27 protein-coding genes, 2 tRNA genes and 1 other RNA gene are annotated in these 41,855 nt (G+C 47.4%); 8 read left to right on the forward strand and 22 right to left on the reverse strand.

All coding sequences use genetic code 11. The annotated features are described in order from the left end of the window. Positions 1 to 510: 510 nt before the first annotated feature. From ACWB0I_RS09885 to ACWB0I_RS09955, 15 genes are all read right to left on the reverse strand, one after another. The gene (locus ACWB0I_RS09885) at positions 511 to 834 is read right to left on the reverse strand and encodes a hypothetical protein (RefSeq protein ID WP_479387900.1); all 324 of its coding nucleotides are present in this window, start codon (positions 832 to 834) and stop codon (positions 511 to 513) included. A gap of 49 nt (positions 835 to 883) precedes the next feature. Then, positions 884 to 1,630 carry a hypothetical protein gene (locus ACWB0I_RS09890; RefSeq protein ID WP_479387901.1) on the reverse strand — a complete coding sequence of 249 codons (747 nt, stop codon included), beginning with the start codon at positions 1,628 to 1,630 and terminating at the stop codon, positions 884 to 886. A gap of 88 nt (positions 1,631 to 1,718) precedes the next feature. After that, a complete protein-coding gene (folD, locus tag ACWB0I_RS09895; protein WP_479387902.1) occupies positions 1,719 to 2,618 on the reverse strand; it encodes a bifunctional methylenetetrahydrofolate dehydrogenase/methenyltetrahydrofolate cyclohydrolase FolD in 900 nt (299 codons plus the stop codon). A gap of 139 nt (positions 2,619 to 2,757) precedes the next feature. After that, positions 2,758 to 4,311: a ribonuclease Y gene (gene rny / locus ACWB0I_RS09900; RefSeq protein WP_479387903.1), complete on the reverse strand. Its 1,554-nt coding sequence runs from the start codon at positions 4,309 to 4,311 to the stop codon at positions 2,758 to 2,760. A gap of 43 nt (positions 4,312 to 4,354) precedes the next feature. Continuing rightward, a non-coding RNA gene (gene ssrS, locus ACWB0I_RS09905) (6S RNA) lies at positions 4,355 to 4,539 on the reverse strand. 24 nt (positions 4,540 to 4,563) lie between these two features. After that, positions 4,564 to 4,851: a cell division protein ZapA gene (locus tag ACWB0I_RS09910; protein ID WP_479387904.1), complete on the reverse strand. Its 288-nt coding sequence runs from the start codon at positions 4,849 to 4,851 to the stop codon at positions 4,564 to 4,566. Between the two features lie 32 nt (positions 4,852 to 4,883). Then, a complete protein-coding gene (zapB, locus tag ACWB0I_RS09915) occupies positions 4,884 to 5,156 on the reverse strand; it encodes a cell division protein ZapB (protein WP_479387905.1) in 273 nt (90 codons plus the stop codon). 3 nt (positions 5,157 to 5,159) lie between these two features. Next, complete coding sequence (gene pheT / locus ACWB0I_RS09920) at positions 5,160 to 7,541, reverse strand: phenylalanine--tRNA ligase subunit beta (RefSeq protein ID WP_479387906.1); 2,382 nt, start codon at positions 7,539 to 7,541, stop codon at positions 5,160 to 5,162. A gap of 10 nt (positions 7,542 to 7,551) precedes the next feature. Beyond that, positions 7,552 to 8,559: a phenylalanine--tRNA ligase subunit alpha gene (gene pheS / locus ACWB0I_RS09925; protein WP_479387907.1), complete on the reverse strand. Its 1,008-nt coding sequence runs from the start codon at positions 8,557 to 8,559 to the stop codon at positions 7,552 to 7,554. A gap of 86 nt (positions 8,560 to 8,645) precedes the next feature. Beyond that, positions 8,646 to 8,993, reverse strand: a complete 348-nt coding sequence (gene rplT, locus ACWB0I_RS09930; protein ID WP_479387908.1) for a 50S ribosomal protein L20 — start codon at positions 8,991 to 8,993, stop codon at positions 8,646 to 8,648. A gap of 26 nt (positions 8,994 to 9,019) precedes the next feature. Next, a complete protein-coding gene (gene rpmI / locus ACWB0I_RS09935; protein ID WP_479387909.1) occupies positions 9,020 to 9,214 on the reverse strand; it encodes a 50S ribosomal protein L35 in 195 nt (64 codons plus the stop codon). A 15-nt stretch (positions 9,215 to 9,229) separates the two neighbouring features. Further along, positions 9,230 to 9,781, reverse strand: coding sequence for a translation initiation factor IF-3 (infC, locus tag ACWB0I_RS09940; protein ID WP_479387926.1), 552 nt, complete (start codon positions 9,779 to 9,781; stop codon positions 9,230 to 9,232). Next, positions 9,769 to 11,688, reverse strand: coding sequence for a threonine--tRNA ligase (thrS, locus tag ACWB0I_RS09945; protein WP_479387910.1), 1,920 nt, complete (start codon positions 11,686 to 11,688; stop codon positions 9,769 to 9,771). The genes infC and thrS overlap by 13 nt, the downstream gene beginning before the upstream one ends. A 61-nt stretch (positions 11,689 to 11,749) precedes the next feature. Further along, positions 11,750 to 11,823: transfer RNA gene (locus ACWB0I_RS09950), tRNA-Val, on the reverse strand. 104 nt (positions 11,824 to 11,927) lie between these two features. Beyond that, positions 11,928 to 12,011, reverse strand: a tRNA-Tyr gene (locus ACWB0I_RS09955). Positions 12,012 to 12,331: 320 nt separating this feature from the next. Here ACWB0I_RS09955 and ACWB0I_RS09960 point away from each other — a divergent pair. The 5 genes from ACWB0I_RS09960 to ACWB0I_RS09980 all read left to right on the forward strand — a co-directional run bounded on the left by ACWB0I_RS09960 (position 12,332) and on the right by ACWB0I_RS09980 (position 20,745). After that, a complete protein-coding gene (locus tag ACWB0I_RS09960; protein WP_479387911.1) occupies positions 12,332 to 13,627 on the forward strand; it encodes an MFS transporter in 1,296 nt (431 codons plus the stop codon). 101 nt (positions 13,628 to 13,728) lie between these two features. After that, entirely contained in the window at positions 13,729 to 14,910 is a 1,182-nt protein-coding gene (locus ACWB0I_RS09965) for an MFS transporter (protein WP_479387912.1), read from the forward strand. A 97-nt stretch (positions 14,911 to 15,007) separates the two neighbouring features. Further along, positions 15,008 to 17,161: a S9 family peptidase gene (locus ACWB0I_RS09970; protein ID WP_479387913.1), complete on the forward strand. Its 2,154-nt coding sequence runs from the start codon at positions 15,008 to 15,010 to the stop codon at positions 17,159 to 17,161. Positions 17,162 to 17,218: 57 nt separating this feature from the next. After that, entirely contained in the window at positions 17,219 to 18,427 is a 1,209-nt protein-coding gene (locus ACWB0I_RS09975) for a hypothetical protein (protein ID WP_479387914.1), read from the forward strand. After that, positions 18,427 to 20,745, forward strand: a complete 2,319-nt coding sequence (locus ACWB0I_RS09980; RefSeq protein WP_479387915.1) for a T9SS type A sorting domain-containing protein — start codon at positions 18,427 to 18,429, stop codon at positions 20,743 to 20,745. Before ACWB0I_RS09975 ends, ACWB0I_RS09980 begins: the two co-directional genes overlap by 1 nt. 51 nt (positions 20,746 to 20,796) lie before the next feature. On the opposite strand, the gene ACWB0I_RS09985 is transcribed toward ACWB0I_RS09980, so the two are convergent. From ACWB0I_RS09985 to ACWB0I_RS10015, 7 genes are all read right to left on the reverse strand, one after another. Then, on the reverse strand, positions 20,797 to 22,251 hold the full coding sequence (locus tag ACWB0I_RS09985) for an aminoacyl-histidine dipeptidase (protein ID WP_479387916.1): 1,455 nt from the start codon (positions 22,249 to 22,251) through the stop codon (positions 20,797 to 20,799). A 379-nt stretch (positions 22,252 to 22,630) separates the two neighbouring features. Next, entirely contained in the window at positions 22,631 to 23,428 is a 798-nt protein-coding gene (locus ACWB0I_RS09990) for a hypothetical protein (RefSeq protein WP_479387917.1), read from the reverse strand. Positions 23,429 to 23,783: 355 nt separating this feature from the next. Further along, entirely contained in the window at positions 23,784 to 24,659 is an 876-nt protein-coding gene (locus tag ACWB0I_RS09995; RefSeq protein WP_479387918.1) for a formylglycine-generating enzyme family protein, read from the reverse strand. Positions 24,660 to 24,730: 71 nt separating this feature from the next. Then, positions 24,731 to 25,816: a class II aldolase/adducin family protein gene (locus ACWB0I_RS10000; protein WP_479387919.1), complete on the reverse strand. Its 1,086-nt coding sequence runs from the start codon at positions 25,814 to 25,816 to the stop codon at positions 24,731 to 24,733. A gap of 23 nt (positions 25,817 to 25,839) precedes the next feature. Beyond that, positions 25,840 to 26,601 carry a methyltransferase family protein gene (locus ACWB0I_RS10005; RefSeq protein WP_479387920.1) on the reverse strand — a complete coding sequence of 254 codons (762 nt, stop codon included), beginning with the start codon at positions 26,599 to 26,601 and terminating at the stop codon, positions 25,840 to 25,842. A gap of 16 nt (positions 26,602 to 26,617) precedes the next feature. Then, positions 26,618 to 27,589 (reverse strand): diacylglycerol/lipid kinase family protein, encoded by a 972-nt coding sequence (locus ACWB0I_RS10010; RefSeq protein ID WP_479387921.1) that lies wholly within the window; start codon positions 27,587 to 27,589, stop codon positions 26,618 to 26,620. Between the two features lie 439 nt (positions 27,590 to 28,028). Then, complete coding sequence (locus tag ACWB0I_RS10015; protein ID WP_479387922.1) at positions 28,029 to 30,266, reverse strand: NADP-dependent isocitrate dehydrogenase; 2,238 nt, start codon at positions 30,264 to 30,266, stop codon at positions 28,029 to 28,031. Positions 30,267 to 30,551: 285 nt separating this feature from the next. Between ACWB0I_RS10015 and ACWB0I_RS10020 the strand changes: the two genes are divergently transcribed. The 3 genes from ACWB0I_RS10020 to ACWB0I_RS10030 all read left to right on the forward strand — a co-directional run. Next, complete coding sequence (locus ACWB0I_RS10020) at positions 30,552 to 31,646, forward strand: TolB-like translocation protein (RefSeq protein ID WP_479387923.1); 1,095 nt, start codon at positions 30,552 to 30,554, stop codon at positions 31,644 to 31,646. Between the two features lie 653 nt (positions 31,647 to 32,299). After that, entirely contained in the window at positions 32,300 to 33,019 is a 720-nt protein-coding gene (locus ACWB0I_RS10025; RefSeq protein WP_479387924.1) for a hypothetical protein, read from the forward strand. 114 nt (positions 33,020 to 33,133) lie between these two features. Then, a partial coding sequence (locus tag ACWB0I_RS10030; RefSeq protein WP_479387925.1) for a beta-ketoacyl synthase N-terminal-like domain-containing protein occupies positions 33,134 to 41,855 on the forward strand: 8,722 nt, incomplete at its 3' end.

The raw sequence follows: 41,855 nt of genomic DNA on the forward strand, positions 1-41,855 counted from the left end.
CCGGCACGGTTCCTCACCGCCTGGGCATAAGTTGCCCCTTCGCAAATTAATTCGTAATTCGTAATTTTTAATTTTTAATTTAAAAATACTTCCCTGTGCGCTCTGTGGTTACTTAAATTCCTGTGTAAATGTTTTTCGGTTGCGGTAGTGCTGCCTTAGTTGATTGGTTTAATTGGAAAGCAAAGTTTTTAAATCAGTCGGTGGTTTTAAAAGAGGGGATTTGTTTCATATGGTGCTAAAAGAGAGTTGTTGACAATACAGATCAAGCATCGTTAAATGTTTAACGTTTAACTTCTACAATTTTCATTTAGAGTGCTCCCACTGAAGCGGGATCGGGATGACATGTCGGCATGAGCCTGCACCCCTCTAAAATAACGCAACATTTCACAAAAAATTCATAATTCGTAATTTTTAATTTTTAATTGAAAAACTGAAGAGTCGAGCTCCAATTGCGCTTTACTATCTTAGCGACTATTTGCATTCACTGTGGCTAAACAAATTCCTTCCTACTTAGAGATCCGTTTCCAGCTGGAAGTGAGGACAACCATCGGTCAGCTCTACTTCTTTGTTTTTCACTTTGCAGAGGTAGTAAAAATCGCCTTCACCATGGGGCGTGGCTTTAATATAGGTTTGTCTGAATTTACAAAATTGACAGATGCGCATATTCACTTTTCGTGCATTCTGGATGTCGCTATGGCGTTGTAAAATGGGTGCAATTATTCTCAGCATGCTGCGTAAGCGCACAATCATCTGACGAATACGTACCAGAGCAATGATCTGGACAATTAATAAAATCACAAATGCGCCTAATAAAATGGGTAAAAAATCCAACATGCTTACCTTTGCTTTTTTTCTTAATTAACGCTGTCCTGATTAAACAGTTTCAGATTTTTTTCAGTCGCAGATTGTCAATCGATTTCTGCACCATGTTCCAATTTTCGTACTCAAACATCAAACACTTTAGTAATTTCGGGGCTAAAGCGATCTTTTGGAAAATTTCCCTCCAGGGCAAATCTCCTTCCAAAAGCGGTTTCCAGTTCGGACGGTGTCCTTGATGGGCAGGATGGTCAATGGCATGCAAAATGAATGGCTGGTTTACATCCAGCAATTTCTGGATTATATCCAATAATCCTCCGGCTGTTTCTGCGAAGGACGCATCTGTTTTCGACTGCATGAAAGAACGGGAAACATCAAGAACGGGCAGCGCATGCCGATAGCGCTGTTTCTGTTCAAGAAAAAAATCCAGAAAGGATTCCGGGCTTGCAAGCGGGGCGTCGTTTTCCAGGGCAAGGGTTAGCAATTCGTTTTTTACGGGCAGCCATGGGTATTCTTCAAAAGAGGCCTGATGCTGCACCAGAAACAGTTCAGAAGGTATGGCCTGTACACAGCGTTTTAAAAAGGATTGAATGGGCTCTTCGCGGACATCGGCAGGCAGATGGAGATGCACTTTAAACTGTCGGGCGGCCTTTAGCAAAAGCTGAAGATGAGCCTCATCGGCCATGGTAGGGCTTAAATAGAGTTGAATTTGCCGGAAATGAAAACGGCTGGCTAGTTCCACGGTTCTGATCCAGGAATAATTCTGCTCTTTTGCCACCGAGCTGGCTAAACCGAATTTGCTAAAAGGCAACATGAATTAACCTTACTCATCACTTTTAAGAACTTACTCTTACTGAAGAGTCGGCCATTGGGCCTACTTGCAGGTATTTGTGATTTAAAAGTCAGACAGACGCAAGATCAATCTTGTTCTGCACGGCCGCCACCTGCAGTGTATTGTGCATCAGCATGGCAATGGTCATGGGGCCTACCCCACCCGGCACGGGCGTAATTCCGGAAACTCTGGGCAACACCTCTTCAAAGGCCACATCGCCCACCAGCACATAACCCTTTTCGTTGTCTGCCTCTTTGCGGTTAATACCCACATCGATGATCACCGCGCCCTCTTTAAGCATATCGGCGGTTACGAACTCGGCGCGCCCCATAGCTGCAATTACAATGTCGGCCTGACGCGTAAAGTGGGCCAGATCGCGGGTGCGACTGTGCACCACGGTAACCGTGGCATTGGCCGCTCTGGCCTTTTGCATCAAAAGATTGGCCATGGGCTTACCCACAATATTGCTGCGTCCGATTACGACGGCGTGTTTTCCTTCGGTTTCAATTTGGTAAAATTTCAATATTTCCACAATACCGGCCGGCGTACAGGGTAACACATAAGGTTTACCGCTGACCAACAGCCCCACATTGCGTGGATGAAAACAATCGACATCCTTATCGGGATCAATAGCCAGTAACACTTTGTGTTCGTCAATATGATCCGGCAGGGGCAATTGCACCAGGATGCCGTGCGTGTATCGATCCTGATTCAATTTACCAATGAGTTCCAGCAATTCACTTTCCGAAATGGAAGCCGGTAAGGAGATGGTTTCAGAATCCATACCCAGCTTTTTACAGGTCTTTTCCTTGCGGGAAACATAAACCCTGGAGGCCGGATCCTCTCCGACCAGAATTACTGTTAATTTTGGTAAAACGTCGCGACTTTTTAAAAAACTTAACTTTTCGCTTACCTGGCTGTAGATGTGTTCGGCTACTGGCTTGCCTTTAAGTAGCTTTACGTTGTCCAAAGTCCGTTCTCCAATTTGCTTTTACAGGTTAGATGATCGCAGTGCCCGGTCATTTATTTGCAAGTTTAGCTTTCAACGCTGAAATGGCAGAAAACGTACACACATTTCTGGAAAACACCACGCTATTCGACCAGGCGCATCAGGCGAAGTCAAGCGCTCTGAATTCCCGGATCACCACCACTTTGACCTGTCCGGGATAATCGGTTTCATTTTGAATTTTCTTGGCGATTTCACTGGCCAGATTGAAACTGGCCACATCATCCACTTTTTCGTGATCCACAATAACGCGCACCTCTTTGCCGGCCTGAATGGCGTAAGCCGCTTTCACCCCTTCAAACGACATGGCAATCTCTTCGAAGGAGGTCATACGACTGACAAAATTTTCAATAACCTCGCGCCGCGCGCCGGGACGGGAGCGGCTAATGTCGTTGGCTATCTGAACCAGGATGGTAATGGGCGAGATGGGTTCCACGCCGCCATGGTGCCCGGCAATGGCATTGAGCACAACGGGATTTTCACCATACTTTTTGGCCAGTTCATAACCCAATTCGGCGTGGTCGCCCTCTACATTGCGGCGGTCCACGGCCCGACCAATATCGTGCAGCAGACCGGCGCGCCGCGCCTGCTGTTCATCCAGCCCCAATTCGGCTGCCATGATCCCGGAAATGATAGCCACCTCCTTACTGTGCTGCAATACATTTTGCCCAAAACTGGTGCGGTAACGGAGCTTGCCCAGCATGTAGATCAAATCCGGATGCAAACCGTGCAGGCCAACGTCAATCAACGCCTGCTCGCCCAACTCACGCAGATATTCATCCATTTCCTGTACGGTTTTTTCGTACGTTTCTTCAATGCGGCCCGGATGGATGCGGCCATCATTGACCAGTTTTTCCATGGTCAGGCGAGCTAATTCTCTACGGTAGGGATCATAGCCGCTTAAAATAACAGCTTCCGGTGTGTCATCGACAATGACATCGATGCCGGTAACGATTTCAAAAGCGCGAATATTGCGGCCTTCGCGACCAATAATGCGCCCTTTCATTTCATCGTTGGGCAGGGTCACCACAGCCACGGTAGATTCAATGGCATGGTCCGAAGCCGATTGTTGCATGGCCGAAATAATGATGTCTTTGGCTTTGCTCTGCGCCTCTTTCTGGGCATCTTCCATGATTTTGTACACAGTGGCCGAGGCCTCTTTCTGAGCGCTTTCTAACAGATTGTCCAGCAGAAGCTGCTTAGCCTGCTCTCGCGTTAGACCAGCGATGGTCTCTAATTTTTTATTCTGGATATCCAGAAGTTGATCTAATTTTTCGCGTTTTAGATTGAGCTGGTTTTCGCGATTTTTTAACTCTCTCTCCTGTAAAAAGAGTTCGCGTTCTTTTTTATGAATTAAATCGACTTTGCGGTCAAGATTGTTTTCCCGATTGGCCAGCTCGTTTTCCAGACGTTGTAGGGTTTTGCGTTTGGCTTCGAACTCATCTTCTAATTGTTGTTTCTGTTGAAAAATCTCTTCTTCGGCTTCTAAGAGTTTTTCTTTTTTTTCATTTTCCGCTTCTTCTTGGGCTGATTCCAGTATCTCTTTTGCCCGCAATTCAGCCTTTTTTAGGCTGTTTTGCCCGATCCATGAATTCAAAAACCAGCCGAGGCCGAAGGCAATAAGCGCTATCAGAATCATTAACACAACCGTCAACATTTAGCCTCCTTTTTTCCCTCTGAGTGGGGTTGTTCAAATAAAAAAGCCCTGCCCTTTACCGGACTATTGATAGAACCTCTTCTACAATACAGTGGGCACCTCCTGGACGGGTCATGCTTCCTCTGCATCCCGAGCTAATCGGGACCGTGGCTTGCAATCAGCGCCCAGAGCGCGGTTCCCTGTGTTGATGGTGTTGGTCCTATTTAGTCCCGCATAAAGGACAGGGCTAAATAGCATTATGGAAAAGAACGGCTATTCTTCTACAAACTCGGCCAGTTCACGGTTTAACTGTTTGGCTTCCTCATCTAATTGATTTAACAGTTTTTGCCGATAAGCTCGTTCCTGATACAATTCATCGGCAATATTCAAAGCCGTTAAGATGGCGATCTTAACGGTTGATTTAATGGACTGAGTTTTATCAATCTCTCTCATTTTTTGATCAATATATTGTGCAATTTCACGCACATAATTTTCATCATTGTCGGAAACCAATGTGTATTCTGATCCAAAAATGTTAACGCGAATCTGGCCATTAGCCATCAATTCTTTTCCTTCTTTTCTCTCAACACCATTCAGGTGATGTCAATTTGTTCCAGCTCAGCAACCAGACGCTTCAAACGTTCTTTTAATGCGTCCCGCTCAGCTTTCAGGGCTTGATTCTCTTCTTTTAGTTTTTCAATTTCTTTTACGTTTACTTCCTGTCTGGAATCTTCGGCAAGTCGTACTCTTTCCTTTAGCTCATTAAGTTCCTGTTCCAGTTGATAATTTTTAAAACGTATTTCCCGATGCCGTTCGATCAGTTCTTTAATATTGACTTTTAATTTTTCAAAATTTTGTAAATGCATCGATTATTTCCGCAAACTTGCCGAAAAATGTTTTGTTGTTTTATCGATTATTTGTTGGAAGTAGCGATCTACTTCCTTATCACTTAACGTTCTTTCTGTGGATTGATATCTTAAACGTAAGCCAAGGCTCTTTTTACCTTCAGGAATATTTTTGCCCTGGTAAACGTCAAATATGTCTACCGATTTTAACAGGGAACCTCCATTTTTTTGTACAAATGCAACTACATCAGCCGCCAAAATTCCCTCATCCAATAAAAAGGAAACGTCCCGCTCGGAATAGGGGAATTTAGGGATGGGCTGAAACGGTTTTTCAAAGACCAGATGTTTCTGCAATAGATCGATATTCAACTCAAAACCGTAAACCTCGCGCTCAATCTCGAATACCTCACAAACTTCTTCTGTAAATTTCCCACAGAGACCGATCAAGTCATCCTGAATCGTCACAGCTACGGTCTGATCTTTTTCCATGTAACCTGCTTTATCATATAAAATTATTTGGTAGTTGTCAAGAAATAATTTGGACAAAAAGGCTTCTAAATAGCCTTTAATATCATAAAAATCAACTATTTGTTCGGAAACATTCCAGCCCGGGAGGTAGCGATTTCCGGTCATTACTACGGCCAGGGCGTAGGGTTGCTCAGGGAGGTTGGTCCCATCAAAAGGCCCAAAAATGCGGCCGATTTCAAAGAAGTGCAGATCCCGATTATTGCGGTTTAAGTTGTAGCTAACCGCTTTCAGCATACCAGAAAAAAGCGAAGGCCGCATGACAGCCATGTCGTCACTGACCGGATTTTTAATGGCCAGCGGTGGATGCGGTGTAAAAGGCTGGGCTTCGGAGCGACGCACCATGCTCTGCGTAAAAATTTCCTGCAAGCCCAGGGCGATCAATTCCGTTCTTAAATATTGCAATCGATTTTCCTGCTCCGACACCGGCATTTCGTAAAATGTGGTGGTGTATTGTTTGGCCGGTAGATTGGCATAATTAATCAGTCGGGCTACTTCCTCGGCCAGGTCTTCCACCAGAGAAAGGTCGTGACGAAATGTGGGAACAATTACCTCGTTATTTTCTACCTTTAATTGAATACTTTCTAACTTTTGCCGGATTTCTTCGTCGCTGAATTGCGTGCCCAGCAGGCGATTGATTTTTGCCACCTGTAACGGAATGCGTTTTTGTGGCAGTGGATCTGGATAAACATCAACCACGCCACTGGCTACCTGCCCTTCGGCCAGTTGTTCCATTAAAGCGGCTGCGTTATTGATGGCGCGGATTACATTTTCGGGGTCTGCGCCGCGTTCAAAATGTTGAGAAGCATCGGTACTCAGGCCCAGTCTCTTTGAAGACATGGCAATGCGTTCGGGCTTAAAATAGGCGCTTTCCAGTAAGATGTCGCTTGTGGACTCGCTCACTTCTGAATTCTGACCGCCCATAATGCCGCCAATGGCTACAGCGCGTTTGGCATCGCAAATCATTACTGTGTTTTCCGGCAAAATCCGTTCCTTGTCATCCAGAGTAACAAATTGATCGCCGGCTTTACTGGAACGGACGTGAATTTCATGTCCCTCGATCAGATTCAGGTCAAAGGCGTGCAGAGGGTGGCCGATTTCGGCCAGAACGTAATTGGTAATATCCACAATATTATTAATGGGCCTAAAGCCAACCGCTTCCAGGCGCCGTTGCATCCATTCCGGACTGGGGCCAATTTTTACGTTACGAATGACGCGTCCGGCATAGCGCGGGCAACCATCGCTATCGTGAATTTCGATTTTAATGATTTCGGCCGTATTTTGCGGCCCCTGTTCTTTCAGTTCGTATTTTAGCTCTTTTAAAGGCTGGCCGGTCAGGGCTGCGACTTCCCGCGCAATGCCGTAAACGCTTAAGCAGTCTCCGCGGTTTGGAGTGACCGCAATATCAAACACCCAATCCTGTTCTTCTTTTAGTAATTCGTATACATTTTGTCCCAGGGGCCATTTCCGCTCAAAAGCCCAGATGCCATCGGAATGGTGTTCCAGGCCCAATTCTTCTCTGGAGCAGATCATTCCGTACGATTCCACGCCGCGGATTCTGGCTTTTTTTATTTTCAGGCCATTGGGTAATTGAGCTCCTACCAGAGCCAGAGGAACCAATTGTCCGGCAGCCACATTGGGCGCTCCACAAATAACCTGAAAGGTTTCATCCCGGGTTTTTACCTGGCAAACTGACAACTTATCGGCATTGGGGTGTTTTTCCACGTGAGTCACCTGACCAACAACCACACCACTAAATGGTTGTACCAGAGGCACAACTTCTTCCACTTCCAGACCGGCTTCGGTTAAAAGCCGTGCAATTTCTTCGGGAGTCTGTTCAAATTCTACAAACTCTTTCAGCCAACGATAGGTAACTTTCATGGCAGATCTCTTAAAATTGGTTTAAAAATCGTACGTCATTTTCGAAAAAGATGCGAATATCATCAATGGCATATTTGATCATGGCAATGCGGTCGATGCCCATGCCAAAGGCGTAGCCCGTGTATTTTTCGGGGTCCACACCCGCGGCTTTAAACACATTGGGGTGTACCATGCCCGCGCCGGAAATTTCCATCCAGCCAGTATTTTTACAAACCCGGCAGCCCTGCCCCCTACAAAAGACGCAACTAAAATCGTACTCGGCGCTGGGTTCGGTGAAGGGAAAGAAGCTGGGTCTGAACCGCACTTTAATATCCGGGCCAAACATGCGATGCGCAAAGGCCTGAATTACGCCTTTCAGATCGGCGAAAGTAATCCCTTCATCCACCACCAGACCCTCTACCTGATGAAAAAAGGGAGAATGGCTGGCATCTGGCGTGTCGCGCCGATAAACGCGTCCCGGGGCAATCATTTGAATGGGCGGTTTTTGACGCTGCATGACGCGTATTTGAACGGGCGAGGTGTGCGTGCGCAGCAAAATTTCATCAGTGATGTACAGCGTGTCCTGCATGTCGCGGGCGGGATGCGTTTTGGGAATATTCAGGGCTTCAAAATTGTAGAAATCGGTTTCCACTTCCGGGCCGTCTTCGATCGTAAACCCCAGACCGGTAAAGATCTGTTTAATTTCATCGGCCACCTTTAATAACGGATGTTTACGACCGGCGAACGGTTTACGTCCGGGCAGCGTGAGATCCAATTTGGTTTTGCCCGCTTCCTTTTTTTTGAAGGATTCGACCAAAGCCTGATACTGTTTTTCCAGCTCCTGTTTCAATTCGTTCAGGGCTTTGCCGAATAAAGGACGCTGTTCTTTGGGCAATTCGGCAATACGATCAAAAGAAAAAGAGACCAGACCTTTGCGTCCCAAAAACTTAACGCGTACCGACTCCAGATCAGCCGGGCTATTCACCTTTTTGATGGCTTCAGCAAATTCCGCTTTGATCTTTTCAATAATCTCATTCATTGTACAATCCGCCTTTACATGAATAAAAAAAGGAAGGCTTCACACAGACCTCCCTTTTAAACAAATTTGAAATGTGTCATGGTTGTTCAGGCAGTAACCTGTTTAACCAACTGCGAAAATCCCTCAGGATCATGCACGGCCAGGTCGGCCAGCACCTTGCGGTCTAACTCAATATTGGCCTTTTTCAGACCATGCATAAAAACGGAATACGAGATGCCGTTCAAACGGCAGGCGGCGTTAATCCGCGCAATCCAGAGCTGGCGGAAAGTGCGTTTTTTAGCTCTGCGATCGCGATAGGCGTATTGCCAGCTTTTTTCAACCTGGTCTTTGGCTGTTTTGTACAGACGGCTTTTACCCAGCCGATAACCTTTGGCCGCCTTTAAAATCTTTTTTCTTCTCTTACGAGCAGCAACATTGTTTTTTGCACGAGGCATTTCTATCTCCTACCTTTCATTTTTCCTTAGGCCAGAATCATTTTTTTGACGCGCTTTGCATCGGCATCGGTAATCAATGCTTCTTTACGTAAATTGCGTTTCCGTTTGGCACTCTTTTTGGTTAAAATATGGCTGTGATACGCATGATGCCTTTTGATCTTTCCACTGGCGGTCACCCGAAAGCGTTTGGCAGCGCCGCGATTTGATTTCATTTTAGGCATTTTATCATCCCCTTTCTACTTTAGTGTCATAACCATGGTCATGTTACGACCTTCGAATTGTTTGTTTCCTTCTACCTTGGCGATATCACTCAGTTCATTCTCAATTTTTTCCAACAAACGCTCACCAAATTCTTTGTGAGCCAGTTCCCGTCCTCTGAAATGAACCGTAAATTTCACCTTGTTTTTATTCATCAGAAATTCGCGGGCATGCTTCAACTTGTATTGCAAATCATGATCTTCTGTTTTCGGACGCATGCGAATTTCTTTGACAACAACCGTGTGTTGTTTCTTTTTGCTTAACTTTTCTTTTTTACTCTGTTCGTAAATGTATTTCCCGTAATCTAAAATTTTACAAACAGGCGGATCGGCATTGGGCGCAATCTCAACCAGGTCCAGACCTCTTTCCTGCGCTAAATCCAATGCTTTGTTCAAGGGCACGATGCCAACCTGTTTACCATCTTCATCGATTAACCGAACTTTTTCGGCCGTGATGGCTTCATTAACGCGATTTTTTTGTGACGAATGGGCGATGAGCTTTCCCCTCCTTGTTATTACTACTGATTTAATTCGTTTATGATTCTATCCTGGAATTCCTGGAATCCCATGGCGCCTAAGTCGCCTTCCCCTTTGTGCCGCACAGACAACCGGTTTTGCTCAACCTCTTTGTCCCCTAAAATGAGCATGTAGGGAATTTTCTGCACTTCCGCTTCACGAATTTTAAATCCGACTTTTTCATTTCGTTTATCGACTTCGACGCGAATGCCCTGCTCTCTCAGCGTGGCGGCCACCTGATCCGCATAATCGAAATGGCGATCGGCTATGGGCAAAATGATCACCTGAACCGGAGCCAGCCATAAGGGAAAGAAACCGGCATAATGCTCAATCAGAATTCCAAAAAAGCGTTCCAGCGAACCGAGCAAGGCCCGATGAATGGTAATCGGGCGGTAGGCCTGGCCATCTGAATCGACAAAGGTTAAATCAAAGCGCTCAGGCAGATTAAAATCCACCTGAATCGTTGAACATTGCCAGCGCCGCCCTAATACATCTTTAATTTTAATGTCGATTTTAGGGCCGTAAAATACGCCTTCGCCAGGATCAATCTCATAGTCAATTTGTTTGGCTTCGAGCGCATTCTTCAGCGCTTCGGTAGCGTGCTCCCAGCTCTGCACATCGCCCACAAACTTTTCCGGACGCGTAGAAAGATAAACTTCGTACTCGGTAAAACCAAATTTACTTAACACCCTGGCATTCAAATCCAGAACACGAATGATCTCTTCCTGCAACTGATTGGGATGACAATAGATGTGCGCGTCATCCTGGGTAAAGCCGCGCACGCGCATCAAACCATGCAACACGCCGGAGCGTTCGTATCGGTAAACGGTTCCCAACTCGGCAAAACGCAGGGGTAAATCGCGGTAGCTACGAATCCGCGACTTGTAAATCATCATATGAAAGGGACAATTCATGGGTTTGAGTTGATACTCGACCTCATCCACCACCATGGGGCTGTACATGTTTTCGCGGTAAAAATTGGTGTGCCCGCTGATCTCCCACAGATGCTCTTTGGCAATGTGGGGGGTAGAGACCAGCTGGTAACCGTTTTGCAGTAATTCTTCTTTTAAATAGGTTTCGATGATGTGTCGAATCAAAGCCCCTTTTGGATGCCACAGGATGAGCCCACTACCGATTTCATCCTGAATAGAGAACAGATCCAACTCGCGGCCCAATTTACGATGATCCCGTTTTTTTGCTTCTTCAATGCGCCGCAAATGGGCCTTAAGCATTTTTTTGTCCGGATAGTTAGTAGCGTAAATGCGCTGTAGCATTTTATTCTTTTCATCTCCATGCCAGTAAGCGCCGGCCACGGAGAGCAATTTAAAATTCTTGCCCAAATATTTGGTGGAAGGCACATGTGGACCACGGCACAAGTCGGTAAATTCTCCCTGACTGTAAGCCGTAATCACTTCGTCCCGCGAATCGATATCCTGGATCAACTCCACTTTTAAATTTTCATTGATCTTCTTAAAAAAATCGATGGCTTCGTCGGCTTTCATCACTTTGCGCACGGTGGGCAAATTCTCATCCACAATTTTAGCCATCTCCTGTTCGATAAGCGGAAAATCTTCCGGAGTAATGGGCCGATCCAGATCAATGTCGTAATAGAAACCGTCTTCGATGGGAGGACCAATACCCAACTGGGCTTCCGGAAATAGTCGCTTAATGGCCTGAGCCATTAAATGGGCTGAAGAGTGCCAGAAGACCTCGCGACCTTCTTTATCATTAAAGGTCAATATGTGCAATGTACCCGATTCCGTCAAAGGTTCGTTTAAGCCAATCACGCGATCATTAAATTTAGCCGCCAGAGCCTTTTTGGCCAGACTGTTACTGATTTGGCCGGCTATCTCCAAGGGCGTGATACCTGCCTTAAATTCCTTCTGACTTCCATCCGGAAAGGTAATGGTAATCGAACTCAATCTATTTCCTCTTTCTGATGTTTAGATAAAAGAAACCACGGGCAATCCCGTGGCTCATCAGTGGGACGGGGGGGACTTGAACTCCCGACCTCTACGATGTCAACGTAGCGCTCTAACCAACTGAGCTACCGCCCCTCAAAATGGAATTTTAAATTTACACTCTAAAACGAATAAAATCAATATCTATTTCCCGAAACATCAAAAAAAAAGCCCCGATTGGATAATCAGGGCCATTTTTGTGGGGAGGGAAGGATTCGAACCTCCGAAGGCACTCGGCCGGCAGATTTACAGTCTGCTGCGTTTGACCGCTCCGCAACCTCCCCGTTTCAATCGAGTTTCAAATATAATAATAATCCATAATCTTTGTCAAACATTTTTTAAAGCGAATTACCCGGCATTTTGTCTCCCGCTGATTGTCCGCATCTGCCTTTGCCTGCCAGCTGGCCGGCGCTTTTTAAATCGCCCCATTTCTGTCTCTGAATCAGACCATTAATGCCCCTTTTCATTTGCACATAACAGGCAAAATGCTTATTCTTATTATTTTAAGATCAAAAGCGCACTGTTGAATTAAGATTCCTAAAAAATAACGTGACGAACAAGATAAGTATGTGTAGCCTTTAGTACCAATCTATTTGGAGGAAAAATGGCCAGGAATAAACGTACCCCTTTCCCCGCGGTTTTCTGGATTGCCAATTCCATTGAAGTGCTGGAACGCTTTGCCTATTACGGCATTTACATGGGCTTTGGCATTTACCTGGAATATTTAGGGTACACCAAGGCACAATTAGGTTTTGTGCAAAGCTTATTTCTGGTGCTCTCGTACACCATTCCCATTATTTCCGGTACCTTTGCCGACCGTTTTGGTTTTAAGAAAGTGCTTCTGATTTCTTACCTGGCTTACCTGCCCTCTATTTTACTTTTGATTTTGACGCGCACTTTTTCCGGCATCGCTCTAACCATGCTCAGCATCGGTTTTGCCGCCGGAATTTTCAAACCGCTTATCTCTGGCACCGTACGTGCCGTTACGGATTCCAGTAACAAAACGCTGGGCTTTGGCATTTTCTACGCCATGGTCAATGTTGGCGCTTCTTTTGGTCCGATTGTGGCCGGTAAATTACGGGCCATTTCCTGGAATTACGCCTTTATGGCCGCTGCCCTGGCCATTGGTCTCATGTTCTTTATTACCCTGTTTTTTTACAAAGAACCCCAACGCCAGATTGAAGGCGTTACGTTAAAACAAAAATTCAAAGAGATGGCCCTGGTCCTTTCCGATCGCAAATTTCTGCTCTTTCTGATTCTGTTGGGCATCTTCTTCTGGTCTCCCTTTTGGGCTTTTTTTAATCTGTGCGCCATGTACATCGATCTTAATCTGGACACCGCCCGTCTCTATCTCAATTTTAAAGCTATCTTTGGCAGTTCCTTTGCCAATTTTTTCTCGCACGAAACGGCCGATGGTTCCAGAAAATTGTTGGGCGAAACCATCTCGCATACCGGTTACATCATCATGTTTTTTCAGATTTTTATTTCCAGAATGGTCAAGCATTTCAGGGCCATTCCCACCTTTTTGACCGGTCTCTTTATGCTCATGCTGGGCTTCATCACTTTAGGCCTGGCAAAAATCACAGCGCCTGCGGTGGTCTTTTTGGGCATTACCCTGTTTGCCATTGGCGAAATGATTGCCTCGCCGCGCATTCAGGAGTACATCACCTGGATTGCCCCCAAAGAAAAAGCGGGCCTTTACATGGGCACTAATTTTCTGAGCACGGGCCTGGGTGGCCTGTTAAGCGGTTTAATCTTCACTACTCTCTATGGCGCTGTGCGTTCCATGGGCCATCCGGAATATGTGTGGTACGCCCTGGCTTTGAACATGTTCATCGGGATTGGCGCCATATCCATATTTACGTTAAAATTGGGAGGATTTGAAGAGTTACAGGAATAACAGCGGAGCATGGAATCATGAGCACAAGTCCGTTCGTTGCGCCGGAAAAGGTCTTAAATAAAGAACCGCCTGACCCAACAACGGACAGGTCGGGAGGTTAAATGAGCACAAGCGATGAGAGGGAACTTCCGAGTTCCTGTTTAAAAAACCGCAATTTGCACATTATTTTTGCCGTGACTCTGATGGCCGTGCTGGGCGTTTCCAGCATTACGCCGGCCTTTCCGGTCATGGCTCAGGCGCTGCACATTGCTCCCGGACAAATCGGGTTGCTGATCACTTTTTTTACTCTGCCCGGCATTTTCCTCACTCCGCTACTGGGTTTGCTGGCAGATCGTTACGGGCGTAAGAAAATTTTAATCCCGTCTCTCATGCTATTCGGAATCGCAGGCTCTGGTTGCGCCTTTTTACAGAGCTTCGAGGCCCTGCTGGCGGCCCGTTTTTTACAGGGCATCGGGGCGGCGGCCCTGGGCGCCTTAAATGTCACCTTAATCGGAGATTTGTTCAAAGGTCGGCAACGCGCCGCAGCCATGGGTTACAATGCCAGTGTGTTGAGTATCGGTACAGCCAGCTACCCGACCATAGGAGGAGCGCTGGCCCTCTCAGGCTGGCACTATCCCTTTTTACTACCGATCTTTGCCCTGCCCGTAGCTTTTTTCGTTTTGTTTTTTCTGGAAACGCCGCCATTTAAACGCACGCCGGGCTTAAAAAATTATTTACGGCTTAGCTTAAAAGCCATGGCTAACCGCGAGGTAACCAGCCTTTACCTGGCCAGTATGGTGACCTTTATCATTCTCTATGGGGCCTATTTAACTTACTTCCCTCTGTTGCTCGATCATAAGTTTAAAATCAGTTCCTTTACCATTGGCTTAATCATGTCCTCCATGTCGGCCACCACGGCGCTCACCTCTTACCATCTGGGACGGCTGACCAGCTTGTTTTCAGAAAAGACGCTCATCAAAGCCAGTTACATTCTGTACACCCTCTCTTTGCTGATCATCCCCAATGTAACCAGCCTGCCTTTTTTTCTATTGGCCACCATTCTCTTTGGCATGGCTCAGGGCACAAACATCCCCAGCATTCAAACGCTCTTAGCCGGGCTGGCCCCCGCTCAATTCAGGGCCATTTTCATGTCGATCAACGGCACGGTTCTCAGGCTGGGCCAAACAGTAGGGCCGATCATTGCCGGCCTTTCATTTGGACTGTGGGGCCTGGAAGGCGCTTTTTATTTCAGCGCTGCTTTAGCCGCCATCCTGGGTCTGATTTTGATGCTCTTTATTCCATGAAAAAAGGGCCTCTTCAAAATTCCCATGCTTTGTGTTTCTGAATTTATTATTTTCAGGATTAACACAAATTACTAATCGCAAAGAATAGGAGGTCCTCATGCAAAAAATTCTGTTAATATTCCTCTCTCTCATTCTGGCCACTTCCCTGACTGCTGGAGAAAAATTACTGACCCTCAAAGAAGCCATTCTGGGCTATTCTCAAAATTTAAAGGTAGAAACATTAGATCAGCTCCAGTGGCGGGGCAGCAGTGAGTCCTTCACTTACGTCGATTCCCTGGAAAATCAGTTCGGCTTAATCGCTGTGGAAGCCGGACCAGGAACGGCCCAAATGCTCATTTCCCTGGATTCTTTAAACGTCCTGATGCGCGCCGCTGGCTATCAAACCTTAAGTCATTTTCCAAGAATTCACTGGCTGAACAACAATTCCTTCCGCTTCCGGCGAAAGATGCAATTTTTTATCTGCGATCTGACTAAACCGGAAGTGCGATTGATCAATGAAATTCCGGATGAGGCCCAAAACGTGGAGCTCCACCCGGAGCTAAACTACGTGGCCTACACCATTGGTCAGAACCTCTACGTCTCTCTGGAACCGAATAAATCCATTCAGATTACTTTTGACACAGAAGATGGTATTCTAAATGGAGACAGCTACGTGCATCGCCAGGAATTCGGCATTCGTAAGGGAATTTTCTGGTCGCCTTCCGGAAAACACATTGCCTTTTACCGCGTCGATCAACGCATGGTAACACAATATCCTCTTGTAGATATTGACAGCCGACCGGCCAAATTGCGTTACATCCGCTATCCGTTCACCGGCATGACCAGCGAACAGGTGTCCATTGGCGTGTACCACATGCAGACCGGTTCCATTACTTACCTGCAAACCGGAGAGCCCAAAGATCATTACAAATGCAGCGTTACCTGGAGTCCGGATGAACGCGCTATCTACGTAGCCCAGCTAAACCGCGATCAGAATCATCTGCGTCTTGTTAAATATGATCCGTACAACGGCTTAGCGCAACAAACGCTTTTTGAAGAAAACGATGAACAATGGGTGGAACCGGAACACGGCCCCCTGTTCGTCAACAAAGATGCCAGTCGTTTCGTCTGGTTTTCCAAACGCAATGGTTACAACGACCTCTATCTCTACCGTAACGACGGTAAACTATTGCGGAAGTTAACCCCTTCCAGATGGGATGTCACGCGCTTTTTAGGTTTTGACCTCAGTGGCAAAAAGGCCTATTTTCTGGCTTCAGCCAATGATGGACTGGAGCGTCAGGCCTTTAGCGTGTCGTTGAAATCCGGCCGTCTGAACCAATTAACGCACGCCTCCGGTGTTCACTTTGTTCAATTTCAAAAAGCGGGCAAATTTCTACTGGATCGCTTTAGCAATATTTCCACGGCCCATCGTATTGCGCTTCTGGACGCCAATGGCCGTGAATTACGCGAATTGCTTAATGCCGCCAATCCTCTGGCCGACTACAAAATTGGCCAGTTAAAGTTACTTCAATTGAAAAGTAAGGCAGGCGATATTTTAAATGCGCGTCTCATTTTACCCCCTGATTTTGATCCGGCCCAAAAATATCCGGTTATTGTTTATGTGTATGGCGGTCCCCACGGTCAAATGATCACCAACAGTTTTTTACGGGGCTGGAGCTGGTGGTTTTACTACATGGCTCAAAAGGGCTTTATTCTGTTTACTCTGGATAATCGCGGCACCAATAACCGCGGCCTGGAGTTTGAACAGATCATTCACCGCCGCCTGGGCACCATCGAAGTGCAGGATCAGATGGTCGGCATTCAATATCTTAAAAATCTGCCCTACGTAGATAGCACACGCATCGGTGTGCACGGCTGGAGCTATGGAGGCTTCATGACCATCTCGCTGATGACGCGTCAGCCAGGCGTCTTTAAAGTGGGGGTGGCCGGCGGGCCGGTAATCGACTGGCGCTACTACGAGGTAATGTACGGCGAGCGCTACATGGACACCCAGCAAAGCAATCCCGATGGTTACGAAACAGCAAGTCTGTTGAACTACATTCAAAATCTGAAAGGCCGTTTACTGATCATTCACGGTACAGTAGATCCAGTGGTGGTTTGGCAAAACAGTCTGCTCTATTTGCGCAAGGCCATTGACTTACAAAAGCAGGTGGATTACTTTGTTTATCCGGGCGATGAACACAACATGTTCGGTATGGATCGCGTTCACCTGTACCAGAAAATTTCGGATTATTTTCTGGAACATTTATAATTGATTTTTTGCGTTCCATGAGCCAAATTACAACAAAAACAAAAAGGGATCGGCCCCATGTTAAAGCGCTTAATGTTGTTCGTTACTTTTTTATTCTTGGGATTTACGCCACAAAACCTTCATCAGGTCTTTCAGGCGCAACCATTGACTCGCGTTGAGCAAGAAGTTCAGCAATGGCGTTTAATCCCTGGACAGGCAGACGCTCCTCTGCGCTATTTTTCGCTAACGGCAAAAAAACTGTTGATTCATGACGGAACGGCGACTCATGAGCTTGCCTTGCCACCGCACTTTTATGAATTTAAAACCTCTCCGGAAAACCAGTTTTATGCTCTGACTCAGTTGCTCCCTGCGCTCAAAGACAGGCGGTATCCCAGATTGGTGGTTCAGGTCTATTCTCTGTCAGGCACTCTTTCATTCCGCATGGAACAGTCATTACAGGATGCGGAGTCGATCCCTGAGCTAAGCGTACTGGACAATGGCGGCCTGGTTTTGAACGAAGCGCCCATCGGACGGGTTACCTTTTATTCGTCTGACGGGCGACTTTTGCGGGAGATAGAACTATTCGACGACGCTCCTTATGATCTGGAACGCGTTCTGATGGTGGCAACGACGCAGGGACGGATTGCTGTGCTGGCCAGTAAGCGTGGCAGCGCGCCTCTGGATTCCAATGCGCCCGAACCTGAAGGCGAGCCCCATCTTTTCTTATTTGATTTACAGGGCCATCTGTTGTGGCAACAGGCCCTCCCTGAAGCGGCGCCTTCCAATATTGCCTTTTCACCCGATGGCGAACATCTGCTGGTTAGCGTGTACGCCGCTTATCTGTTTAAACCATTGGTCAAAAAGACCTTGCTGATTCAATCCGACGGCGCGGTGCAAAAGACCTTTCCCTTCCTTTTTAAGTACGCCGATTTCGCCCGCCAGCAAAAACGCGCCCTGCTTGCTGATCGTTTCACGGTACGTCAGATCAATCTACGCAGTGGAGCATTGGAATGGGAACACCATTTTTTGCCGGAAAAAGGAATGGTAAGCGCAGTAAAACTGGACGAGGAAGGCCAGAAAGCGGCGGTTCTAACGGCAGTGCAACGCTTTACCAGCAATCGTTTTGAATTCCATCAGCCGCTGCTGCACATTTTTGATGATCAGGGAAGCGCCCTGCAGCAGATCGTTTTCGAAGGGGAAAAATTCCTGAGGCCAGCCCTACAATTCAGAAACAACGAAATTTACATTGGCTTTATCCAGAATCTGTACAAATCCGGGGTCCAGTAATGAAAGAAATATTCTTCAACAATTTGCGACTGCTTTCATCCGTTCAAACTCTGAACATGCGGGTCTTTGATGGTTTGAATCGGCGACCATTCTTCACGGTTCACCGTTTCTATTTAATTTTAGTGCTGATGGTTTTTAAGGCACAGGGTCAGGAACAATTTCCCTGGCCGGTCACGCCCTTTCATGAAAGCCACGAAATCACCGGTACCTTTTGCGAGTTCCGCGACACCGGTTCATCCGATCATTTTCACAACGGCACCGATATTCCCAAGGCAGATGGCCAGCCGGTTTACCCGGTTAAGGACGGAACGATCGTCAGCATGTCCACCAGCGGCTCCAATGCCTACGTACGCGTGAATGACATTGCCTACGTGCACATCAATCCCAACACCTCGCTATCGGTGGGCGATAGGGTGATTGCCGGTCAAACCATTCTGGGAACCATTTACCCGGGCATGGGCCATGTTCATTTTACTTACGGCTATGTCGGTTCTGAAAAAAACGCCATGCTACCCAACCAGGGTTTAACTCCGCTGGAAGACCCCTGGCCGCCGATTATTCGTTATGTGCATTTTTACATCAACAACAGTCTTCAAAAATTCCCCACAGCGCGCGTAAGTGGCGCTGTAGATATTGTGGTTAAGGTTGACGAGCAAAACGGCCCGCCTTCTTCTCCGGTTTCCAGACGCAATAATGGCATTTACAAGATTGGCTACAAAATTTTTAATGAGGACACCTCAACCGTTATTGAAGCGCCATCGGCCAGTGGCGTGCGTTTTCAATTTGACACCAAACCGAGTAATTCTTACGTGCACAATGTCTTTTTCGACGAACTGTCAAGCACTACCAGCCATGTTTACATTGTCACCAACCGCCTGGAGTCTGATGATTTCTGGAACACCACTGAACTGGATTCCGGAAAATATGTGGTAATGGTCTTTGCCGAAGACACGCGGGGTAATGCCGATACGGTTTACGTGCCGGTAGAAATAACGGGCGAGGACGCTCTGCCTCCAGGCCAGCCAACCCTGCGTTTTACGCGCAGCCTGCCGGAGGGCATGCAAATCGCCTGGTACCCGGTCAGCGATTCCGACCTGGAGGGCTATCGGTATTATTTTAGCTGGGATGCAGAGAGCTGGAATTTGCACAGCGACGAACATGAATTATCCGCAGACAAAAGCGATACCACATTTAACGTACAATTTTCTAAACCTGTTTTTTCCAGATTGTCTGCCGTGGACGATGCCTATCCACCCAATGAAAGCGCTTTTAGCGATGTGTACGGCACCCTGCCCGCACAGCAAAATCAACGCATCTTAATCGTGGATGGCTTTGACCGGACTCAGAGCAGCGGAAGCTGGCATGAACAGGCCCACTGGTTTGCCGCGCTGCACGGCCAGGCCCTGGCAGCCAACGGATTTGGATTTGATTGCGCAGCCAATGAAGCCGTTCTTGATGGCAGTATTCAACTTAATGACTACCAGGCCGTTATCTGGATGTTAGGCGACGAGTCCACCCAGGACGAAACCTTTAGTGCAGCGGAACAGCAACTGGTCAAAGCCTACCTGGAAGCCGGGGGGCGTCTGTTTGTCAGCGGATCGGAAATCGCCTGGGATCTGGATCAGGACAATGGTTCTTCTGGCTCCACAGCACAGGATGAAGCCTTTTTGCACAACTATCTCAAAGCCGATTACGTGGCCGACGATTCAAAGATCTATCAGGTAAGCGGTTTAAGTGGCGCTATTTTTGAGGGACTTGAATTGAGCTATGGTCAGCAACCTTACCCCGAAGATTACCCGGATGCCATTAAAGCCTATGGGGGGGCCCTACCTGCTCTGCAATACAAGGGCAGCAATCTGATCGCCGCTGTGCAATATGAGGGTACGTTTGGTTCGGGAACGGTCCCCGGAAAACTGGTTTACCTGGCCTTCCCTTTTGAAACCATTGACAGTGAAGAACAGCGCAACGCCTTTATGGAACGCATTCTCAATTTTTTCTTTGATTTAAATAACCTGGAACAAAAGCCCGCGGGCATAGCGGAGCAATTCCAGGTGGCCCAGAATTTTCCCAATCCATTTAACGGCAGTACAAATATTGAGGTTGAGCTTCCCCGCAGCGGACAAATTCGCGTGGCAATTTATGACTTAGAAGGCCGACTGATTCGCCTTCTAAAGGAGGAACATTTAAACAAAGGGCGCCACAGGTTTTATTGGGATGGCACTAATGGAAAAGGAGAGACCGTGGCCAGCGGTCTCTACCTTTACAGGATTACCTTTGGCGGGCAAGCCATTACGCGGAAGATGTTGTTGGTTAAATAGCTCTCACACTCAAGCTAAAGCTTGAGTTACGCATCCTCAGCTGCCGCTTTGCTAATTAATCTTCTTCAAGATTTCCAGGAGGTATTCCCAGACATGCTGAACGGATTCAATGCGGATTTTTTCGTCCGGAGAATGCGCACCCAAAATATCCGGCCCAAAGGAGATCATATCCATCCCTTCGTATTTTTCTCCAATGATGCCACATTCCAGACCGGCATGAATGGCGGTAACTTCCGGCTCCTTGCCAAACTTTTCGGTGTAGATACTTTTGCAAATCTGCAACAGCTTTGAATGCGGATTGGGTTGCCAGGCCGGGTAGCCATCCTTTTGTTCCACTTCAAATTCGGCCAGCTCGCCCAGGGCTTTTACGCGATCGGAAATATCGGTAATGGATGAGGCGATGGAAGAACGCTGTGAGGTCAGTAGTTCAACTTCACCCCCGCTGGTGGCAATAGTCGCCATGTTGGTGGATGTTTCCACCAGCCCTTCAATAGCCTGACTCATGGCCATTACACCATGCGGCACGGCGTACAACAAGCGCACCAGTTGATCTTTAAACGGTGTGCTGAAAACCTTCTCTGCTCTTGCGTGCTCTTCAATCTTAACGGTTACATCTTTGTCCACAAATTGCAATTCGTCTTTAAAGATTTTCTCATATTTCTGAGCAAAAGCCTTCAGGGCATCGATCTGATCGCTTGGCACATCCAGCACAGCTTCGGTTTCACGCGGGATGGCATTGTGCGCGCTGCCACCGTTAATGTCTGAAATATGGTAGTGAAACAAATCATTGAGATTGTAAAGCAGGCGTCCCAACAGTTTAATGGCGTTGCCCAGTCCCTGATGAATATTTAAACCGGAATGTCCGCCGCGTAATCCGCCCACTTTTAACAACACAGTGGTATGGTCACTGTGGGGCTCCAGCCATTCCACTTTCTTTCGCAGAATCGTATTCTGACCGCCGGCACAACCAATGAACAACGTGGTTTCTTCTTCTGAATCGATATTCAGCAAATACTTGCCTTGCACAAAACCGCTTTTCAACGACGAAGCACCGGTCAGGCCGGTTTCTTCGTCCACGGTGAACAAAAATTCCAGGGGAGGATGTTGTACATCATCGGCCTCCATCAAAGCCATGGCCATGGCAATGGCAATACCATTGTCTGCGCCCAGAGTGGTTCCCTCGGCCGTAACCCAGCCATCTTCTACCTTCAATTTAATGGGATCTTTGGAGAAATCGTGCTGCGTGTCTTTATTCTTCTCGCAAACCATGTCCATATGTCCCTGAATCACACAGCCCGGGCGATTTTCCATGCCTGGCGTTGCCGGCTTTTCGATGACCAGATTACCAACTTCATCTACTTTGTAGGTAAAACCGCGCTCTCTGGCAAACTGGATTAAAAAGTCGCGAATCTTTTCTTCGTGCTTGGAACAACGGGGAATTTGACTGATCAAATAAAAGTTTTTCCAGACCAGTTTTGGCTCTAATGCTTCAATTACTTCTCTCATTTCTATCCTCCAAAGCATTTGTTTGTACAAAAAATTAAATTAAAGAATCTTTACCTAAAATAAAAATTATTCTGTGCACAATGTACTCAAAAAAATGTGCAATCGGATTATTGGAAATGATCTCTGCTGCTTCCGGTCGAAAAATCGATTACGCAGCCTGCTTCACGGGCAGGAAACACTTTGCTTTTTGGAAATCGCCCTGAGGGATTTTTATTAGAAAAGGAAATGTACCAGCCCCGATAATGGAAAAGCCAGGTGGTGGTTCAGAAAAAGCGGAAATCCCGGAGAGTATGGCAGGGATTCCCGCTTACACATCGCTGACTGGAGGCAGATTAATGAGCGCCGTAAGATCATTTATTCCTACCATTTTCTATTGCATTCATTGGCTTCTGGTAAATCCATCGCTCCACATGAAGCTGCCATTATCCTTCACACAACTAACAATCAGTGTTTCATCAATGATTGAAGCCAGACCATGGTACTGGCCGTCATAGAGTTGATCGGCTCCTGCAATGGTAAAGGTTTTAATTCGATAGAGATTTTTTTGGGCATTGATCAATTCCAGCGTGCCAGCAAATGTAGCGCCCCAATTCGTTCCACCGGAAATATTTCCCTGAGAACCGACCACAATGGTCGAGATGCCGTCTTCCTCAACCAGGGTCCAGGTGCCTGACACCGCACTAAGCGAAGAAGCCGTTTCGTAAACCGGATCATTGGCCGCCAGACTTAAATCGCCCGAACCATCGAACACCTGTGCATTTCCCGCAAATTTAGCCACCAGTCCCCGAACATCGTTGCCTTCAAACTGAGTGCGAACGATCTTCCCATTATAAACTTGAAGTTGATTGCCCGTTTTCCCGTCAACAGTTAGTACATCGAGATTGCCTTTGATGTTTTCATCCTGTTCCTTCAAGGTACCGTGCAAACTCACCGAAAAATCAAAATAGGTCGTGTCGTACACGCCAAAGAAGGCTTCGCCTTGTGGATCGATCATGGCAAAGGTTAAATGCATCTGCTGAGCAGGTTGCAGGATAAAGGAACCAAACCACAGCCCGTCAAACTGAACCTGCCCGCCTTCCTTATCCTGATTATTGGTGGACGTTTTGGAGCAGGAAGCAAGGATGGCCAGGCTGAAGGCCATCACAAGCCAGAGATGTTTTTTAAAAGCGTGTCTCATGTTTACTCCTCCCCTGTTCATTATGGTTGAGTTCTTAAAAATGAACACATAGGTCATTTTGAATTCTGATTGATCGTTATGGGAAATCTTCCCATTTTAACAAAAACAAGATTTTCTCATCTCCTGCCATAGCGGGCTAAAACTCCTTTTGGCCTAACACAACACAAGTTCCATCTTACTTAACTTCCATTGTTAAACCTCATCTCTTTAGGCAGAGCGACCTCCACAGACGCACTTTACAGAAATCTACCGGGTGTCCTTTAAAAACAGCTCTATTCACAATCCCTGTCTGCGGCTATCTGGTCAGACTGGTTTTGAACCTTCTACTACCCGTTGTTACGTCCTTACAGGCGCCTCAAGGCTCCACATCTTTTACACAACGGAATCCAAGATTCCAGTCGTAGGCCGCTGGTTTTCGGGCATGACGCGAGGTAATGCGCATGAAAACCGGATTGGGAGTTTCCCAGCTCCCCCCGCGGATCACCTTATTCCCCTCCTTATCGTATCTCCATTCTTCTGCCGCACCGTTGGGATAGGGCAGATAATCACTGGTCGTCCATTCATAGACATTGCCGCACATATCGTACAAGCCATAGCCATTAGCCGGATAACTCATCACCGGTTTGGTGCCCATCTTCCGTAAGCCGATCAGACGAATGATCCCGGCAAAGAAGGTCTCTCCCTGAGCGCGATAGTTGGCTTTAGCCGGGTCAGGCTGATTCCCCCAGGGAAACCATTTAGATTGCGTACCCCCGTGGGCTGCATATTCCCACTCCTCTTCGGTAGGCAAACGCTTACCAGCCCAGCGGGCATAGGCCCGGGCATCGTTCCAGGTTACATTGACCACAGGATGATCCTCACGTCCCGGCGTGGCGTATTTTTCCCAGGGACCTTCTGCCTGATAACCCGTCTGTTCAATAAAAGCGCGAAACTGGCGATTGGTTACCTCATGAATATCCATGTAAAAGGAATGTACGGTTACCATGTGGACAGGCATTTCGTCCCCGAACCACCACAGAGCGTGTCCGGTGTCCATGTGCGGAACCTTCCGGCCCATCTGAACCAATTCTGGAATGTCTGTACTGTCAATACCCATTTTAAAGGAGCCGCCCGGGACGAGCACCATTCCGGCTGGTGGTTTCCCGTTTTGGGCAAATAGGTTAAAAACCATTAAAAACAGACCGGACAAACAGATCATCGATGCGGTGTTTCGAAAAATTTGAAATTTCATGATTTTTTCCTCCATTTTTTTGTCCGCTTAATATCTTACACAAACCATTTAAATAGGTTGATGAATGAACTTCAGGCCACCATGGGAATCTGCCGAATTAATTTGCCATCAATTCGCTGGAAAATTTCAGAAAGGTTGGATCCGGTAATGGTTAATCCATGGTTTTTTAAACCAACCACAGCATGGGCAGGATCAGGCGTTTGTTTTAGCAGATGGACCACATCCCTGGCCAACTCAATGGTGCCACACGGAAAATTTTGCTTGCTGGCCGGTACACCTGCCATCCAGGCATGAACATGAACAATGGCTCCGACATCTTTAAAATGGTCATAAATCAAGAAATGTTCCACCGCATCAACCGAAACGCGCGCTCTACGGTCATAAAGCGGCGGAACACTCACTTTTACTTTTCCTGTCTTTTTGTCGAGGCCTGTTACCAGCAATACATCCTGCCCCACTTTTCCAATGCGAGCCTTGTCGATGCCCCGCGCCGTCATCCAGAAGGTCGTTGCTCCAAGTTGAGGAATGTTTTCTCTGCAGCTTAAATTGCCATAGCTCAATCCTTTGACGCGAAACAGGTTGTACAAATGTTGCAAGTCTTCCGGCGACAAAAATTGCTCCAGGGCAAATGGAGCCGGCAAAAGTCCCAGATCATTCAAAACCCGTCCAAATTTACGCATTTGTCGCACCAGGTCACTGCCCTGCCAATAGGCTTCGGGCAAATCGCATTGCAAAATATTATCGATGGCCAGATGAGCATTGATCACAGGTCGAATGGCCTGGTAAATCGTTTCGCCGCTAAAATCAGTTGGGTAGAATCCCGCTTCCGGAGTAGTAATCCAGACCTTATTCTGGCCAGATCCTTCCAGCACAAAACAGACCAGCATGTTGGAAAGAGTGCGCACCAGAGTCTGGTAGCAGAGCGCTCTTAAATTTTCAACCGGTGGTTTTACAGCCATAAAAGAGATTACAAAGATAGCCCTGGAACGCCGGTAAAAAATTGCAGGATTACGGAAATCGATTAGGTTCAGCACAAACCCGATATCTTGCGCTTCGTTTTGTAGCTGATAGCCACGCGCGCTCAGTGTGTTGATTAATGGAAGCATCAGGCTTTCCAATTCCGGAAGAGATTGGTTTTTTTGAATAAAAAAATTCATGATTCCACTCCTGAGTTAATGCTTTAAGATCGTGAAGGGCCTGGCTTTTTTCCGAATTTAAACCAGTTCTCATGTTCTGCCTTTCCCAGCTGCAGATGAAGCACCGTCCAGAACAAAACGCCAGGCAGGCCAATGATCAGCGCCGGCCAGATCTGGTCTCTAAAGGCGCTTACCAGGAATCCCGGTACAAATAACAGATAGAGCGCATTGTGCAAAGCTCCTTCCGGACTCCAGGCCCACTCCTTAACTACAACAGGCCACTGTTTAAAACCTTTGATTCCCGGAAACAAGCGGTTCACCCGTTTACAGTAATCTGCAAATTGCTGCCCATGCTTCTGGAACAGAGCCTTTTCCTCGTAATGAATAATCACCTGATAATGCAGGAGTAAGAGCACAGGCATCAACAAGCCCACGGCAGGCAATACCAAAGCAAAACCGACAAATGCGATTAAATCGGCACCGTAGATGGGATTGCGTACCAGCCGGTAAGGCCCAATAGTCATCAAATGCTCATTCTGAACTGCAAAGCGCATCATGGTCCTGGGCGTCAGAATGGTACCGGCCCACATTCGTAAAAGCGAAGCTAGAAGCATGAAGCAAGCGGCCAGCACAAAGGCCATGGTTTGAGAAAAGTCCGCGGCAAATCCCAGCCATTTAAACAAAATGCCGCCCAGCATAAAATGACTTTTAAAACGGCCAAAGGCCAGAGCACAAACCAGGGCAACAATAGCGAAAGAAACGAAAATGCGCTTCTCGAACAACCATTTTTGTACTTTGTCTTTCATAGTGTCCTTCTCCCTCTCAACCGACAAGAAAATTCAAAATATTGGGCAGCACGGTGAGTCGGCAGGGCGTAAATCCTAAAAACTCGCCGTCAGCCGCCACCGGCAGCGCTACCTTACTTTTAATTTCCAGGGTCTTAAACTGGAAATAGCTAAAACCTGACCGCAAAATGTGTTCTCCAGTGTAAATGCGGCTTAAGTTCTGCAAACGACTTTTCAAACTTTGCTGATGAACGACCAATACATCGAGCAGGCCATCGTTTAATTTTGCTAAAGGTGTTAATTGCATTCCGCCACCGGTCCGCTGACCGTTTCCAATACTGAGGCCCAGACTGTTAAAAGAGAGACGCGCTGCTCCTTCCAGCACCATTTCGATTTGAGGGGCTTCTGCCCGCACAGAGCAGTAAGCCGCGGTTAAACCAAAGGCCCACTTCCCGCCCATGGTCTTTAACCGATGATTTAACGATTGTACCACCCGGGCCCCGAGACCAATCTGACACTCATTGACAAAAAGCCGATGGCGCTTTCTGCCCTCTAAATTCTGGTAGGTAATCAGGCCCAGATCGATTGATTGTGTCCGCCCGCCTTCAATAATCTGCAACTGCTGCTTCAGATTGGCAGGCAAACCAAGACTCAGAGCCAGTCCCTGACCTGTACCGCTATTTAACAGGCCAAAGCGCATTTTAGTTAACGCCTCTTTTTCGGCAAAGAAGATGGCATTGAGTAAATAGTGCAAAGTTCCATCGCCGCCCATGGCCACCACCGCTGGATAATGGCGATCAAGGATGTAGCGCACCATATCTTTTAACTCCCACCCAAATCGCGTTGTGGAATAGGTGAAGTTGTTTTGCCAGCAGTCACGGACTAATGGTAATAGCCTGTGCCAGCGTTTGAATGTGCGCCCGGCCGCTGCATTCTGATTAATCAGGAAGTGCATTCGATGCTTTGCCTGGCGAATGGGTCTGGCGCTGGCCCTCAATTCGGTTAACATCTGTCGCCTCCTTTGACACCGGTTAAATTGCACCGCTTGCAGTTCTGCCCTTTCCGCGGGACGAGTAGAATCCTAATGCATTACATCTTGTGAAGGAAGTATTTTAAAACGAAAAAAAACAGAACCTGCATCGACGCCTGGCGCGGGCCATCCCGTTAACCGGGAAAAGCCATCGCGTCTTTTACTTCCCATTACGCTATTTCAATTTTGGTGCCAGGAATTAAATATTTTTGTAACAGTTTGATTGTAAATGGGTTACACTATGAAATAATCTTTTTAAAAAAAGATGAGCAGTTTAATTAAGTGAACAGATGTTTAATTTTTTGGTAGCCAAAAGGAATAACAAAACCATGTAGGATGGATTTCTGCAAATGCCAAACAGCCTGAAAAAATTTCAAAGGCCCGGTAGCCTGTCAGGCCCGGGCCATATTGACAGAAATTACAATGTTAGCAGATTGTCAATAATCTTGTTAAATGTGGGACTGGGACGCATTTCGGCAGCCACGCGTTCTTCATCCGGGAAGTAATAACCGCCAATATCCACCGGATGTCCCTGAGCAGCCAGCATTTCGCGATTGATCTTTTCTTCATTTTGGGCCAGTGCTTCTGCCACGGGTTTAAAGCGTTCCTTCAGCCATTGATCTTTGTCCTGCTCGGCCAGGGCGCGAGCCCAATACATGGCCAGGTAAAAGGTACTGCCCCGATTGTCCAGTTCATTTACCTTACGGGAAGGCATTTTCCCATTTTCCAGGTACATACTTACAGCCTGGTCCAGGGTTTCGGCCAGTACCGCTGCTTTTTGATTTTGGGTCTTCTCATAGATCATTTCCAGTGAGGGTACTAAAGCGCAATATTCACCCAGGGAATCCCAGCGTAAATGGCCCTCTTTCAGAAATTGCTGCACGTGTTTGGGAGCGGAGCCTCCTGCCCCGGTTTCGAACAATCCGCCTCCTTTTAACAGAGGCACAATGGAGAGCATCCGCGCACTGGTGCCCAATTCCAGAATGGGAAAAAGATCGGTCAGGTAATCCCTCAGGACATTTCCCGTAACAGAGATGGTGTCCAGACCTTTACGCACACGTCCCAATGTAAAACGCATGGCATCGTCCGGACGCATGATGCGCACATCCAGCCCAGTCAAATCATGGTTTTTAAGGTAGGTTTGTACTTTGGCAATCACCTGGGCATCGTGAGCTCTGCGATCGTCCAGCCAGAAAATCGCCGGATTGCCGGTCACTCTGGCTCGCTTAACCGCTAATTTCACCCAGTCCTCAATAGCTACATCTTTTGTCTGGCACATACGAAAAATATCGCCCGCCTGAACGGCCTGTTCTAAAACAACCTGTCCCTGCTCATCCACACAACGAATGGTGCCCTCTCCAGGCGATTCAAAGGTTTTGTCATGAGAGCCGTATTCTTCCGCTTTTTTAGCCATCAGGCCCACATTAGACACATTGCCCATCGTCGCCGGATCAAATTGGCCATTGCGCTGACAATCTTCAATCACCGTCTGATAAATGGTTGCGTAGCTCCGGTCAGGGATCAGTGCCAGGGTGTCCTGCAATTCGCCGTTTTTGTTCCACATCTTGCCGCCGTCCCGGATGACTACCGGCATGGAAGCATCAATGATTACATTGTTGGGCACATGCAAATTGGTAATCCCTTTGTCGCTATCCACCATGGCCAGATCGGGGCGCTTTTCATAAACAGCTTTGATATCCGCCTCGATTTCTTTCCGCTTTTCTTCCGGCAACTTTTGAATCTTTTGCAAAATATCGGCCAGCCCATTGTTTACATTGGCGCCGATTTCCTTAAGCGTCTCGGCGTGTTTTTCCAGAGCTTCTTTGTAGTAAACCGAAACCGCATGGCCAAACATGATGGGATCGGAGATTTTCATCATGGTCGCTTTTAGATGCAGAGAGAGCAGGATGCCGTCCTCTTTGGCCTCTTCGATTTTTTGCTCATAAAAGGAACGCAATTCGCGTACGTTCATCACCGCAGCATCCACCACCTCTTTTTCTTCCAGGGGCAAACTCTCCTTAAGCACGGTTACATGGCTCTTTTTGTCCACAAATTCAATGCGTGTGTTTGTTGCCTGCTTCATGGTCACAGATCGCTCGCTACCGTAGTAATCGCCCTTCTCCATGTGGCCTACGCGCGTTTTGGAACCCTCTTTGGGCCAGGGTTTCATCAACTTGTGCGGATTCTTTTTGGCAAATTGTTTGACCGCCGGGGCCGGACGCCGGTCTGAATTTCCTTCACGTAAGACCGGATTAACAGCCGAGCCAAGCACTCTGGAATAACGCTTCTGGAGCGCCTTCTCTTCTTCTGTTTTAGGCTCTTCTGGATAGTCCGGCACAGGATAGCCTTTCTCCTGTAATTCTTTGATGGCCGTCTGTAGTTGCGGTATCGAAGCGCTAATATTGGGTAGTTTGATGATATTAGCTTCAGGATCCTGAGTCAACTCGCCCAATTCTTTTAAGGCATCCGGCACGCGCTGATTTTCTTTCAGATAATCAGGAAAATTTGCCAGAATACGACCGGCCAGCGAAATATCTTTCACTTCAAATTCGATTCCTGTATGGCTGGTAAATGCCTTGAGTACAGGTAACAAGGCAAAACTGGCCAGGTAGGGTGCTTCGTCCGTTTTGGTCCAATAAATCTTAAATGATTTCATATTCATCCCCGCTTGTTTAATTTTTGAACATCTGTTTCATTCGTTGTAACAAACTTAATCATTTCTGCACATAAAATGCAATAAAAGACAGGGCATTTTCACAAAGGATGATAATCGTTTTTAATGGAACGACTCCGGAACCATCGCCCTGAAGTCTTAACCGCTCCACATGCTTCAAACAGGCCCTGAAAAAAGACATTACACAATTGATTTTGGTTTCAAACGATCGTAAATTGAAATGCATCCTCAACCCATCATTTTAACATAATTCGAAAGGGTAAAAAAATGTTCAGAATTAGCGCCATTCTGGTAATTATTAGCCTGATTACGGTGTCTTCGTGCGTTTCACCACAAGGCGATTATTACGAAGACGTTTTGTATGGCGAAATTTACCCACAGTTCACGCTTGCTCTGGTCAACAGCAATGGCACGTCCTTACAAAAAAGCAATTTTGGCATGGGGATCAAATTGTTCGTCAATCACAACCAGAATTTACTGCTCATTAACGAGGAACGTTTACAACTGCTGGCGTTGGACAGCATGCGCCTGCTCCAATCGCGGGAAGTGAACTTCAGCCGGCTCTGGGAAGCCGATGTTACCTCAGATGGGAGCCAGGTCGTTTTAAGCGCTGTGGATGCCGATGCCGGCTGCGATCTGTTTTTGATCGATCCTGTCGATTTGAGCATTACAAATCTAACCCATTCCCGTTTTGCTCCGGACCGCTACCCCAATTTCACCAAAGACAATCAGCACATTGTGTTTAACGGATTTGACATGGGCGTTGCTCAATTTTTAATCGTTTACGATTTAAACACAGCACGATTTGATACTCTAACCTCTAAAAAGGATGAACTCAGTCAATTCAACGGATATTTTCCGGCCTTCACCTATATCCATTTCGATTTACAGGATTCGGTGGTCTATTATTACTACAGCGGAGCTTACAATAACCGTTTGAATGGCATTCGCGTGTTTGTTTCTCCAGAGAATAGAGACAGTTTGTTATTGAAACTCATCTATCTTTGGGGGCCTTTGTACATTTCTCAAAACAGCCAATGGGCTCTGTTTGCCGGCGGCGGCAATCCCTATTATTTGACGCTTTTCAATTTAAAAACAGAACAGTCCCGACACATTGCAGAGATGGATAATTACTTCATGGATTACGCTTTAGCGCCCCAAGGAGACAAAATAGCTTACGTACAGGTTACGAAACAGGACACGCTTGGCGGTAAACGATGCAATCCCTACGATGCTTTCAACTTGTGGTTAATCAACCCGGACGGCTCCAATAAAACGTTAATCGGTCACGGGCGCTGGCCTACGTTCTCTCAGGACGGCCAGAAAATTGCTTTTTACCAGGCCTCGTACACCGTCTATTGAGGAAGATTTTTTCTTAATTTTGATTGCAGCCCTTTCATGAAAGTGTTGAGTGATGGTTTTGTTCTAAAGCCGCAGATCTGCAACCATTAAGCAATTCCAGAGAACGCAACAAAGCTAAAAATGCAATAAGGAGCATTATTAAATTAAAAATTACGAATTTTTTGTGAGGGAGCAGGTTGTTATTAAAATACTTCCTTCAAAAGATATAACGCTTTAGCGTGCTAAAATTTTTGTGCTGTGTGAAGAAGTAAAAGCGTTGAATTGTTGATTAGTTGAATGGTTGAATGACCTGTCCACGAGGATCGGGATATCCGTTTCGCTACAACAGGCTGCGCTCGCCAAACTTATCCTGCCTGTCCAAAATAGCCAACCCAACAGAAATTTGAACATCTCATAATTTTTCAGACCATTCACCGCTTTTCATGATCACAACGCACGAACTATCTGCTGTGCCTGGCCTGACAGGCTAATCTGATGCTGGCCTCAAAATACCTTAATAAAAATCCCTGAGCATCATAGGTGATGTGAATCACAATCAAATTTGGCATTAATTGCTAAATATATTGGTGCTTAGTGGGTGAATCTCAAATAAAATGATAAAAAATCGTGGCTGTTATTAATCATTTGTGAGGCAATACATTCAAGGAGGAATTTTGCCTAAAATTCTTTTTCTAAATGGCAACCATACTGTCCATGAGGATGAAATTTCCCTTTTAAGTCAATATTCAGACTGGAAATGGATGATTCAACAGGGAAGTTTTGATGGCAACCGACTCTTCAGAAGTCTGAAAAACAAGGAGATCCATTTTATCATCACGAACAGCATTGCAGCGCCTTTATTGTACAGACTCAGAAAGCAGTTTATTTTAAGCCCGGTCATCTTCTATGCCCCGAGGTTAGATTCGGACACTTTAAAATTCTTGTACAATTCCAACATCAAACATTGTGTAGTTGGCGATGGCCGCCAGGTCCTTTTAATCGACTTATTAAAAAAGCTTTGGGAGGAGCACTGGAAACGGTTTCCCCGGCACCTGATCCCGACCAAACAAAACCATTTCACACGACAGGTTATTTCGTTTATTGAAGAAGAACCGATTAAATTTCTAAACATCAATTACATGGCTAATACATTGCAATTAACCGAATATCAGTTCAGAGAGTTACTGAAAAAAACCTTTAAATCCAATTTCCGTTCCTTTAAACAGAATGTGCTGGATCACTACGAAACGGTCCTATTATTTGAAAAAAAGTTAACGCCCGGACAAATCTACCCGATGCTAAACTATCGTAATCTCTCAGCGTTTAGTCGCTCTTTTCGTTTACGACACGGCACATCCTGGCAAAAAGTGGTGCGGGTACAGGAAGAGACATGAAGATCATCAGGCAAAGGAATTTATTTTTAATGGTGAAATTGTGATTTTTATGGAATCATTTTCTCTGTTTAAAGCGAAATTTTGAGTAAAAAATTTTAACGGGAAAAGCATATCATGGCCCAAAAAAAACGCATTCAACATTTTGAAGAAAAAGATATTAGCACTCTTGTAGAACTGGTCCGCTGGCGGGCCAGCCAGGAACCGGACAAACGCGCCTACACCTATCTTAAAGATGGCAAAAACGCCATCACCATGACCTATGGCGAGCTGGACGCCCGCGCCAGAGCCCTGGCCGCTTCGCTCCAGAAAAAAGGTCTGGCCGGACACAGAGCCCTTTTGCTCTATCCTCCAGGGTTGGAATACATTGTCGGCTTCTTTGGTTGTCTTTATGCCGATGTCATTGCCGTGCCGGCCTATCCACCAGACCCCAACCGCTTAAACCGTTCGCTGCCGCGCTTACAGGCCATTGTCAATGATTCCAAATCAACGATTTCGTTGACTACCGACTCCATCATGATGATGATCCGCATGTTGCGTCTGGGTAACCGAATTGGCAATACACTGGGACGCATGCCCTTTTTACGCAAGTTTCGAACCACCATGCGTTATTTCACGGGAAGCAAATCAGGGGTAGCTGAATCGCACACCTTAGGCGACCTGGAATGGATTTCCACCGATAAAGTGCCCACCAGCCTGGCCAATGAGTGGACCGATCCTCAGGTTGATGAAGACACCATTGCTTTTTTACAATACACCTCGGGCTCTACCGGTGATCCCAAAGGGGTTATTTTAACGCATTACAATTTGCTGGCCAATTCCAGGATTATCAGAGACACAATGCAGTATCCAGAAAATGGTGAAGGTGTTTTCTGGATACCGATTTACCACGATATGGGGCTCATTGGCGGGGTTTTACAGCCCTTGTACGGGGGCGTTCCAAGTACCATGATGTCCCCTATTACCTTCCTGCAGCATCCCTTGCGCTGGTTGGAAGCGATCAACAACATTCCTAAGGACAAAGTGGTAGCCACGGCAGCACCCAATTTTGCTTATGAGCTTTGCATTAAAAAAGCCACGCCGGAAAAAATTGAGCATCTCGATCTCAGCAACTGGTTTTGCGCCTTAAGCGGCGCCGAGCCGGTGCGCGCTTCCACCATGGACCGTTTCACAGAAATTTTTAGCAAGGTAGGTTTTAAAAAAGAAGCCTTCTTCCCGGCTTACGGTCTGGCCGAAGCCACCTTACTGGTAACCGGCTCCAAATCCGACGAAGGCCCGGTCTATCTGCATGTCGATAAATTCGCTTTAAAAAAGAACAAAATTCTGGAGGTTCCGGCAGAAGACGAAAATTCGCAAACCCTGGTGAGCAGCGGTTACAGCCATCCCTTACAAAAGGTGGCTATTGTCAATCCCGATACCTTTGAAGCGTGTAAACCAGGTGAAATCGGTGAAATCTGGGTAAAGGGGCCCAGCGTTTCCTCAGGCTACTACGGCCGAGAAAAAGAGAGCAGAGAGACCTTCCAGAATTTTATTAAAGGCAGCAATGACGGCCCCTATTTACGCACTGGCGACCTGGGTTTTCTTAAAGATCAACGTTTGTACGTTACGGGGCGCGTAAAAGACCTGATCATCATTCGCGGTACCAATCACTACCCACAGGACATTGAAGCAACCATAGAAAGCGCCCATCCAATGATCCGCCAGGGCTGCACAGCGGCTTTCACCATTGAAGAGAGCGGACAGGAAGAGCTGGTTGTTGTAGCCGAAGTACGCCAGTCCAAAAATGCCAATTTCAATGAAGCCATTGACGCTATTCGTCAGGCTATTATCGAAAATCATGACTTGCAGGCCGTGGCAGTGGTTCTGATTAAAGCCAGAACCATTAACAAAACATCCAGCGGTAAAATTCAACGTCGGGCGACGAAAGAAGACTTTTTAAACAACGATTTGCAGGTTGTAGCCGAATGGCGGGCCAAGGCCGCGCCTGTGCAGCCGTCTGTTGAAAAAGAGCCTGCTGAGCTGCCAGAAGCGTGGGAAAGCGCCTTAAAACAGACCGCCACCAAAGATGAGAAAACCAGAGTCATTGAACAATGGTTGATTAAACATCTGGCCGAGAATCTGTCCTTACCCGAATCACAAATCGATATTCGGGCTCCGTTTATTAGTTTTGGTCTGGATTCTGCTCAGGCTGTGGGCCTGGCCGGCGATCTGGAAGATTTTTTGGGTCGTACCCTGTCGCCCACATTAATCTGGGATTACCCCACCATCGAAGAACTGGCCCGCTACCTGGCTCAGGAAGACATCTCCACAGCCATGGCCATGGTCAAAACCAGACCGCAAATGCAGCCCGAAGAACCGATCGCCATCATTGGCATGGGAGCCAAATTTCCCAAAGCTCCGGACTTGCGTGCTTTCTGGGAATTATTAAAGAACAACGTAGATGGCATAAGCGAAGTGCCGCCTGACCGCTGGGATGCCGACCAATTTTACAGCCCGGAACCAGCGCCCGGTAAAATGATTACCAAATCCGCCGGTTTTGTGGAAAACGTCGATCTGTTTGACGCCAACTTTTTTGGTATTTCACCAAGAGAAGCCGTACAAATCGATCCCCAGCAACGACTTCTGTTGGAGGTCACCTGGGAAGCCTTTGAACACGCCGGTTTACCGGCCAACAAAATCATGGGCAGCAAAACAGGCGTTTTTGTGGGCATCAGCTCCAATGATTACATTCGCCTGCAGCACGGACATTTAGACAAGATCAATCCCTATTCCGGCACAGGAAACGCCTTTAGCATTGCCGCCAATCGCATTTCCTATCTCTTCGATCTGCAGGGGCCCAGCCTGGCCATCGACACGGCCTGTTCATCTTCGCTGGTGGCAGTACACGAGGCAGCCCAAAGTCTATTAAACGGCGATTGCGACATGGCCATTGCCGGCGGCGTTAATTTGATCTTATCGCCGGAACTGTCCATTACTTTTTCACAGGCCCACATGCTTTCACCGGACGGCCGCTGCAAAACGTTTGACGCCAACGCCGATGGCTACGGACGCGGCGAGGGCGCCGGCGTGGTCATCTTAAAACGCCTGAGCGATGCCCTGAACGACGGAGATCGCATTCTGGCAGTAATCCGGGGCAGCGCCGTAAATCAGGACGGAAAAAGCAACGGCATTACAGCGCCAAATGGCCTGGCTCAGCAAAAGGTCATATTAGCCGCTCTTTCCAATGCCGAAGTAGAACCCGAACAAATCCAGTACGTGGAAACCCATGGCACGGGCACGCCCCTCGGTGACCCCATTGAAATTGAAACCTTGAAACGCGTGCTCCTGCAAAAGCGTAGCAAAGAGAATCCTCTGTACATCGGTTCGGTAAAAACCAATATCGGCCATCTGGAATCCGCAGCCGGCATTGCCGGATTAATCAAAACAGTTCTGGCGCTGTACCATCAAGAAATTCCGGCCCACCTGCACTTTAAGGAATGGAATCCGCATATCAAATTGAATGGCGAACCGTTACACATTCCCACGCAAAATATGCCCTGGAAAAAAGGTCAGCGAAAACGGCTGGCCGGAGTCAGCGCTTTTGGTTTTGGAGGAACCAATGCCCACGTAATTGTGGAAGAGGCGCCGGAAATTACGCCGCCCGACCCTGATCGTGGAAAACACATCGATCAAAAGCCCTTCATCTTGCCGCTCTCGGCCAAAACGGAAAACGCCCTGAAAGACCTGGCCCGTTCCTACTCGCGTTTTATGCATAGCCAATTAGACGACGATCCCGACCGGCTTTACGACCTGCTTTACACCGCTGCCTTAAAACGCACCCATCTGGATCAGCGCCTGGCGGTCATAGCCCAGAGTAAGTCAGAATTAGAGCAGCATTTACAGGATTTTACAGAAAACAAAGAGAACGCCCATCTGATCAGTGGCGTAGTGAATCCCAATATCCATTTTAAAATCGCTTACGTCTTTTCCGGACAGGGACCGCAATGGTGGGCCATGGGCCGCGAATTGTACCATAGCGAGCCCGTTTTTAAAGCAACTATAGATCGCATCTCCCTGTTACTCAGTGAGTACACGAACTGGAATTTAACAGAAGAACTCCTGGCCGATGAGCAGCGCTCCAGACTGGACGAAACGGAAATCGCCCAACCGGCCCTGTTTGCCATTCAGGTGGCCCTGGTGGCTCTGTGGCGAACATGGGGTATTTTACCCGATGCTGTGGTCGGTCACAGCGTTGGAGAAGTGGCCGCCGCCCATGTTTCCGGCATCCTCAGCCTGGACACGGCGGTTAAGGTTATTTACCACCGCAGTCGCCTGATGCAAAAAGCGACCGGCCAGGGCAAGATGGCAGCCATCGATTTGCCGCTGGATGAAGTACAAAAACTGATTGCCCCCTTCTCCGACCGCCTGTCCATCGGAGCGCACAACAGCGTAAGCTCCACAGTCATCTCCGGCGATGAAGCGGCCATTGACGCCGTTTTGTCCCAATTAAAAGATAAAGATATCTTCTTCAAAAAATTACCGGTCAATTACGCTTTTCATAGCCCGGTCATGGATGCCTATCTTGACGAGTTGCGCGAATCGCTGGAAGGCATCCAGGTACATCAGATGCAGATTCCCATTGTTTCGACCGTGAGCGGCAGGTTCGCAGAAGACGATGACTACAATGCCGAATACTGGACGCGAAATGTCCGGCAATTTGTCCACTTTTCGCAGGCCATTGATCAGCTGCTGGAGAAAAATTTCAATATTTTTATTGAAATTGGTCCCCATCCGGTGCTTAAAAATTATCTAAAACAAAATGTGATGGAAGTTCAAAAAGAGGCCTGGATTTTACCTTCTTTGCGGCGCAAAGAGCCGGAGCGCCAGCGTATGCTTAGCTCCCTGGCCACACTGTTTACCATGGGCTACCCTGTGGATTGGTCCAGATTGTACAACAAAGTGGGACAATTAATGGATGTCCCGTTTTATCCCTTTCAACGCCAGCGCTTCTGGATTACCGATGAACTAAAAAGGGAGAACGAAGCGATCAGCAGCGATCAGACTGCTGCGGTTCATCCTCTGCTGGGCACCGAAACACGCTCGCCTTTTTTCCCGGCGCGCACTAACTGGACCATTAAGCTGGACGGTAAGTACCTGAAATCTTTCATGACCTCTGCCAATCTGGAAGCCTCGTTCTTACCGGAAACCGCCTACCTGGAAATGGCGGCCGCTGCCTCCGCGCAGGTGTTCGGTCAGCGGGAAGTGGCCCTGAACGACCTGCTGTTTAAAAATCTGTTCACTTTAAGCGACAATCAAAATCGTGAATTACAATTTAGCCTGATTCCCGTTTCACCTAAAAAAGCTTATTTCCAGGCTTACAGCCGAATTCGGGGCAACTCCTGGCACGAATGGAAATTACACAGTCTGGGAACCATTAACAGAGACCTCAACCTTCAGCAAGACAAGCCGATCTCCATCAGCCAGATCATGCAGGAAGCGCAGCCCATTTCGGCAGAAATGCTTGAACAGTTGCCGGCACGGTTTGACGCTTTGAAAAACTCCATTGAAGCGATGTGGCAAAATGGCAATCAATTGTTGGCCAAAATGAACCTAAGCCAGGTGCGCACCCCTTCTGACCAGCCCTACACCATCGACCCGCTGATTATTAACAGTTGTTTTCAATTGATTGCCTTAAAGCTGGCCGAAAAAGAGCGTCCTCTGCCGCCGTTTACCTTAAAAGCCATTAAATCCTTAAAATTAGTTCGTGCCCCACAAGACGAGTTCTGGGTTTTTATCAGAAACACCTCCCACAACGGCGATGTGTCGATCGACCTGACCTTACTCGATACCGATGAAAATGTATTGATGCAAATTGAGGATCTACGTTTCAAAGCCATCCCCATGCATGAAGCCCTGGCCAATATCAGTTACACACTGAGCTGGAGCGAGCTGCCGGATGCAGGTCCCCACACACAAAAAAGGCCGCTGGGGAACCGCTGGCTCATTTTCAGCGATCAATCTCCTCAAGCACAGCAATTAACAGCCTGGTTAAACGAAAAGGGCTTTGAACAATTTACCATCATTTCCGGCGAGGAAAACGCTTTTCACGATGATCAGACCCTGAGTTTAGACAGTGCCCGATTAGAAGAAGCGCTTACCCTACTCGATCCGTTGATCACGAACAATACGGAAGCCTTCTACCTCTGGTCTTTGGATTCTGAAATTAAAAACGAGCAATTCCTGCGTAGTTTAACCAACGCCATTTGCCCCAGATTAAAGAACTTCTGGCTAATCACGCAAAATGCCTTTTCTGTTAATGGCAGTGTAACCGATAGCGATCCGGAGCAGGCTCTACTGGGTGACCTGCTCTTCAGTTTTGGCAGAAATCAGAAAAACCTAAAACAGATCGATGTGGATGTGTTCGACCCGCGTACCCTGTTGAGCGCCATCCAGATACCCCTCAAAGATCAGCGTCTGGCTGTGCGTCACAAAACTTTTTACGTGCCACGCTTAAAACGCCAGGTGCCCGTCAAAGCGCAGGCTCCAACGCCAACACAGATCCAGTTACCCGTCCGGCGTTACGAACCGGCTGACCACGAAGTTGAAGTTGAAATCAGAGCCCTGGGCTTAAACACCCGAGACCTGCACCTGGCCGACGAAAGCCAACCCGGCGCCCTGCATAAAATCGGTATTGAATTTGCCGGGGTAGTCACCCGCACAGGAAAAGAAGTTACAAGTCTCAAAACGGGCCAGAAGGTGATGGGCCTCATTCATCACGGCTTTAAAAAATTTGCTCTGACCGATGCCCACCTGGTTATTCCCATGCCCGAACATTTAACTTTTGCCCAGGCGGCGGCTCTGCCCTTCCACTTTTTCACAGCACATTATGCCCTGAACTATCTGGCGCAAATACAACCGCAAGAAAAAATCCTGATTCTGGACGCCGACACTCCCATGGGCCAGGCCCTGATCCAGGTGGCCAAAGAGCGCCAATGCACGGTCCTGGCCACGATCAGAGATGAACAGCAAAAAGTAGTCATGGAAGCCTTAAAGGTCGATCACCTCTTTTCCGGAAACAATATGAACTTTATCGACGAAATTCTGCACATCACCGGCAATGCCGGCGTGGATGTGATTGTCAATACTTCTTCCAGTGAAAACGTGGTCAACAGTTTTGCCCTGCTGAAAGATTTCGGCCGCTTTGTTGAATTGAATCCGCGGGACTCTTTTGGTCAGTCCATCGTGTACCACAATCTGCGTTACAATATTGCCTTTTTTGCCGTCGATCTTGAAAACTTAGCGCTCCAACAACCCAAATTAATTCAGCGCATCGCCAGCGAAGTGCAACTAAAACTGGAAAAACAACAATACCTGCCGTTGGCCATTAAAACTCTGGCTTTCAATCAAGTGGGCCTGGCCTTACACAAAATGCAGAAATCTAAAGGCAATGAAAAATTTGTGCTCAGTTTTGAACAGAAAGGCGTAGCTGCAAAGCCAGTGTCGCCCGTCTTCCTCAGCGACGCCCGCTACCTGATCGTCGGTCCCAAAACTGTAAATACCATGGGACTCATTCAGTTGATGATCAAACAGGGTGTGCAGACCATTGATTTTCTGCCCCTGAATGGCCCGGGTCAGATTGATCTGCCCGAAAATGTGCAGGAAATCGATTTTTTAACCGACCGCTACATCTCAACTAAGGGCCTGCACGGTTTGATTATGGATCTGGGACAAATCCATCCCGATTACCTCATTGAAAATCTGGCTACCATTGAAGCGCTCTTCTTGAAAACCTACGATCTGCCTCTGGACTTTTTTATTACAATCAGCCGCTTTGTGCTAAATGATGAATCAACACAGGAACAGACGCACTTTAGTCTGGATCACTACTTGCTTTCATTGCACAAAAAACGGTTGTCAGCTGATCTGCCCTCATTGCATGTGCAGTTAGGTGGCGCGCTGCCGGACGATCTTTCGGTAGCCATAGGCCGCTGGTCGATTCTCAATGAATTAATCCCCATCGAAAAAGGCCATCTGATCATCACGGAAACCAACTGGGAAAATCTTTTCGCTAACCGATCACCGGAGCACATCCCGTCCATATTACACGAATTGCTGGCCTTACAAACAAACCAGGAAACTGCTTCCACAGCGGGCCAATCGCTAACGCGATCCGACGTACAGGCCATGAATCCCGAAGATCGTTTTGATCTGATCCGCGATTATTTGAGTCAGGTACTCTCCAGGGTGATCAAAGTGCCGGCGGCACAGATCAACCATGAGTTGCCCATCACGCAGTTCGGTATTGATTCGCTAATGGCCATCGAATTAAAAAATACCGTTGAAAGTCAGTTGGAGATCGGGGTTCCCATTGCCACGCTGTTGCAGGGGCCTTCCATCAACGATCTTACCAACCTGGTACTGGAACAGATGGAAAGCGCCAAACAGGAAATCGAAAAAATCAAATTTGCCCGTCGGGCCCTCAGGGCCAGCGAGCCTCTTGATTTCAGACTTTCCCATGGACAACGGGCCATGTACTTCCAGCACACCATGAATCCGCAAAGCGTCTTTAACCTGGCCTACGCCGTGCGCATCCGTTCGCAGGTAGATACCGATCTGATGCGGGAGGCCTTCCAAAAATTGATCGACCGCCATCCTGCGCTGCGCACCACCTTCCATTTAAAAGACGGCGCGCCCGTTCAGCGCATTCATCCAACCATGCCCGTCTTTTTCATGGAAGAAGATGTGCAGGCCCTGAATGAGGAGCAGATTAAGCACCGCCTGCAGGAAGAGGTGGAAAGCCATTTTGATCTGGAAAACGGGCCGCTCATGCGCATTTATCTGTTTAAACGCAGCGAAAACG

The sequence above is a fragment of the Caldithrix sp. genome (assembly GCF_056497305.1).

Excerpts from the sequence above, each read along its gene's own strand:
- ACWB0I_RS09885 (WP_479387900.1), bottom strand. The coding sequence starts at position 834 with ATGTTGGATTTTTTACCCATTTTATTAGGCGCATTTGTGATTTTATTA.
- ACWB0I_RS09890 (WP_479387901.1), bottom strand. The coding sequence starts at position 1,630 with ATGTTGCCTTTTAGCAAATTCGGTTTAGCCAGCTCGGTGGCAAAAGAG.
- rny (WP_479387903.1), bottom strand. The coding sequence starts at position 4,311 with ATGTTGACGGTTGTGTTAATGATTCTGATAGCGCTTATTGCCTTCGGC.
- ACWB0I_RS09910 (WP_479387904.1), bottom strand. The coding sequence starts at position 4,851 with ATGGCTAATGGCCAGATTCGCGTTAACATTTTTGGATCAGAATACACA.
- zapB (WP_479387905.1), bottom strand. The coding sequence starts at position 5,156 with ATGCATTTACAAAATTTTGAAAAATTAAAAGTCAATATTAAAGAACTG.
- pheT (WP_479387906.1), bottom strand. The coding sequence starts at position 7,541 with ATGAAAGTTACCTATCGTTGGCTGAAAGAGTTTGTAGAATTTGAACAG.
- pheS (WP_479387907.1), bottom strand. The coding sequence starts at position 8,559 with ATGAATGAGATTATTGAAAAGATCAAAGCGGAATTTGCTGAAGCCATC.
- rplT (WP_479387908.1), bottom strand. The coding sequence starts at position 8,993 with ATGCCTCGTGCAAAAAACAATGTTGCTGCTCGTAAGAGAAGAAAAAAG.
- rpmI (WP_479387909.1), bottom strand. The coding sequence starts at position 9,214 with ATGCCTAAAATGAAATCAAATCGCGGCGCTGCCAAACGCTTTCGGGTG.
- ACWB0I_RS09960 (WP_479387911.1), top strand. The coding sequence starts at position 12,332 with ATGGCCAGGAATAAACGTACCCCTTTCCCCGCGGTTTTCTGGATTGCC.
- ACWB0I_RS09965 (WP_479387912.1), top strand. The coding sequence starts at position 13,729 with ATGAGCACAAGCGATGAGAGGGAACTTCCGAGTTCCTGTTTAAAAAAC.
- ACWB0I_RS09970 (WP_479387913.1), top strand. The coding sequence starts at position 15,008 with ATGCAAAAAATTCTGTTAATATTCCTCTCTCTCATTCTGGCCACTTCC.
- ACWB0I_RS09975 (WP_479387914.1), top strand. The coding sequence starts at position 17,219 with ATGTTAAAGCGCTTAATGTTGTTCGTTACTTTTTTATTCTTGGGATTT.
- ACWB0I_RS09980 (WP_479387915.1), top strand. The coding sequence starts at position 18,427 with ATGAAAGAAATATTCTTCAACAATTTGCGACTGCTTTCATCCGTTCAA.
- ACWB0I_RS09985 (WP_479387916.1), bottom strand. The coding sequence starts at position 22,251 with ATGAGAGAAGTAATTGAAGCATTAGAGCCAAAACTGGTCTGGAAAAAC.
- ACWB0I_RS09990 (WP_479387917.1), bottom strand. The coding sequence starts at position 23,428 with ATGAGACACGCTTTTAAAAAACATCTCTGGCTTGTGATGGCCTTCAGC.
- ACWB0I_RS09995 (WP_479387918.1), bottom strand. The coding sequence starts at position 24,659 with ATGAAATTTCAAATTTTTCGAAACACCGCATCGATGATCTGTTTGTCC.
- ACWB0I_RS10000 (WP_479387919.1), bottom strand. The coding sequence starts at position 25,816 with ATGAATTTTTTTATTCAAAAAAACCAATCTCTTCCGGAATTGGAAAGC.
- ACWB0I_RS10005 (WP_479387920.1), bottom strand. The coding sequence starts at position 26,601 with ATGAAAGACAAAGTACAAAAATGGTTGTTCGAGAAGCGCATTTTCGTT.
- ACWB0I_RS10010 (WP_479387921.1), bottom strand. The coding sequence starts at position 27,589 with ATGTTAACCGAATTGAGGGCCAGCGCCAGACCCATTCGCCAGGCAAAG.
- ACWB0I_RS10015 (WP_479387922.1), bottom strand. The coding sequence starts at position 30,266 with ATGAAATCATTTAAGATTTATTGGACCAAAACGGACGAAGCACCCTAC.
- ACWB0I_RS10020 (WP_479387923.1), top strand. The coding sequence starts at position 30,552 with ATGTTCAGAATTAGCGCCATTCTGGTAATTATTAGCCTGATTACGGTG.